Below are 57671 nucleotides of genomic sequence, written 5' to 3'. Positions count from 1 at the left end.
ATGAACGGAACATTGAAACCGCTATATTATCCGAGAGATAATTTAGTATATAATTTTTGGATGGTTTGATTTACGTCTACTACCAAAGAATCAGGTAAACTGCAAACCCGGATAGATGCAGGGATCAGTTCGCTTACCAGATTAGTGCAGAATTATTGGTTGTGTGTACATTTATTGTAGGTTTAGATAAAATAACAAAGCCAACTCGTTGGCTTTGTTATTTTATGCTTTCATTAAAACTTAGCACCTAATGTCAAGAGTACATTGGTACGGTTGTGGTCAATACTCACTACCGGACTTGGTATCTCCCAAAACGATTCGTTAAAGGTGTATGGGTTTTGTTTGTACGAATTTACCTGATGTACTACCGCGACATCCAGATAAACAGCATGTGTTATCTTAACCCCCAATCCTAAACTACCGCTGTAATTGGTGTCGTCTGCATGTTGGTATGGGCTGCCAAAATAATTGAAACCCGCTCTTCCACTTACAATATTATTAAATAAATACTCCCCACCAACACGTAGGTTTACAGCCCCTTGGTATTCGTCCTTGATGTCTTTATTAAGCGTGTTGAAAAAGTTGCTATTTGTTGAATATCCATTGTTAAGCGTGTTATATTTTATGTTGCTGTAATCAATGTATTCCACATCAGCTGTGATTAGTCCTCTGCTGAAGAATTTAGTGGCACCTAAGGCAAATTTCCAAGGTGTATTTAACTGGTAATCTGTGGCACTGGAGTAAAGTTTGGATTCATAATAAGCAAAAGAATTTACCGCTGTTTCATTATCATAAAAATCAATGTCGGTCCAGGCTTCTGTGTCTTCTTTTACGGTTGTCCAAGTAGGTGTGGTGATTGTCAGTCCAATGTTCCAGTCGGTAGCAGGTTTGTATATTGCACCCAATTTTAAATCAATACCTGAGCCTTCGGTTTTCTGCGAAAAATTATCAAACAATTCATAACTCTTTTTCACAAAACCATATTTATCGTTGGTAGGATCTGCATAATCAGAATTGGGGTTATCCGCCAAAATAGAAGGTCTATCCTTTGTCCATCCATTTTCAATAAACTGAGAAGACCTGTCATAACGGAATGATGTAATCCCCAATGTGGCTCCGAAATAGAATTTATTGCTGTGGTTAGCACCAAAAGCGATGGCTGTTTTCGAGCGGTTTCCTTTTTGAACAATGTCGTTATATTGATTTTTAGAACCGTTTTCTACGGCTAACGGAAAGTATCCAAAAGTAGCATCGCCAAACTGTTCAACAATATTCGAGCCGCTGAAATCATCTCTAAATTCCGTATTGCCATCCATGATGTCCGTCAACGCATTTACAATAGATGACTTCATGTTGTTGCCTTCGTAAGTCAAATGGTTGTTGTAATTTTGGATTTTGTCGTAGCTTAACCCTACATTAAAATTTAAAAGACCACTGCTTAAATTTCCCGATTTACGTGTTGGAAAATGAAAAACAATACCCGCCTGATCGATGCCGAAGTTGCCTTTATTGCTTGTTGTATTCAGGCCTTCGAATGCAGTTTTGTTTTTGTTCTGTAAGTAATTAAATGTTACGGATACATCCGAACGTCCAAAGAATCCCAAACCGGCAGGATTTCCTGTAATGGTACTGATGTCTCCGCCTAACGCTGTTTGTACATTTCCTAATCCTTTAAAACGAGCAGATCCACCGTTGTTTTCTTGGGAGAATAAAATTGCGTCACCCAGGGATTGCGCTTGAGCGGTCCCCCAGAATGTACTCGCGATGAATGCGGATAATATGAAGTTTTTTAATGTCATTATCTATGTAATAATATGTTGTTAAAAAATAGCCAATATAATTTAACAGATATTGGCTATTGAGATATATTTACTTAATTCGTTATCGTCTTGATGACCCCGATGATCTTGTCGCGCCGCCACCAGAATTTCCGCTTGATGATGAACTTCCACTAGACATAGAAGATCCACTGCTTCTGCTCGGAGGCGGACTTTGTGAAACACCGCTGTTAGATGATCTGGACGGAGTAGAAGATGCCGGAGGCGTTGAATTTCTCTGTGGTGCTGATTCCGTACGTCTAGATGATGCTGGAGGCGTAGTCGACGTTCTTGTACCAATTGTTGGTCTGGTTGTAGAAGTCCGCGTTCCGTTCGGTGCAGTCGAAGTACGTGTACCATTGTTAGGAGAGCCTACCGTAGCTCTTCTGCTGTCAGTTGTATTTCTTGAACCAATTGTGGAGCGAGTTGTACCATCAGGTGTTCTGGAGACACCTATCCGTGTTCCGGTTGTTGTTCTTGATGAACTTACACCTTCTGTATTACGTCTTGAAGCACTTCTTGTTCCCGTCACAATACGGCCGCTTCCATCACGGCTTACTATACTAGTTGATCTTACATTAGCACTTCGCGCACGCGTATTGAACCGGTCTCTTGAAACCGATCTGTCCGATACGTGCGAAGATCTGCTTATATAAGCATGCCCTGCGTAACCACCATATCCGTATCCATAATACGGATGTCCCCAATGATTATAAAATGAGTTGTGTCCCCAGTATCCGTTATATCCGAAACCACCGTATCCAAAACCGCCATAAAATGGATTTCCCCAGCCATATCCAGCGTAAGGATTTCCCCAGCCAAAGCCCATAGACCATCTGGATCCCCATCCCCAATTTGAGAACCCTAATCCAAATCCGCCGTAACCGTACCAGGGGTCAAAAAACGGATCGTAATACCCCATACCCGGAGTAGCATAATAAAAGCGGTTGATCCGATTTGCATATTCTAAATCCTCATATTCACCGTCCATATATTCTTGATCCGAATATTCGTCAGCGTAATATCCGTTTTGATTTGCAACGGATCCCTCTTCTATATAATTTTCATCTGTATAATAGTAATCCGGACTTTGATAAGTTTCTGCGGCAATAGCCTGAGATTGATTGTTGTAGACATCATCCTTGTAGGCTATTTGTTTACTAGTGGAACAAGAGCTAAGTGCTGTGACAATTGCTAACGCCCATCCGCCTATTAATAATCTATTTGTTTTTATTTTCATGATAATCTTTCCTTCCAGAGTCTTTAGATAATCCAGTCTTAATTTATTATCTTAGACGCAGTTTTTAAATCAGGGTTTAACGCTGTATAACAAAAATATAAATAAAACTTTAATTTAATTTTTGTCTTGTCGAAGCAGCATTATTAAAAACGGGAATCTATAACATATTGTTACAAAATAAATAGTAAAAATCTAAATGAGTAAAGGAATAACAAGTCGTAGTGAGGATTATTCACAATGGTATAATGATTTGGTAATCAAAGCAGATTTAGCTGAATATTCTGCGGTGAGGGGTTGTATGGTCATTAAACCGTATGGATATGGAATATGGGAAAGAATGCAGGCTATTTTGGATAAAAGATTTAAGGAAACAGGTCATAGTAATGCCTACTTCCCACTATTTATTCCGAAGTCTTTTTTCTCGAAAGAAGCTTCACATGTAGAAGGGTTTGCAACAGAATGTGCAGTAGTGACACACTACCGTTTAAAAAATGACGGTAACGGTAATATTATTGTAGATGAGGACGCAAAACTGGAAGAAGAATTAATTGTCAGGCCAACTTCTGAAACGATTATTTGGAATACCTATAGAGGCTGGATAGAATCGTATAGAGATCTTCCTATTTTAGTAAATCAATGGGCAAATGTGGTAAGATGGGAAATGCGTACGCGTTTGTTTTTGCGGACCGCTGAATTCTTATGGCAAGAAGGTCATACGGCACATGCCACGGAGCAAGAAGCTATCGAAGAAGCAGAACGCATGCTGGATGTCTACTCCGAATTTGCCGAGAATATATTAGCGGTGCCGGTAATCCGTGGCCGCAAGACCGAGAATGAGCGATTCGCCGGAGCGTTGGATACCTATTGTATCGAAGCATTGATGCAAGATGGAAAAGCATTGCAGGCGGGGACGTCCCATTTCTTAGGACAGAATTTTGCAAAGGCTTTCGATGTGAAGTTTACGTCCAGAGAGGGGAAATTAGAACACGTCTGGGCTACTTCATGGGGTGTATCCACCCGTTTGATGGGAGCACTGGTGATGGCACATTCGGATGACCAAGGATTAATATTACCTCCAAAATTAGCACCAATTCAAGTGGTAATTGTGCCGATTTTCAGAACAGAAGAAGAGAAAGCAACAATAGATGCCTTCGTGGATAATCTGATGGCGGAGCTGAAAGGGATCGGTGTATCGGTTAAATTTGACGACCGGGATACGCAACGCCCGGGCTTTAAATTTGCGGAATGGGAATTGAAAGGCGTGCCACTGCGTGTGGCTATCGGTGCCCGTGATATGCAAAACGGTACAGTGGAATTGGCCCGACGTGATACCCAAACTAAGGAGACAGTATCGCAGGAAGGCCTTTCTGCGAAAATAGAAAGCCTATTGGATGAAATTCAGGTCAATATCTATCAAAAAGCACTTAAATTTAGAGATAGTCATATTACAGAAGTGAATTCTTATGATGAGTTTAAAGAGATCCTTGAAACAAAAGGTGGATTTATTTCTTGTCATTGGGATGGTACCGTAGAAACGGAAAAACGTGTAAAAGAAGAAACGAAAGCAACCATTCGATGTATTCCGTTGGACAACAAAGAGGAAGAAGGAATCTGTATTTTCACGGGTAAACCGTCGGCACAGCGTGTACTTTTTGCGAAAGCATATTAAATAAGTGACGGGTGATTGGTGACGAGTTACAGGTTACGGGTTACAGGTTACGAGTTACGGGTCACTAGTTACGAGTTACGGGTGACAGGTTGCTGGTTACGAGTTACAGGTTACGGGTCACGAGTTACGGGTGACGGGTTACTGGTTACGAGTTACAGGTATTTAGTCAAAAATAAAAAGGGATAAATCTGAAGACAACAAGAATACTTATTTTAGGATGCGGTTGGGTAGGGGAGGAATTCGCTGTCCAATGCCGAAATCAGGGAATAGAAGTATGGGTTAGTACAACGAATACAGAGAAGTGCCATCGTTTGAGGGGCGATGGTACTTTTGCCTTCTTGATGGATTTTGACGTGGATAAGAATGTGCCGGATTTTTTGCCCGATACGTTTGATTATATCTTGACCAGTGTTCCTGCCAGTTCAAAAAACACGATAGAGACTGTCTCGCACCGATTTGATAACATTTTGAGTTTTATTCGCCTGTTGCAATACCGCAAGCATATTTTCTTGAGTTCGATTGGTATATATCCCGATATAGAAGGACGGGTAGATGAGCATTTCAACGATCAGGAAGCTTTAAATCCTTTACTGGCATTAGCGGAAGAAAAGATGACATCGTTGTCCCGGACGATCGTGTTCCGCTTGGGCGGGCTGTTTGGAAAGAATCGAATATTTGCCAAGTATTTTGCTGGTAAAATCTGTACAACTGGTGAACAACCCGCAAATTTTGTTCATCTACAGGATGTGATACAGCTTATTTTTCTGGCTTTTTCTACGGATTTGGAACATGGGTTATTTAATATTGTCTGCCCTGAACATCCTTCAAAAGAGGAAGTGATAATAGCATCGGCTGCTAAATATGGGTACGAATTGCCCATATCTTTTGAACCCGGGCAAACGACACAAAAAATAGTGTCTTCGGATCGCGTCATTCAAACGTTAGATTATACCTTTTTGTACCCTTCTCCGTTAAATTTTTAATACTTTTAAGCATTCAAACTTAAAGCGATGGCATATAAATTTGCGACAAAGGCTATTCATGCCGGTCAACATGCTGACCCCGGTACGGGGGCGGTGATGATACCTATATATCAGACGTCTACTTACAAGCAGGATTCTCCCGGAGATCACAAAGGTTTTGAATATTCAAGAGGCACTAATCCTACCCGCAAGGCGTTGGAAGATTGTCTTGCAGCACTCGAAAATGGTCAATTTGGATTAGCATTCTCCAGTGGTATGGCCGCTACAGATTGTGTATTACGCTTGTTAAAGCCCGGCGATGAGGTCGTAACAGGGGAAGATTTATATGGTGGCTCGTATCGTATCTTCACGAAAGTGTACGAACGGTATGGGATCAAATTTGTCTTCGTGAATACATCGGACAGTGAAGCAGTTCGTCGCGGGATAACCGAAAAGACAAAATTAATCTGGATTGAAACACCGACGAATCCTACGTTGAAATTGGCTGATATAGCAGAAATTGGTAAAATTGCGAAGGAAAACAATGTATTATACGTTGTAGATAATACGTTCGCTTCTCCATATTTGCAAAATCCGTTGGATTTGGGTGCAGATATTGTTATGCACTCGGCTACCAAATATATAAACGGACATTCGGATGTGGTAATGGGTGCCCTTGTGTTGAAGTCTGAAGACTTATATAAACAATTATTCTTCTTTTACAATACAGTAGGAGGCACACCTGGCCCTCAAGATTCTTTTTTGGCATTACGTGGAATTAAAACGCTGCATCTGCGGATGCAGGCGCATTGCGAAAATGGACGTAAAGTTGCTGAATTTCTAAAAAGACATCCAAAAATAGCCGGGATCTACTGGCCGGGATTTGAAGATCACCCAGGTCATGATATTGCGAAGAAGCAAATGAAAGATTTCGGCGGTGTGATTTCCATCGTATTAAAAGGAGCTGATCTTCAGGAAACTTTTCGAATCGCTTCAAGTTTTAAGGTATTTACCCTTGCCGAATCACTGGGAGGTGTTGAGTCTTTAATCAACCACCCTGCTACCATGAGCCACGGCTCGGTACCTCAAGAAGCACGAGAAAAAGTAGGTATAGTGGACAACTTATTACGTTTATCGGTCGGAATAGAAGATGCGGAAGACCTGATCGAAGATTTGAAGCAGGCATTATCTTAGTTTGTAAACGTGTGAAGCCGTAAGGGTGTAAAGTCGTGAAGTTAAAAAACACTACTGCTATTTTTATGCTTTACGCCTATTCGACTTTACATTCTTACCCTTCTAGCTTTTTAACCTTTTAGCTCTTTTACCCCCTACCAATGTCAGATTTTAATATTAAAAATTTTTTAGATACCAAGGTGATGGAGTACAACAGACCTGCTTTCATCACCCACGATCCGATCTGTATTCCCCATTTGTTTTCACAGAAGCAGAATATTGAAATAATGGGCTTTTTTGCATCTATACTGGCTTGGGGGCAACGAAAGACCATTATCAACAAATGTAATGAGTTGATTGACCGCATGAATGGAGACCCGTATCACTTTATTCTCAGCCATAAGGACGAAGACCTCAAAAGCCTCCTGGGATTCAAGCACCGCACATTTAACGATACCGATTTACTTTATTTTATTTCTTTTTTTCAATATCATTATCGTCGTTTTGATTCGTTAGAAGATGCTTTTTTAATAGGGCAGGAAGGAATTCAAGCGATTTCTGTAGAGCAGTCTTTGAACGAATTTAAAAACTATTTCTTTTCCTTGCCCGATTATCCCTTACGGACACGTAAACATATCAGTTCTCCCCTCCAAAAGTCTACATGTAAGCGTTTGAATATGTTTCTTCGTTGGATGGTGCGCAAAGATGAAAATGGTGTCGACTTTGGAATTTGGAACCGTATTTTACCCGCTCAATTGATTGCTCCCTGTGATGTACACGTCGAGCGCGTGGCACGCAAATTTCATTTGATTACCTTAGAAAAGGTAAATTGGAAAACTGCAATCGAATTGACAGAAAATCTAAGGTTATTGGATCCGCAGGATCCTGTTAAATACGATTTCGCGCTATTTGGATTAGGTGTGGAACGGGAGATGTAATTTTTTAATCAGATTGTACGTTTAATCACAGGAATTTAAACATTTCTTTGTGCGGTCCGATTCCGGGAATATCAAATTCATCTGACATGAATTCGAAACCTAATCTTTCATAGAACGGAAAGGCAATAACCCGGGCGTTGAACCAAAGGTAATCTGCTTGCAATTGTGTTTTTAAATGCAATTCTGCTGCCTTCAACAGATCTCCGGCATACCCTTTCCGCAGATGATCGGGATGGGTAGCCATACCCCTTAGTCGGTAGCCTGCTTTAGGTAATTTTCCGTGGTTTTCTTTCATGCAGGTCAGTACACATACTAACCTGTCCTCCTCGTCAAAATACCCCATGTGAAAGGTCGTGGGGAAGCGATCATGGTCAAATATACACTGCTCTTCCGGAAGTCCGTTGCGTAGTACGAGCGAACGTATGGGCAATGTTTGTTCGGATTTTATAAAGCGGATCATCTTGTGCTCAATTTATCTAAGATATCAACCAATCGATTGGAGTAGCCAAATTCGTTATCATACCAACCTACTACTTTTACTAATCCGCCGACGATAGACGTAAGCTGTGCGTCAAATACACAAGAGTAAGGATTGTTAATGATGTCAACAGATACAATAGGGTCTTCGGTATAATACAATACCCCTTTTAGCTGGTGCATTGCAGCCTCTCGAAATTTAGTGTTGATTTCAGCTACTGTTGTTTTTTTTGCAAGTGTACATGTAAAATCTGTCAGCGATCCATTGAGTACCGGCACCCGGATACCTGCTCCACCCAGTTTGCCTTCTAAGTGGGTAAATACATTTGTGATGGCCTTAGCTGCTCCTGTAGTTGTCGGGATAATGGAAGAGGAGGCTGCCCGCGCTCTACGGAGATCTCGGTGAGGGGAGTCATGGAGATTTTGATCGCCTGTCATGGAATGTATAGTTGTAATATATCCATCCTGGATATGCCAATTTTCATCTAATATTTTCACCAGAGGAGCCACATTATTGGTCGTGCAGCTGGCATTTGAAAATATAGGTGTATCCCAATCAAAATCCAAGTCATTTATTCCTAACACGACAGTAGGAATTTCTTTGTCCGGAGAAGGGGCAGAGATGATGACTTGTTTAGCACCTGCAGCTAAGTGTCCACCAGCCTTTTCCTTTGTGGTAAACAAACCGGTAGACTCTATGACCACATCTATGTTTAACTCTTTCCAGGGTAAATCCGTCGGATTTTTAATATTGAGAATGACGATGTCGTGCCCATCAACAAGGATACTGTTTTCTGTATAGCCCACAGTACCCGGAAAGGCACCATGAACGGAATCATATTTGAACAAATGGGAGAGTGTCTTTGCATCAGTGAGATCATTGATGGCTACGACTTCTGCATTTTCAATTCCTCTGCCGATTAAATTCCGTAAGGTATGCCTGCCAATACGCCCAAAACCATTTATAGCAATTCTCATTTACTTCGTATATAAAGTAATGATTTCATTTATATTTTTCTCACCTTCCCAGTAAGATTGCAGTTTACCATTTACATCGTAAACATAATTTGCAGGGAATAGGCTTGGTACATGGAATTTTTGAATAAAGTCCTGATTTCTGTCGTACAGTACCTGAACATTCGGCTTGTCTACCAATTCTTTTGCAAATGATTCTAAGAATGTGGCCATTAATGCCGGTTCATTCATAGATACAAAATAAAGGTTGATATCTTTAAGTTTGTTGTAATTTTTAGCAAGTGCAGTAGCTTCTTCGCGGCAATGATGACATCCCGGATCAAAGAGTACAAAGATGGTTTTTTTATCTTTTGTGAGGTCTGCATTTGTAAACGAAATACCGGATTTTACCTTGTAAAAGGTGAAGGGAGGTATGTTTGGAATAGGGTCTGTCGTTCCAGTAGCAGCGGTAGAAGCCTGTTCTTGTGAATCAGTGGCCGATGTAGGTTCTGCTGCATGATTGTGGTCTGCATGATTGTGGTCGTGCCCCTCGTGATGATGATGTCCATCGTGGCTATGGTCATGATCTTCATGGCCATTTACGGTTGTCTGAACTTTAGTATTTGCGCTATTCGTACAGGCTCCAAAAGACAGCACACTTCCAAGGACAAGATATGTTACAAATTTTACGTTATTCATGAGAATATGGTGTTGAAATTTAAGCAAAGCTAAAAAAAATATACTTGCTAATGCGTGAAGATTACTTTTTTGATATCCATTTGATAAATGAGGTTTTTACGGATGTTGTTTTGGGGAGTGGTTTAAAAGGTAGGGGTATAATAAAAACGAAGGATTCTCTTAGTCAATTTCTTTGTCGCTCAAGCCGCGACTGGCTCGTCCTTTTGTCTTGTCAAAAGGACGCAAAACCGTGTCGCTGTACCGGCTCGACAAGACGGTTCACCATTCCTGCTATTGTCGACCCGCTAAGGCGACATTTGTCGGGTATGTAAGGATAGTGCATTGTTATATGATTATTATAATACTTCAGCTGAATTGAAAAAAGACGGCCTTAGCGGATTTGGACGTGCAGGCAGCAGATGATGTGCTGCAGAAAGGTTCGAGTTTGTACTTTCCAAGCAGGTCTCAGCCTTTGCTTTGGGACGGAGCGGTGGAGGCCTAAGAGCTGCGCACTGCATCATCGCGTAGCCGGAACGACAAATACGGTATCAGCCTTGACTCTTTGCTTCTTTCTCGTCAAGGAGAAAGAAGGAGCCCTGCCACGGCTAGTGGCGGAAAGGTAATGAGAGGGGCAAACCTCAAAAAATAGACTAAATTAATCCTTCATTAAACTTTTTAAAACAATAAACGTTTTAAAAGCGTTATGCAATCCTTTTCCCTAAAATTTTTAAACTGATTCTTTCCAAATCACCGTAAGTGGCATCCTTGAAGGTCAGGTTTTTTGTTGTTATTTTGTTGAAATCTCTTATCTTACAACCCTTACTTTGTATAATTTAATATCTGGAATATGCACCCGCATATCGGGCTGTGTAGAATAGATATGATTCGTCCACCAGCTTTTCTCGGCTATTGTATAGACCAGTCTATTCGTCTTTTGATCATAGTTTACAGACTTTATATTATGTTTGTCTGCCAAAGGCATGAAAACATCAAATGTTTCCTTCTTGGTATTGAATCTGAAGACATTGTGGTGTGTAGATACGATAAAGTTATTTGGGTCTATCATATATAAATCGTGTCCCCCCTCATCGGGTAATGTCCATTGTTTCACCAATTTAAGTTTTGGATTTACACTTTTCCACTCTTTTAATGCGTATGCTTTTAGTACGCTGTGACCGAGTACATACAATAGATTTTTCTTTTCATTCCACACAACACCGTGCCCTGAGTAAAGTGAATCTTTAAAAATCACTTTTTCAGGCATATTGATGTCGTATATTTCTAAACTGTTGCCTGCCGGGTGCGTTGAATTAGCGACAGCAATTCGATTTTGAGGTAGAACATCTGCTGAATGTGCCATTGGAGTCCGCCCATAAAATGTTACTTTTTTTGAGTCGATGTCCAGCAAAATCGTCGCTCCTCCGGAGGATGTAAGCAATAGTTTTTTATTTTGCATGACGGGTTTGCATTCGTCAAGCGTTGCCATCAATTTGTGGTATGCAACAGGTAAATCTGTAGCTTCTGCTACACTCCATTGCCATACAATAAATGGGGAGGCTTCTGTAGATTTCGCAGGGTCAATGATAATAACTTTGTTGTCACCACAGGCGATGAGGTAATCTTTTTGAAGTATGTTGCTCCTTTGAGCAAATAGACTGGCAGGGAAGAGTAACAGAAAAATGATTATACGCATAACATAAGTGCTTTAAAATATTATTTTCTTGATGCAACATAACGACCAACTTCTTTTCCCGAATCATCAAGCATGCTGACCTGGATCTCTTTTTTAGTCGCGTGGATTCGTGTTAACGTTCTTGATCCATCCCGAGGCCCTCCTCCGATGATAATGGGATAATTGTTAGATGTTTTATCCGGGTTATGAATTTTGTACTGATGTGTGTGACCGCTTAGTACCAAATCGACTTTTCCTTTATTCAGTATTGGTTCAAATAATTCAGTACAATGTGTTGGTCCATGTGCATCTCCGGAGTAGCGGGGAGGGATGTGCATCATCACGATACGAAAAGGGGCATTTTTAAATTCTTTTGACTGTATTTCCTCCTCTAGCAAAGCGGCCTGCTGGATGCGATACTGGTCAAAATCGACAATATCTGCATATACAGGATGCGTATCTTCTTTATCTTCACCAGAGTCAATAATAACAAATCTGACCGGCCCCAACGTGAATGCGGCATATCCTACTTGGTCAAAGTAATTCGGAAATTCCCGCGCAAATTTACCCCGGGTTTCATGATTGCCCCTTACGAACAAAAATGGGATGTTCTTTGCAAAAGAATCGGTACACGGTTGCAGAAAATGCTCTATAATCTGTTTTTCATCTGTTTGGTAGTCAAATATATCGCCATTAAAAAACACAAAGTCGCGCTTGTTGCCCTTGTCCATGTCAAGTAGATGAACTATGGACTGAGGTCTGTCGTGAATATCATTCAGCACGACAAACGACACCTCCTCTTTGGATGTATTTGGATTGATAAAGCTTTCGGTGTTGCTATAGACTGTCTCTCCGTAGGTAACTTTGTACGGTTGGAAGTTTTTTATTTCTTTCGATGCTATTTTATAGTAATAGGTTACCCCGGGTTTTAGGTTGCTGATCTTCACGTTGTTTAAACGTTCTGCAGGTTTTAAACCCAATTCACTTTTTCCAAAGGCCTTGTGCGTAAGACTATCGGGTGATTCGCCATATTCCACCCAGCTAGAGGCATTGTTATTGGTAATCCACAAGATAGCAATACTATTCCCGAAATTTGTTTGTAGATATGGGCCTGCAATAATTTTAAACACCTGATCTTGGTTATCCGATGATGCACTCACCGCTTTCGATGGATTCAGGAGTGCTAATCCGCCTATGGCAATACTGCTTTTTAGAAGAAAAGATCTTCTGTTTTCTTTACTTAGGTTTTCTTTCATTTTGATTTATTTGGGTTGTCTTTCATAAAGATAATGTTCCAGGCAGAGAGATTTCTTCATGTAAAGAGAATTTTATAAAATCAATCGTTTGCTTGAATTTTTTGTCACAATAATGCTACTTAAGTATGTCATATTTCCCAAGAATCGGATAAGTCATTCAGTTGGGTTAACAGTTTATCGAGGTCTATCAAACGATCTTCAAGTTGTTGCGATGCCAGGATGGATTGCTTCTGCGGTGTAATGTACATGGAAAGACCTATTATTAACGAATTAATCCGATAAGCCAACGCGTGGAATTTGTTTACATTCGACCAGTCTTTCTTTTTATTTCCGGGTTCCTTCTGTAATTGGTTCATCGTGTCAGAAAAAGAAGCTAACGCTGTCTGCGCCTCTTTTCGGGCCAGACGAATCGTGTACATGTCGAACGTATGTGCTTTTAGTTGTGCTGCTACGATTTGAAAATATGCTTTGTTGGTGCGTGTCACAGTCCCGGCTAAGTTCAACATTCCTTTATTTTGTCGTATGGGGATAAAAAAATAGCCGATTGTAGCCAATAGCGATCCAATTAATGTAAACACGATTCGACTACCTAAAATATCTTCAATATTTCCGTCGTAGCTGTTTAATGCAATTACAATGGCAGCAGTAACAAATATTACGCTAATGAGGTAGTTGGGTCTGTTAAATAAGAAAAAGCCGTAAAGACAAATGGCAGCAACGAGGAGCAGGACAGCTACGTCAGATATCGTATATAATAAGAGTATTCCTAATAGAATGCCGGTTAGTGTGCCGGTTATACGTTGATAGTTGCGTTTTTGCGTAGTCGCAAAACCGGGTCTGGCTACAATAGCAATGGTTAATAGAACCCAGTAGGTATATCTGTATTCAGGCAAGGCCAAGCCAACAAGTCCACCTAAACCAAATAATACCGCTAGCCGCAATGCAAACGGGAACACAGTAGAACGGAAGGTAAGTTGTTTTTTTACAGCTTTCCAACCTTTGGGAGGTAAGGATATGAAGTGCTGATATTCGTTCTCTTTGACTACATTTCGACGGCTTATATCGACGTTAAATGCCGTGCGGATCTGCTGGATAAAATCAAGAATGGATCGGATGTTACCAATTGTAGCATCTAAAATGGCCGCAGTTTGTCCATTCTGTCGATCTCGAATCGCAATAAGTCGCTGTAACTCGTCATCGATAGGTCTTTTGTTTGGAGCGTTGTACGGATAATTCTTGTGATTTTTAGCAAGAGAATTTACTTCCTCTGCTAGTTGTATGATTAATTTCCGGATAGATTCAAGTGCCTCTATTGGCGCTAAGGTGTTGCGGATCAACTCGTAGTCGTGGTCTATTGCCGTTAATAGCTCATATAGATCGATTAATTCATATACCTGATTGAGCCAAAACTTTCCCTCTTCAACATTCATCAGGTTCTTTTCCCGGAGGAGTAGAAATCGCATCGCTTCCTGTTGTTCACTTACTTGTATATGGAGTCTGCCTAGCTCCCTGTATGCTGTCTCTATCGGAATCTGCTCATCGTAGCAGAGCGCTTTCGCGCGAAGTAACGCCGACATACTCCGAAAACCATCAGACATTGCATGCCGTAGTGAACGGAACGGAGAAATGCAGACCTGAACGATGCTAACCAGATAGTACCACATCGTTCCTGCAGTGATCTCCAGGCTAAAGGGGATGGGGTTCGAAGGCCATAAGCCGATAATAAAACTGATTAGAATAAGCATCATCGTTCCGATGATTCCGATCCGCGAACCGAATATCGACAACATCGTACAGGCAAAAGCTGCTATGATAAGTAAGGGCAGGAGGAGCCAAGGTGAGGAAATAGCGTAGGCAGTAGCAATCGACGATATAAAAAACAAGGGAATACACCATAGAGCAGATTTCCATTTATCTCTGCGATTGCCCGGCAGATCTGTCAATGAGGACAACAAAGCACCTACACCTACAGTGATCGCAATATCCAGATAACCCCAATAGAAGATTACTATACTCGGTACAATGCTGGTTAAAACGTTGCGCAGGGCATCGCCGCTGTTTTCTCCGGAAATAAGCTGGAAAATACGTTGAGAAATAGATTTAAAATTCCGCATCTATTTTTTCTGAAAGTGTTTGTGTTCCATGGCTATCAAAAACTTTCACGATATTTTCATTAGATGTGGGTGTTACACGAAGAAGATATCATGAAGGTTTTTTTGCAAACTTAGGTAACTTACTGTGTGTTCACAAGTAAAAGAATCTTTTAATCCATCAGGGGTCAAATAATCCCCAAAAGAAGAGGAGTTAAAGATAATAACGGTTTTCATAACAGATCTTTTTTATCATTGCCCACGGCAAAAAACACCGTGGGCAATGATTGGTTACTTCGCTAGCCAGGTATTCAATAACTCTTTCAGCTTTGGGTCACTTGGTCTTGGACTATCCGGGGTAATGATGTTCCCGGCTTTATCAATGACTAAATAGCGTGGGATCCCTGTTATTTTATAAGCTTTGGAAAGATCATTGTCCGATCCGGCATGAAGTTGTATGCCTTTCAGGTTCTTTTCCGGAACATACTTTTCCCAGGCTTTTTTGTCCTGATCAACCGATACGCCCACAAAAACAACATCCTTGTCTTCGAATTCTTCATTCAATTTCTCCCAATGCGGTTCTTCGGCTTTACAGGGACCACACCATGTCGCCCATACATCGACGACCACAACCTTACCTTTAAGATCAGCCAATGAAATATTTTTGCCACTTAAGTCAGGGTAATTAAAATTAAAAGCCTTCGTCCCTTCTTTGGTATCAACCAGTTTTGTTGCCACCGCGTTTGCTCTTTCGATTTGTTCGGGCAATGTCAGGTACTTGGCATATTCGTCGTTCAACGCAATATAATCGCTGTACGAACGTGTACGATCCATGTATTGTAATATATACTGACCTTTAAGCACATCTGCCGGAATTGCATTGACTTGATCCGCCAGAGTCGGCTTATCCTTAAAATCTATTTTTCTATACATCAGAATGGGCAAAAGACGATCGCCATACGGAAAGCGTAGCAAATCCGGTGTTAAAAAGTTATCCGCTTGGAAAGTTGTGTAATAATCGCTCATCTCTTCAGCACCGGGGTGTACCGTGCGTGGCATATACAAATAGGAAATGGCATAGAATGCAACATCATAATCCACCAGCTTTACAAAAAATGTGTCAAACCGATTGTTTCCTGTCTTCGCTTTGGCCTTCATACCATCGAGCTTGACTTTCATTGCCTCCACCTCGGGGAAGAAATCAACATAGGTGGACATTCCTCCCGGTGTAAGACCTTTTTCCCGCATATCCTTCGCAAGCAGATCCCATTGGTATAAGGTTTGGTTTTCTTTACTGTTTTTACCGACCAGTTCATAAAAGGTAGGCGTTACGGTAAGATTAAGGTCGTCATTCCCTTTGAAGTAAAAGCGAAGGACGCTTAATGTACTGTTGGTATTACCCATTGTCAGGGTGTACAGTCCCTCATATTCCGGGGTAAATCGAAAAGCAAAACGGCCTAAACTGTCGGGTATAGAAGTCCCGATTTCTACGATGTGGCCGTTGAGCACTTTACCCAAACTTACTTTTTTTACGGTGTTGGGATCTGTCGTTCCATTGATATTACTGGGCTGCTGTGCAAATGTAGCTTTGCCGAGTAGCATAACCAGAAATAATACAATTATTTTTTTCATCTGTTTATTTTTTAAAACTGTAAACCAATAATTTTGTTCGATACTATACGTTGTTATATAGGTTATCGTTCTCTATAGGTTAAACTTTTCACTCTTCCAAAGCCACTGTACGATTGATCCAATACCAGATCGCCATTAACCGGAGGCACTGTATAGATGCTTAAACTTCCATCAGAGCCACTTGGTAGCGCCGGATCATAAGTTCCTATCATTAGTTTATTGTAGCTCTTATACTTATTGAAATCTTTAAAATTGTAAAAATTGAGATAAGAGATTTTTTTGTTATCTAAATTTAACATGAGTTTAGCAGTTTTATACACCATATCGTACTCATATACTTTGCTACCCACCGTGTAAAAGATGTAACCCAGGTCGGGACTAACAGCAAAGAATTCGGCATTAGCTATTTCATCGCCTAAAATTTCATCGTAGTACGATTGTAAATTACTGAAGCTATTAAAGCGTGCCAAATATTTTTTGGATGAATTAGGATCTTTTAAAATGCTAAACACTTCGCCGCCATTAAACGGAACCCAGGTCATATAGTCTAAATCCATTCCCGTACTAAAACTAAACTTTTTGAGGTCGCTAGTTGGTTCAGGGATCGTTGTACAAGTGGCATTGATACCTGTATGTTTTACAAATCGTCTGTTGGTTTTGTCATAAAAAATGGCATGTGCATTTGTTATAATTTCATGATCTCCGGCAATAAACGGAGCTACTTCAAAGCCTTTTTGCTCTGCTGTAATGTAATTGATAGGGGCCGAATAGTAGATGTTTTGCGATCTGTTGTAAAAGTAGGCATTCCCCTTTCCAATCATATACGAGATAAATAAACCGCGTTGTTGCATTACATCTGCGTAAAAGCCATTTGGGATTTCGCCAAACATTTCATAGTTCAGCTGCATGGTATTGGTCCATTTGAACGTATTTGGCTCTACTTTAGTAGTTCCTTGATCCGTTCCAAGATATAAACCATAACTAATGGCATCCGGTCCAATCATTAAACCAGTGTTGTAGGTGTACGTCATTTTTGGCTTACCTTCTAATTTAAGTTGAGAACCTGTTGTTTCTAATAGATCCTTAATTACATCGAAAGTGCCTTCGGAATTTAGCGACAAGATGTCAACCCTTGATCCATTATCTACCTCGCACATCATGATCCAGCCTTCATTAATTTCGTTGACCACCTTTAACTTAAATTTGGTACGGTATCTAACCCCACTTGCATTATCGGTTACCGCATAATAGGCATCATAGCTTCCTGATATAATACCTGTTGTAATGTTGAGATCTTTAGTGGTAGCGATAGTAATTAGTTTATTACCACCTAATCCATTTGGGCCTAAATAATACCACTGGTAGGTGTATTTTGATTCGTCAAAATTGGGGTCTTGACTAAACTTAAGTACTGGTTTGACAGATAGCGGCTTGCCGTAAACTGCATTTACTTCTTCGGGTAAATCGGCAATTGACGAAAGTTCGTTAATTTCGGTATAATCATAATTGCCAAGGTCCTTTTTTTTGCAAGAACCAAGTGTTACTATAGCAACGAATGCTATAATCATATATTGATATATTTTTGATGTCATGATTTTAAATTTTTATTGTGCAGAAGGCCCCATAATCATTACCGAATCATCGTCTTCTAAAATGTTATTTCCTGCTGCTCTTTGTTCGTTTAAGTAGCGTTGCATAAATTTCCCGTATGCATCTAACTCAGCAATGGCAACAGCATTGTCCAATCGAACCGGGTCTACGCCCAATACATCAACCATTAAAAAGAGCTTTTTACGAGAAAACGTTCCTAAATACGCATCCAGCCATCTCGCTGGTTTTTTTACGATATCGTTGAGGAACCATCTGTAATTCACATAAGAATGCGTTATCCCTGTGGTAGTGACAAATTTATCAGTCATCATTGTAGTAAACTGATCATTGTCTTGAAGGTCAAAGCTGAGTAAAAAGGTTTGGCTTTGCATGTCAACCGTTCTAAAAATTTTAATTTGTACGGTATCAAGGGCTTTATTTTTCTTAATTGAAAAGGTTTCTGTTAAGATCTCATAATGTGTACCTGCGATTGCTGTCGAATTTGGGTTGACCATTAATTTATAAGGTCTCTCTTGGGTACTCAATTCGCCCGTGGTGGCAATCACCATGTTAATGATCGAATCCCTTGATTTTGCCAAACTAAAAGAAACAATTGTTGAATCCTTTAAAGGGTTAATTGCAGTCACTGCTTTGGCCGCCTCGTTAAAGTAAATGGATGGTTTTCCTGAATAGGTTTCAAGTGGCTTTTCACAAGATGGACTTAGTAAGATTACCGTGATCGCGCAAAGGCTAAATATAAATTTCTTCATTTTCATTTTTAATTAAATGTTAACGATACTGTGATTCGGATAGTGGCATGGGTATCGCATAGTTGATGACGATGTTAGCCGTGCTGGCACCATTTCCAATCAGAGTAATATTTCTTCTTTTATAGTAATAGAACAGCTGTCCCTCACCAAAAAATTCTTTTTGATACTCCTTTTGTAATTCGGTGTGTATGGTAGCATTAGTTGCCAAAGCGGTTAACCCTCTATTCGCTCTGACTGTATTTAAATAGGCAATGCCATCGGCGTTCACTTCTTCACTTTCTGCAGCGATAAAATACATTTCACTCATTTTTAATAACGGCATGGTAAACCTGAAGGTCTTCTCTTTATCAACGATATCAGCATATTTATAGAAAGTTTTATAAGGTTTTAAACCGGTTGATGGGATTTGCCAGTTTAGGTTATAGCGATAGTCATTTTCATTGTTTTCGAAAACTGTGCCTAATCGTGCAGTAGAAGGCGCTAAGATGTTTGCATCGGCAATCGAAGGGTCAAATAAATCATCGTAACGATTATACAATTGCGTGTTCATAATCCCAAATATCATCTCAGTTGAAAACACGCGGTCGGGATTCTGCTTTTCGCTCAAAGCATTGGTTGTGGTGGTCCATTTAAATTTATCGGCCACAGTAATTACTTCTTTCGCATATTTTAATGCAGAAACTTTGTCGCCACGATATAAAGCTACCCGGGCTAATAAGCCTTTCACTGCATAGAAGTTGAATCTAAAGTTGCGGTTGTTCGTTAAGAAATCTATAGATCCGGTAGCTGTAGCCGGGTTTACACCCGCGGTTATAATAGGATCTTCGCTCAATAATTTTTCTGCAGCAGTTAAATCATTTAAGACCTTTTCGATAAATACATTTGCAGGTAATAGTGGGTTTATCGATGTTTGAGTGGTCTCGTAATAAGGCAAAGAGAGTTTAGTAGAATCAACCGTGCTATATCTTGGCCCGTATAAGCGCAATAAATCAAAGTGTAAAAAGGCTCTCATGGCCATAGCTTCCCCTTTATAAATAGCTTCCGTTTTTGGGTCAACGGCTCCTTTATATTTTTCGATATGGGTTAAGAAACTGTTGACGTTCAAAATCCCTGCATACGCATTGGTCCAGATATCATCCATTTTATTAATGGTCGACTCATCGGTGTATGCGTAGGTAGCTATTTTGGTTAAGCTATGTGTTGAAGGAATATTGTAGCGTTGTGCTAAAATTTCGATCGTAGACAAACTTAAATTTTCGCCATAAAGTTGTTTTTTAGTAAGGTCGATATATAATCCATTTATTACAGACTTTACACCTTGAGGCGTAGTAAAAAGCTGTGTTTCTATAATTTTATCTTCAGGTTGTACGTCAAGGTATTTTTGACAGGAGCTAAGTGCAGCAACGACTATTGTTGTCAAATACACTAGTTTTATATAATTTCTTTTCATTATTCGCGATTAAAATGTTGCTTTGATAGAAAAAGCAAACGTTCTTGCATAAGGGTATTGAATACCACGTTCTCTTCTTATCGTAGAGGAATACAAAAAGTCGTTGCCAAATACATTTAAGTTTAAGTTTTTTAAGCCTAAGCTTTTTACCCAAGGCGTATTTTCGAAAGTGTAACCGATATTGAGCGATTCGCTGCTCAACGAGTTTTCATTTTGGACAAACCTCGAAGATTTTGGCGTAGTGCTTGTTAATGAGATACCCTTAAATTGAGCAACATCTCCCACATTTTTCCACCTGCCATACAGGGCTCTGCGGTCTTGGTTGTTCGCAATACTTGCATTTGAAATGTTTTCAACTTTGTCGTACAATGCCGTGTTAAATACATCACCATCTACTCTATAACGTAAAGCAATGCCTAGTGTAATGCTTTTGTACCGCAAATTACTCGAAATAATACCTTCGGCAAGGGCAACGGTATTTCCTACATTCACAATATTTCCGGTTTCATAATCGAAGGTATATTGACCCTCTTTCGTTAAGAAAATTTCTCTTCCTGTGGCGGGATCAATACCCATTGATTTTACAGCCCAGATGGCTTCGGCACTATTTCCATCGGTATATCTCAATAAGTCTTTGGTATTTTCTTGCTTCTTATTTAAGGTGTTTAGCGTATTGCCTATGCCGCCATATTTACTTTTATAAGATGATCCCGAGATCCCGATGCTCCAAGTTATCCTCTTTCGTAAATTGTAGATCGGGAAATAAGTGAGTTTAGTTTCTAACCCATTATAGGTTAAATTACCTACATTATATGGATAAGAAAATATACCCGTAGAAGAAGGTAGATCAACCGGAACAATTAAAGGATCTGTCTTCTTGTTATAGGCATTCACGTAACCCGTAAATCGGTTGTTAAATAGTGAAAAATCTACTGAAGTACTAATTTGCTTTGTTTTTTGAGGCTTGAGATCAGGGTTGCCAAGTGTGAGTAGTGACACCCCTTGTCCGAAAGCATTATAATTGGTATTACTGTTGTAATTAAATACAGACAATGAGCTGATGTTGCCAAAATTCTGATTTCCGGTTATACCAATGTTTCCAGTTAAGCGAAGGGAATTAATCCATTTTTTATCTTTGATAAAGGTTTCGTTATGTAAATTCCATCCTAAGCCGACTGCATAATAAGGAGAATATTGTTTATTGCTACCATAGGCTGTTGACCCATCCAGACGATAAACAACATCTGCTAAATAGCGATTATCATACGCATAGTTAGCAGTTAACGTTGTATTTAACGTTCTGTAAATACCATTGCTGGCTGACGGGAAACTGTTTTCGGCGTAGCTATAGGCAAATCTTGGATTTCCTAAGTTACCCTCCGGAAAGCCTTCGGCAATGGTTGAATAGGTGTCATTTTGGTTCTGCGAAATGGTGTTCCTCCAGTTGGCATTGAAAACGTGTTTTCGAGAAAATATCTTCTGATAGGAAAGCATTAAATTGGCTTGATAAGAGAAGTTATTCGCTCTGTCATCGGTATATTTTCCTTTTCTCAAAGTAGGGGTGCTTTCGAAAACACTCATCTCGGCCGATTTATAAGTTTTAGCAACTGTATTACCTTTGGTAATTTGAAGGGCTGCGTTTAATTTAAATGCTTTATTGATGTCGTAATTTGCATTTAAGTTATTCTGAAATTCGATATTGTTCGAATGATTATATTGCGGTAATGAGGCATCGTATAGTGGATTGGAAACATTATAAACCGATTTTGCATCATTGCTTCTTTGATCTAAATATCGTCTGGTAGAAGATTTTTCAAAGTAAGGATTGGTGTTTACGAAAGTTTCAAATGATCCATAAGGAGATTCTGTACTTTTATACCCCCTTATATAAGTAATGTTGTTGATATTAAGTGCTTTTTTGCGATAGGTAAGGTTGATGCTTCCACTATAGGTATCTCTTCCTGAGCCTTTCATGGCACCTTTTCCAATCCGGTAATTTAAGCCAATATTATAGGTAAATGCTTGATCTCCGCCTGAAGCATTGATCGAGGAATTGGTTGAATATCCGGTTTGTAATGGTTCAGACAGCCAATAAGTATCAACGCCTCTTTTTACATTCGCAAGGTGATCGCTATACAATTGTTCAAGGAAGAGTACATTGGTAGGGTCTGATTCGGATGCGGTATATCTACCCGATAAACGCTCAAATTCTAGCTTTTCAACGGCATTCATCATATTATAAGCTGATAAATCAGGTAGCTCTAACCTAAAATCTTGTGCGTAGGAAAACCTTAATTCTCCACTTTTCGGCTTAATTGTTTCAATAACAACTACACCGTTAGATGCCTGCGAACCATATAAAGCTGTAGATGCGGCATCTTTTAGAATACTCACAGAAGCTACCCTGTTCATATCTAAATCGACAATGGTTTGCAAGGTGGTGGGGAAACCATCTAATACAAACAGCGGTTGATTAGGGTCTGATCCAAATTGATCTTTTAGGGTTGCACTTGGAATACTGCTTTTTCCACGAACTTCAATAACAGGTAGGGCATTTGGGTTAGAACCTTGTAAATTATTCTCGATCATTAAAAATGAGGGATCTAAAGTTCTTAAACTCTGAATGATGTTATTATTGCTAACTGCTTTAAGATCTTCCCCTGTAAAAATAGCAGTGGTACCGGTAAAACTGTCTTTTCTGCGGTTAATTCCTGTTCCTGTAATAACAACCTCATCTACTGCCAAGTCCTGTGCTGTTAGTTGGATTACCAGGGGTTGTTTCTCAACGTCAGCGATCACTTCTTTGGTGGTAAACCCTACAAAGGAAACAATAATAACCTCTTTATTTGCCGATAGGGGTAGGGAAAATGCTCCATTGGCTTGGCTAACTACCGATTTTTGTACATCCGATTTCAACCGGATACTGGCACCGGCAATGGGTTTCCCCGCTTCGTCTATTACCATACCTTTAATATATTGTTGTATGATGACTTCTTCACGGATACCGGATTCGTTCATTATCCGTGGTAACAGCGGTGTCGTTACTTTTTTCAGCACAACGGTTTTTTCAAAGATGTCGTACATAAATCCGGCTCTATCCGTAATGCTGTTTAAGGCTTCACGGAGTGGCATATTTTTTACATCGAAAGAAATATTACGTACTGGAGCCACCTCCGCTTCTTTGTAGAAAAATACGTAGCCTGATTGTTTCTCAATTTCTTTGAGGATGGTTTCCAAGCTGCTATTCTGGCGTTTTAGGGTAATTTGTTGGGCGTAGCTGCGGGCATCAACTTGGGAAAGACCGATGAGCAATAGTAAAACGATGAGGTTTAGTTTCATCCATGTTTTTGTTAAGGTGCTCAAAGCGGATGTGTTTTCCTCATGCTTGCCGCCGGAATGTTGGTTTTCCCTTGGAAAATCGGCATACCTCGCATGAAAATCTACACCCTGATGAGCGGGTTGAATCAGATTAATTTTCATTACATTTGTAGTGTTTGGTTAAGAAAAATTGGGATAATACTGTGTGTCAACAGATCCGTTTTTAGGCCGAGCAATTTTGTCCGGGGTATGCGTCAACATATTCCGGATTTTTTTTGCGTTGCCAATTAATTTTAAGTTGGTTTGTTTTTTGTTTTCAATGTAAGTTAGATTAGTAATATTTAGTTAATGATTAAGTTTACGCGGTTATCGTCGTTTAAAGTAGGGTTAACGGTTAAGTCAGCATACCTTAATAGTTTGACGAGCTGGTCAAGGGGTAAGTTTTTTGGGATCTTACCGCTGTAACGTGTGCCTCTGTTGTTCTTTTCGTACGTAATATCAATGTTGTACCAGCGAGCGATTTGACCGAGCACCTCTTCGGTGTTGGTGCCGTCAAAGCAAAACAGATCTTTGGTCCAACCCAATACGACTTCTAAATCAACTATTGCCGTTCGAATTTGTTGTTCCGTTAAGACTGCCTGTTGGCGCGGATGTAACAATACACCTCCGAGCCGGCGGTTTTCAGGTTGGACCTGCACGCTCCCTTCTTCCAAGGTGGTATAGATCATTTTATCTTTCTGGTATGCTTTTATATTGAATTTTGTGCCCAATACCTCTGTTTCCTGTCTAGCTGTTTTTACGATAAAACGACTTGAAGAGCTCGATTTGGTGACTTGGAAATAGGCTTCTCCTTCCAAATAGACGATACGGTCTCCATCGCCAAATGCTACTGGATAAGTTAATTTGGATTGTTCATTGAGCCTTACTTTAGTGCCGTCGGAGAGTATCAGGTCGTAGGTGGCGGCTTGTGGAGTTTGCATGGTGTGCATCTGATCCTTTACATGCGCTATGTGCTTACTATGGTACGTTATTTGGCCATTTTGATCTTTTGTAATCGTGAAACTGCCTATCTCAAGAGATTCGTTGGCCTTTAGATCGTCGGCAGCAATAACCTGACCATCGGGTAGCGTGATAATGGCTTGCTGCTTTCCGGGGAGCACCTGTGCAAGTCGTTGTTCGTCTGCCGGAAGAACAGCTGGTTTTTGTGCCCAATAAAGATAACCCATTAAGGCAACGAGAGATATGGAAGCTGCTGCCGCTATTGCTTGCAACAGGCGTTTTGTGTTTTTTGGAACAGCCGCAGCTCGAATAGAGGTGAATACCCGTTTCTTCGCACGGATTTCCAGCTCCCGAATACTTGCTTCATTGGGTAATGGCTGCTTCTGTTCGTCGTACCAGTCGTAAATCTCCTTTCGTTCTGCGAGATTCTCTTCCCGGGCTATATAGTTAGAGAAAAGGTCTTTTTTATCTTTCATATTATAGGTGAGCATAGTCCGCTCGTTATTATATAAGTGACGGAAATCCAGGTTAGCACCTACGTCTTTTTGTGTTTTTTTTAAAAAAGAAGAAAAAAGCTGAAATATTTTTTTGTGATTACCCGTAATCGCTTGATAGCCTTGTTGATCTGGTTTTCAACGGTGGATTCGGAAATAGCAAGTTTTTCGGCGATTTGACGATTGGTCAGGAAGGAATTTCGACTAAGTTTAAATATTTCCTTACATTTTTCAGGTAGATTTTCGATTCCATTTTCGACTATATCCAGGATATACCGGTAGTAAAGTCTATCTTCAAGCGGCAGACTGGAATCTGCAAATTCATAATCCAGCAAATCAACATATTGTTCCTGCACTGCTCGTTTGCGGTAGTAGGCTAAAATAAGGTAGCGACAGGACGAAAAGAGATAGGCCGGCAGTGATTCTATTGCCAATAGATTTTTTCTGTTTTTCCACAAGGAAAGGAAAAGATCATGTACAATATCTTCTGCAACGGAGATTTCACTGACTTTGGATAATACGTGTCGGATCAAACTGGGACAAAACAGATCATATAACATAGAAAAGGATTTTTGGTTATCCTCGGCTATATCTGCCAATAAATGGTAATAATCTGATTTTGTAATTCCTTCCATTTTTTCAAAGGTATAAAAGTAACAATTATTTAACGTTTCTACCTTCATTTTATAAATCCGGCATACCTCATTTCAAATTAATCATCCGTTTTTAATAAAATAATACCAAACATGGTGCTTTTTTTCGCGAGAAACAGTGCCTGCTAAAGAAGACTAAGGAGAGGAAATATAACTGCAAAATTGTTTACAGTAGTTAAAGCAAGGCTTGATTAGAGTTGGTCCAGAGGGATTCTATGCTGTTGTGCTGTGCTCATCTTAAACTCCGAAGGAGATCGTTTGGTTATATCTTTAAACTGCTTACTTAAATGCGCCACACTACTGTAGTGAAGTAGAAAGGCAATTTCTTTGAGCGAATACTCGTTGTACGTGAGTAATTCTTTTACCTTTTCTATTTTTAATCGGATGAAATACTTCTCTATGGTTGTGCGCTCGATTTCCGAAAAAATGTTACTCAGGGTCTGGTAGCCGGTTTGCAGCGTTTCACTAAGGTAAACCGAAAGTTTTATGTGCTGTTGATCCGGATGATTAATCAGTTCTAACAAGGTCACTTTGATCTTTTCAACCAGATGCTCTTTGGGGTCGGTAAGGATTTCAAATCCTATTTTATGGAGTGCTGTCTTCAGGGATTGGAGCTGTTCGTTGTGCAACCGCTTAGGGAGTTGTATCAATCCCAATTGAACCTTGGTATAGGGAATATCCTCTTGTCGTAATACAGCCTCTACTGCCGTCAGGCAACGGGGGCATACCATATTTTTGATTGTAAGATTCCTGTCCATATCGTACAAATGTACTAAGAAACTGTCTGAAAATGATAAAAGAACGTTATTCCGACAGGGGTGATGCCTCACCCCACAGGTACGTCCGCTGCACCCTGATACTTGCTTTGCAGTCGACTGTACTAAGATATACCGAAATATTTTTTTAATAATTTCAATTATGTTATATATTTATTATGAATAAATTAATTGTATGATGTTATTTGTTATATAAATTGTTATTTTAATAATTTTTAAGCTACATGTTGAAATAAATATATATGTTTGCATCCGAATTATCAATTGTAATCTAGGATGTCGAATAACGTCGTTTTTGAACAGGAAATCAAAACATACACCAAGAAACAAAATGCTGCAACCACACTCACGGAAATAGTCAGCAATCTATGGTACAATCAAGCCGTTGAACTGGTTTTATTTAGGAATCAACTTGTCGATCGCAGGGTCAGTCATATTTTGAATGTGCACAGTGCGTCACATGAACTTACCGAGCAACCGATCTCTATATTTGAATCCGTAAAGATCGCCCAGGCGTTGACGCAGTTGCATCTCTGTCCTGCGCGGATAGATATCGGCAAACTCGCCTTGCGATTGCGTGAAAAGTCTGTAGTGGACAGCGAAATACCACAGTTTCTGATAGGAGAGTTAAAACTTGCTGACACGCCTAAGTCTTTAGTGCCCCGGGATGTAGTTTTATACGGTTTTGGGCGGATTGGGCGCTTGCTGGCACGCGAACTTATTGCCAAAGCCGGAGCCGGAAAGCAGTTGAGGTTACGCGCAATTGTAACACGGGACAATTTGGATGCCGAAACACTGGAAAAGAGAGCCGCTTTGCTCCGCAATGATTCCATACATGGACGATTTGATGGAGAGGTGGAAGTGGATGTTGTACGTAAGGCGTTGATAATTAATGGAATTACGGTTTATGTTATTTCAGCACAGGAACCTGAGCATATTGACTATGGTGTATATGGCATTCAGGATGCTTTACTGATCGATAATACAGGTGCATTTAGGGATGAAAAACAACTATCAAGGCATCTGATTGCTAATGGAATAGCGCAGGTGTTATTGACCGCGCCAGGGAAGGGGATTCCGAACATTGTATTTGGTGTTAATGAACACTGTGTCGATACAAGCAAACAGCACATTGTTTCGGCAGCTTCTTGTACGACAAATGCGATTGCACCAGTACTTCAATTGATAGAGAAGGAGCTAGGTATTGTAAAAGGTCATATAGAAACCATTCATGCGTACACCAATGACCAGAATCTGGTAGATAATATGCACAAGAAATCAAGACGTGGTCGTGCGGCTGCCGTCAATATGGTGATAACAGAAACCGGAGCAGGCACAGCTGTTGCAAAATCCATTCCTTCCTTAGCAGGTAAACTTACCTCAAATGCGATCCGAGTACCCGTGCCAAACGGATCTCTGGCTATTCTTAATCTGGAAATAGAAAACCCGACTTCCGTTGAACAGTTCAAGGCTTTATTGCAGAAGGCCTCTTTATACGGAGATCTTGTAGAGCAAATAAAATATTCGAATAACCGCGAACTGGTATCATCGGACTGTATCGGTACTACCTTTTCTTCCATAATAGATGCACCTGCTACAATCGTTTCCAACGACGGTAAAGGTATTGTACTGTACATCTGGTACGATAACGAGTATGGTTATATGCATCAGGTTATGCGATTAGCGCGGCATATCGCCGGGGTGCGAAGATATACCTACTATTAATAGCATAGCGGGCTACCAACTCCAATTTTCAACATGTAATATTAATTCCGGTAGCCCGTTTTTTTTAAAATCACGCAAAGCTTTTACAATAAGTTTTGCGTGATTTTTATTTGGTAGCAACACCGAATATTGGTTGCGGAGGAGTTCTGCTTACCAGCCACAATATACCTCAAAACAAAAGGCCACCTTTTAGGTAGCCTTTTGTTTTGAGGTATATTAAATCCGATTACGGAGTTACTACTTTAGCTTTAGTTTCTACGGCTTTCGTAAAATGCTTTTTACTGCTTAAATCGTACACCGAAGGTGCTGCCAAGAAGATCGAAGAGTAGGTCGCAACCACAATACCAACCAAGATAGCGAAAGAGAAACCTCTGATCACCTCTCCACCGAATATAAATAAGATCACTAATACGAATATAATCGTTAATGAAGTAATCACGGTACGGCTAAGTGTGGTATTGATCGCATGGTTAACGATATCTCCGAAATTTTTGCTGTACGCACCGGGTTTCGTCAAATCTTCCCGCACACGGTCAAATACAACTACGGTGTCATTCACAGAATAAGCCAGTACTGTAAGAAGAGCCGCCACAAAGTGTTGGTCGATATCTAAGGAGAAAGGTACGATTCCGTCCAAGATAGAGAATAATCCTAATATTATTATACCATCATGTATTGTCGCAACTGCTGCACCAATAGAATACTGCCATTTGTGGAAGCGAACCAATATATAACCGGCAATAATCAATATCGAAATAATACCTGACCACCATGCTCTATCCTTGATGTCGGTAGCAATGGATGGTCCTACTTTTTGTGACGATAAAATTTCATATTTATTACCTTCGATTTTTGATAGACCTTCATTTAGTTTTGCCAATACCTCTTCATCTGCTTCATCTGAAGTTTCATTGATGTGATAAGTCGTTGTTACCCGAACTTGATTCGCACTACCAAATGTTTTTACTTCTGTTGTCAGGTTAAAAGTATTGTCCAGATTTTGACGAATCTCTTCCAAATTGACCGAATTTGCATAGCTTACGGTGTACGTACGACCACCTTGGAAATCCACACCGAGTGAAAAACCTTTGGTAAGGATCGAAGCGATACAAACCGCAATAGCAACTAAGGATATGATATAAAAAGTTTTACGCTTTTTGATAAATTGAAAACTTGCATTTTGCAGTGTATTTGCTGACCACGGCAAAGAAACCGAAATTTTCATATCCTTATCCAACATGTATTCGAAAATCAAACGTGAGATGAATATCGATGTAAACAGGGAAGTGATAATACCGATCATCAATGTCGTTGCAAATCCTAAGATAGGTCCGCTACCAAAGAAGAACAACACCATACCTACCAAGAAAGTTGTAATCTGTGAATCGAGGATAGATGGCAACGCGTGTTTGTAACCATCAGCAATCGCTTGACGAATACTTTTACCCAGGCGCAATTCTTCCCGTATACGTTCGTAGATAAGTACGTTGGCATCCACTGCCGTACCCATTGTTAATACGATACCTGCAATACCCGGTAATGTCAGTACAGCGTTAAGAGACGCCAATACGCCCATTAAGAAGAATACGTTGAACAGAACGGCAATATTTGCTGCAATACCGGCACGATTGTAATAAGCAATCATGAAGATCATGACCACGATGATACCGATAAAAGCTGAGTTTACACCTGCATCAATAGCAGCCTGACCAAGTGAAGGTCCTACAATAGCCTCTTCAACGATTTTAGCTGTAGTCGGTAAGCGACCTGCTTTCAGTACGTTGGCTAAATCTTTTGTGTCTTCAATGGTAAAGCTACCCGAAATTTGAGAGCTTCCGTTAGGGATTTCTTCATTTACCGAAGGAGCAGAATATACAACACCATCCAATACAATCGCGATAGCTTCTCTGTTTTGAGCAGCTTTAGCCGTGATTTTACGCCATTCACGAGCTCCAACGGAGTTCATGCTCATGGATACCACAGGTGTATTGTTCTGATCGAAATTATCTGTTGCGTCGGTAATTACATCACCTGTTAATACCGCCGGGTTTTCTCCGGGAGCTGGTTTTATCGCATAAAGTGACAGTACATTAGGTGAACGTTGTTCCGGTTTTACTGCCCACAACAATTTGATGTTCGCCGGCATGATAGACTTTACTTCAGGTCTGGCCAGGTAAGCATTTACTTTAGCCGTATCCTTTAGGTTTGCCATACCCACCATCGGGCCGTTAGCCAATTGAGGCTGGCCATTTTCTGCTGTATAAACAGCCGGGCTTAAAACGCTGAATAATGGGTTTTCTGCTGCAAGGTTTGCAGATACAGCCGAAGAATCGCTGTTTTCAGATTTATTAGCACCTAGATTTGCCAATAAATTACCCTCATTATCTGTTGAGTCAGCAGCTGTAGCATCTCCTTGTGCCGCTGTTGCGCTGGCAGGAGTTGTCTCTGTTGCTTTTAATGTTCCGGCTAGTGTACGGTTTATGTTTTCGAGTAAAGGATATACCTGAAAGTTGTCATGTGTTTCGTAGAACTCTAATTTAGCCGAACCTTGTAATAATTTCCGTACCCGAGCCTCATCGTTTACACCCGGTAACTCAATAAGGATACGGTTTGTACCTTGTTGAATTTGGATATTTGGAGAAGCAACACCGAATTTATCAATACGTGTACGTAATACTTTGTATGAATTTTGAATAGCGTTGTCAGATTCCTTTTGTAAGAAATTTTTAACATCGTTGTCCGAACTCGTCGCTTTAATTAACGTCGCATTGTCTTTGGTCGCAAAAAAAGTGGCCAATGAAGTAGAAGCCCCGGTTGCTTTGTACTCGTCAATAAATAAATCTACTACAGATTTGTTTGCAGTTTTACTTTTTTGAATCGCATGTTGTAAAGCCGTGTTGAATTTTTCGTCTTTCGTCTTATTGGCCAGGTTACGGATCAACTCGTCTAATGAGATTTCCATTGTAACGTTCATACCACCTTTAAGATCGAGACCCAACGCGAGCTCGTATGCCTTACATTCCCGGTACGTGTACTTAGCAATTCCTAAGTTAAATACGGTTTCACTAGCTATAGAATCCAAATAGGCTTTTTCCTTAGCCATATCGCCGGCTGCATATAATGCAGCATCACGCTCTACTTTACGTGTCACAAATGTGAATGATAGGGAATAGAGGCATGCCAATGATACCACTATTACCAAAAATTTAATCAGCCCTTTACTCTGCATTTTTGTATTCGTGTATTAGTTTGATATAGTTTATAGTTTTTTATTGTTTTTTAGTTGATAAAAAATAATTTACCAAGAACCGCAAAGGTATAAAAATTTTACATAATGAAAACAAAAATCGAAGATAGGTGTCAAAAAATATCAGATTCGAAAACAAGCGGTTTGCTGATCGGTAAATTAGCAAATTCATCTGTTTGCGAATCTGCCAGTTTTGAAATTTAATTTAACGGTATTCGTGTTTATAATCGGATTGTCATTTCTCCGCAAATAGTAGTTTTTATTTGATGAAAACGTTTTTTTTTGTAATTTTGCCTGGCAAATAGAAAACCCAGAACGTATTTGCCATGCAATTAGATTCACAAAAATTCGTAGCTGAAGGACTTACATACGACGATGTCTTATTGATCCCAGCATATTCAGAAATTCTACCAAGAGATGTAGATACGAGTACATACCTCACAAAGAAGATTAAGCTTAATATACCGTTAGTATCAGCTGCTATGGATACCGTAACAGAGTCTGATTTGGCGATAGCGATAGCGCAAGCGGGCGGTATAGGTATGTTGCACAAGAATATGACGATTGATCAGCAGGCAGCAGAGGTGCGTAAGGTGAAGCGTTCGGAGAGTGGAATGATTCAGGATCCGGTTACCTTGTTGAAAAATGCCACTGTAGGCGATGCCTTCGCGATTATGAGAGAGCATAAGATTGGCGGTATTCCGGTTATCGATCTTGATGGAAGATTGGTGGGGATAGTAACCAACAGAGATCTTCGTTTTCAGAAAGATATGACCAGGCCTATCAGTGAACTCATGACAAAAGATGGTCTTGTTGTTGCTCCTGAAGGGACGGATTTGGTGAGGGCAGAGGAGATCCTTCAAAACTATAAAATAGAGAAACTTCCGGTAGTCGATGCCGATTATTTTTTAAAGGGTTTGATTACCTTTAAAGATATTCAGAAATATAAGCATTATCCCAATGCAGCTAAGGATGGTCACGGCCGATTATTAGTGGGCGCGGCGGTAGGTGTTACGGCCGATACGCTGGAGCGTGTGGATGCACTGGTAAAAGCCGGGGTGGATGTGGTTACCATCGATACGGCACATGGTCACTCGCTGGGGGTTATTAATAAGCTGAAAGAAGTCAAATCTAAATATCCGGATTTGCAGGTTATCGTAGGTAACATTGCTACAGGTGCAGCTGCCAAAGCTTTGGCTGAGGCCGGAGCTGATGGTGTTAAAGTCGGTATTGGCCCGGGATCTATCTGTACGACCCGTATCATTGCAGGTGTTGGTGTACCACAATTGTATGCGGTATATGAGGTTGCTAAAGCCTTGAAAGGTACAGGTGTTCCGCTTATTGCGGATGGTGGCATCAAACAAACCGGAGATATCGCAAAAGCAATTGCTGCAGGAGCGAATACCATAATGGCAGGTTCTCTTTTCGCCGGGGTAGAAGAGGCTCCGGGCGAAACCATCTTATTAGAAGGACGTAAATTTAAATCCTATCGTGGTATGGGATCGGTAGAAGCAATGGAAAAAGGCTCTAAAGATCGTTATTTCCAAGATGTGGAAGCAGATATCAAGAAATTAGTACCGGAGGGTATTGTAGGACGTGTGCCGTATAAGGGCACGTTAGCTGAAGTGGTATATCAATATATCGGCGGATTACGTGCATCTATGGGGTACTGTGGTGCCGGATCTATCGCGAAACTTCAGGAAGCGCAATTTGTACGTATTACAGGTGCCGGTTTACGCGAATCGCACCCACATAACATACAGATTACCAAAGAGGCTCCGAACTACAATAGCAGAGGTTAAAAATACTTTAACGGATCATAAAAGGATAGCCCGGAAAATTATTTTCGGGCTATTTTTGTTAAATCTGTAGAGAGGGTGCTTTGAATAAGTGTTTTTTTTGGTGATGTTAAAGGGAGGATTAATTTAATCTATTTTTTTTTGGTTTGTCCATCGCATTACCTTTCCGTCGTTGCCACGACAGGGCCTTCATTTTTTTCTTGATAAAAAAACGAAGCAAAAAAATCAAGGCTGTATCGTATTTGTCGTTCCGGCTACGCGATGATGCAGTGCGCAGCTCTTAGGCCTCCACCGCTCCGTCCCAAAGCAAAGGCTGAGACCTGCTTGGAAAGTACAAACTTAAACCTTTCTGCATGGCATCATCTGCTGCCTACTCGTCCAAATCCGCTAAGGCCGTTTTTTTTATTCAGCTGAGGAATAAAGTAATATCTAAGAATAAAGCACTATCCTTACATACCCGACAAATGTCGCCTTAGCCATTTGCCAATAGCAGGAGGAAGCACTAACCACTGTGGCAAATGGGTACAGCGACGACTTCCTGCCTGCCGGCAGGCAGGTTGCTTCTTTTGAGAGAAAAGAAGGAGGCTGCCCGCCGATGAGGGCAAAAGATAAAATACAGATATTAATGGTTGCTAATACAACTTGAAATTAGCGAGCGACAAACAAATTTGATTAAATTAATCCATCCTTCATAATCTTCTGTGGAAACTATCGAAAACTATTGCCAATGATGTTTATTCGTTGAAATAAGTAAGCGATTGCAAGAAAATCTGAAATACTGCTGTTTTCAATCTGATGATGATGGCGGCGCAACAAAAATATTACAGTACCGAATAGATCCCTGTCGTTCGATTTGGTAAAAGCGTGGTGACTGGCGTAGATATTGCTCTTTTGATTTACAAAAAATAGTGTAACTTTAGCTTGAAAAAGCATTCGATTTAGTTATACGGTGCGTTTAAAATAGAATATACACATGAAAAATCTTTTTTTAATCTTATTTATTATTCCCCTAATCAGCTTTGCGCAAGAAAGTGGAATTCAATTTGAACATGGTACAAATTGGGAAAATGTTAAGGCGAAAGCAAAAACGGAAAACAAGCATATTTTTGTGGACTGTTTTACGACCTGGTGTGGCCCCTGTAAGTACATGTCGGCTAATATTTTCCCGCAGGCGAAAGTGGGTGAATTTTTCAATGCAAATTTTGTAAACTTAAAGCTTCAAATGGATCAAACCAAAGCTGATAGTGAGGATGTGAAATCCTGGTATGACGAGGCGACACGATTTGGTAAGGATTATTCAGTACGTGCATATCCGACGTTTCTGATTTTTAATCCGGATGGAGAACTGGTGCATCGTATTGTTGGTGGTGGAGAAGCCGACCAGTTTATTGCTAAAGCGAAAGAGGGTTTAGATCCGGAAACACAATACATGACCGTGCTTAAAAAATTTGAAGCCAACCCAACAGATGCGGCAATAGCCAAGCAAACGGCGAAGACCGCCAGGGGAGCTTATGATCAGGAATTAGCTACAAAAGCGATGGAGCGCTATATTGATCTGATAAGTACTGAAGCCTTGTTGACTACTGAAAATATTGATTTTTTGTTACAAGGGGCTACTTCTACAAAGTCAGTGGCTTTTAAAATATTACTGGACAATAAAGCCAAGGTAGATGAATTGTTTGTCGGTCAACAGGGATCTGTCGATGATGTACTTGCTACGGTGATTGTTCGTGAAAAAGTTTTTCCGGCCCTGCGTGCGCAAAATGCGGTAGTTGATTTTGAGGTGTTTGAGGCAGATCTGAAAAAGGAATTTCCTGCTGTTGAGCTAAAAGCTTCGCTGGCGCTGGTAAAAGCACAATACTATTCCGGCAAAAAAAACTGGACTGCTTTTAAAGACGCGGTCGAAGAATATTTGAATTTAAGTACAAAAGAAATAACGCCATCGATGCTCAATTCATTTGCCTGGTCTATTTTTGAAAATTGTGATGATGCTGCCTGTGTTAAAGCAGCCTTAGCCTGGAGCAAAAAATCATTAGAATCCGGTGATAATGCCGTGATGTTAGATACCTACGCGAATTTGTTATACAAATCCGGAGACAAGGAAACGGCTATTGCAACGCAGGAGAAGGCACTGGCCTTAGCTTCTGAGAAAGAAAAAGAAACGTATCGGGCTACCCTCGAAAAGATGAAAGTGGGGCAGCCTACCTGGAATTAATTTTAGTTTTTTCTCAATAAAAATGCCCCAAAAAGTGTCTGACTTTTTGGGGCATTTTTATTGGCCGCTTTTTTATTTAACTACTGGTATCCCAATAATTTCATGACTTGTTTTGAATTTTGTTCCTCGCCGAATACTTCGTAATTGAATGTTTCGTCGCGGTTGCGGCGAATCAATACATGCTTGGGCGAAGGCAGCAGGCAGTGGTGTATCCCGCCGTATCCACTCAGTACATCCTGATAGGCTCCCGTATGGAAGAAACCAAGATACTGTACTTTACGTGTTTTGGGCATAAAGACGGAGCTGGTGTGTGCCTCCTGATTATAGTAATCCTGTCCGTCGCAGGTAATCCCGCCTAAATTGACCCGTTCGTATTCCGAATCCCAATTATTGATAGGCAGGAGAATATATTTTTGGTTCAGCGCCCATACATCAGGTAAGTTGGTGATGAATGACCCGTCGATCATAAACCATTTCTCGCGGTCATTCTGTTGTTTACGACCCAATACTTTATATAAGATTCCCGAAGCCTCGGCCACGGTATATTTTCCAAATTCGGTAATGATATCCGGTTCCATCACCTCATGGTGCGCACAGATCTGTTTGATGCGGTTCACGATTTCATTCACCATATACTCGTAGTCGAAATCATGTACCAGCGAGTCTTTGAACGGCATACCGCCACCGATATCCAACGTATCCAGATCGGGATTGATCTTTTTGAATTTACAGTATAAGGTCACGTATTTCTCCAGTTCGTTCCAGTAATATGGTGTATCGGAGATTCCTGAATTGATAAAAAAGTGTAATAGTTTAACTTTAAAATTGGGGTTGTCTACAATCTTGTTGTTATAGAATTCGATTACGTCTTCCATACGGATCCCTAAGCGGGAGGTATAGAACTGCGAATCGGGTTGTTCCTCAGCCGCGATACGGATCCCCAGGGAGCAGGGCTCCTCCAGTTCGATCTCATCGTCGTACAGGTTAAATTCTTCTTTGTTATCCAATACCGGGATAATATTTTTGAATCCATCGTGGATCATATCAATGATATACTGCTTGTACTGATACGTCTTAAAGCCATTACATATCACCGTGATATCCTTGGTGACCTTACCCTGGCGTTCCAGAGAATCGATCATGGGCATATCAAATGCAGAGGAGGTCTCCAGGTGAATATCGTTTTTCAACGCTTCTTCTACGATATGCTTGAAATGGGAGGATTTCGTACAGTAACAATATTTATAAGACCCGCGGTAATCGTGTTTCAGGATTGCCGTCTGAAACAAAATTTTCGCCTGTTGGATTTTTTTGCTGACAATGGGTAAATACGTAAAACGCAATGGCGTGCCATACGTTTCTATCATCTCCATCAAATTCAGGTCGTGGAAGTACAATTCGTCGTCGATAATTTCGAATCCGTCTTGCGGAAAACCAACACTTAGGTCAAGAAATTCCTGATAGCTCTGCATTTTTTATTATTTTTGGCAAAGATATACTTTCAGGATGAATACCTAAACACTTAGGTTGATAAATTTCTAATTCATTATCAGAGAGTTGTAAAAATTACGAAATAATTACATGGCTACTTCTATTCAACAGACACTCATCGAACAGACCGTTCGTGCTGTAAAAGAACTTTATAACGCGGAAATTCCGGTTTCTCAGGTTACCTTGCAGGAGACACGCAAGGAATTTGAGGGGCAGATTACCATTGTAACGTTTCCGGTAACACGCTTTTCAAAGAAATCTCCGGAGCAGACAGGGACCGAGATCGGCGAATACCTGCAGAGCAATATCGCGGAAATCTCCGGCTTTAATATTATCAAAGGCTTTTTGAATATCAGCCTGGCAGATAGCTATTGGATCGACCTCCTGAACAATACCTTGCTCAGGGCTGATTATGGACAGTTCCCTTCGAACGGGAAGCGTCTGATGGTCGAGTATTCTTCTCCCAATACCAATAAGCCCTTGCACTTGGGGCATATCCGCAACAACCTGTTGGGGTATTCCGTAGCGGAGATCCTGAAGGCTTACGGCTATGATGTGGTAAAAGCTAATTTGGTGAACGACCGCGGGATCCACATCTGTAAATCGATGCTGGCCTGGCAGAAGTTTGGCAATGGGGAGACTCCGGAGTCTGCCAACCTGAAAGGGGATCACCTGGTCGGCAAATACTATGTGATATTCGATAAGGAATACAAGAAAGAAACAGAAGGCTTGGTGGCGGCAGGGCAGACGGAGGAAGAGGCGAAGAAGCATGCCCCATTGATTAAAGAAGCACAGGAGATGCTCCGGAAATGGGAGGCAGGTGACGAAGAAGTAATCGCACTGTGGAAAACGATGAACACCTGGGTGTATGCGGGTTTCGAGAAGACGTACAGGCAGCTCGGTGTTGATTTTGATAAATATTATTACGAGTCGAATACCTATCTGTTGGGCAAGGATATCATTCAGGAAGGCCTGGATTCGGGTGTTTTCTTTAAAAAAGAAGACAATTCGGTGTGGATTGACCTGAGTGACGAAGGTTTGGATCAGAAGCTGGTACTGCGTGGCGATGGTACTTCGGTGTATATCACACAGGATCTGGGGACTGCCCAGCTGAAGTATGACGAATTTGGGATGAATGAATCTATTTATGTCGTTGGCAACGAGCAGGACTACCATTTCAAGGTATTGTTTCTGATCTTGAAAAAACTGGGCAAATCATGGGCCGATGGATTGTTCCACTTGTCGTACGGTATGGTAGATCTTCCTTCGGGTAAAATGAAATCCCGTGAGGGAACGGTCGTAGATGCGGATGATCTCATGGTCGAAATGATCGAAACTGCGCAGGCACGTACCGAAGAGTTAGGGAAGACCGAAGGACTGACCGAAGAAGCCAAAGCCGAGTTATACGATACCATCGGTATGGGGGCATTGAAATACTTTTTGTTGAAAGTAGACCCGAAAAAAAGACTGTTGTTCGATCCGAATGAATCGGTCGATTTTCAAGGCCATACGGGGCCGTTTATCCAATACACCCATGCCCGTATTAAATCGGTGTTGCGCAAGGCGACGTACACTTCGGGGGCTGTCGCTGTACCGCCGGTGTTATCGGTATTTGAGCGCGATCTGATTCAGTCGCTGGCAAATTATCCGACTATTATTGAAGCATCGGCGAAGGAATTTAGTCCGGCACAGCTGGCAAATTATGTGTATGATGTAGCTAAGTTGTATAATAAATTTTACCACGAAGAGACGATCCTGAAAGCAGAAGATTCCGAGGTTAAGGCATTCCGCCTGAACCTATCCGCTACAGCGGCCAAGGTTATATCGGAGAGTATGCGCATGTTAGGGATTGCCGTTCCGGAGCAGATGTAACGTTGTCCTGGACGGACGGTCTTTGCTCTTTTTTATTTTCGCCTCTATGCCGGCGAAGGGCATCCTACTTTTGACCGCAAAAGTAGGCAAAACTCGTCGCTGTACCCATTTGCCACAATGGCAAGTGCATCCTCGTGCAATTGGCAAATGGCTAAGGCGACATTTGTCGAATTTGTAAGGATAGTGGTTGTGATGCAAATGGGTACAGAGACACGCTCCTGCCTGGCGGCAGGCAGGTTTGCATACTTTTGGCAAGACAACCCTCGAAGAGGTCTCTTGAATGCCATTGAAATACAAATAAAGAATGAAAAAAAGTATGGACCCGTCGCGGTCTAAGCGACAAACTATATAAAAAACAAGGTCGTATAAGTTTTTAGACCCATTCGGCTTCACGATGTTTCGCTCAGGGTGACATTATATTCTAGAACACTGTAACATCATAAGTTATAAAAATGAACAAAATCAAAGTAGGACTCATCGGATTCTCTATTGGAGGGCATGTATTTCATGCCCCTTTTATCGCCGGGAATCCCGATCTGGAATTATATAAAGTAACAGCACGGAAGCCCGGGCAACAGCAGCTACTGGCCGAGCGGTATCCCGATGCCATCGGGGTTTTGTCGGCAGAGGACATTATTGCTGATCCGGAGGTGGATCTGGTTGTCGTGGCGACTTCGAATGACGTGCATTTTTCGTTGGCGAAAAGCGCGTTGGAAGCTGGTAAGCATGTCGTTGTAGAGAAGCCATTTACCAATACCTCGGCAGAAGCGGATGAGCTGATCGCCCTGGCAAAGTCAAAGGGGCTGTTGCTGTCGGTACATCACAATGCCCGTTTTCATTCGGATTTTAAGACCGTGAAAAAAGTTATTTCTTCAGGCCGCTTAGGTAGATTGGTCAACTACGAGGCGCGTTACGACCGCTTTCGTAACTTCCTTCGGCCGGGAGCCTGGCGTGAGGAGAACTTGCCCGGTTCGGGGATACATTACGACCTGGGGGCACATCTTATCGATCAGGCATTGCAGTTGTTCGGGCAGCCTGAGTCTGTGTTTGCCGACCTGAGGGTACAGCGCGACGGCGCCAAGGCTATTGATGATTTTGAATTTATCCTGTCTTATCCCCGGCTAAAGGTGTCCCTCAAAGGGCAGATGCTGGCTAAAGCAGCCACCCCGCGGTATAGCCTGTTTGGTATGAATGGGACATTTATCAAAGGAGGGGTAGACCCGCAGGAAGCACTCCTTCGGGAGGGTGCTATGCCCCACCGTATAAGCAATTGGGGGCAGGAGGATGAAGCCTCGTTCGGCAAGCTGGCCTTGCTTGAAAACGGTGCAGATGTGGAAGAGCTGGTGCCGAGTGAAGTGGGGGCTGGTCAGGATTTTTATGCCAATATGGTAGCTGTTTTAAAAGGAGGAGCGGAACTTTTTGTAAAACCGGAGCAGGCACGTGATGTAATCCGTATCCTGGAGCTGGCAGAGCAATCGGCAGCCGGGCAGCGCACTATTCCGCTGAAAGGGGAGTTGATTTCCCAGGGTGTGGTTTAGATACCTGACTGCCGTCAGGCCAATGTCGTTAAGTTAAGAACTAAATCGTTCTTTTTTGTCATCCTGAGATTTATCGAAGGATCTGTTCGCTTCTCAGAAAGGCATAGTTTACAGATCCCTGACTGCCGTCAGGCAGGCCTCCAAAGTCGGGATGACAAAAAAGATAAGGAAATTTAATTGTCATCCTGAGATTTATCGAAGGATCTGTTCGCTTCTCAGAAAGGCATAGTTTACAGATCCCTGACTGCCGTCAGGCAGGTCTCCAAAGTCGGGATGACAAAACGTGCTAACTTAACGACATTGGCCGTCAGGCAGGCCTCCAAAGTCGGGATGACAAAAAAGATAAGGGAATTTAATTGTCATCCTGAGATTTATCGAAGGATCTAAAGACTTGATTATCTGAGTGGATTTTGTTTTCATTTTTAACTTTTAACTTTTTAATTTGAAAAATTACGACGCAATTATCATAGGAGCAGGAGCCTGCGGGCTCATGTGTGCCGCACAAGCCGGTTTGTTGGGTAAGAAGACACTCCTGTTGGAGCGCAACGATAAACCCGGAGCCAAGATTTTGATCTCCGGTGGCGGTCGCTGTAATTTCACCAACCTGTACACCTCTGTCGACAATTTCGTATCAGAGAATCCGCAATTTCTGAATGCCGTATTTGCACAGTGGACCGTAGACGATACGATACGTTTCTTCGCAGATTTCGGAGGCATAGGAGGAGAAGAAAAAACCCTTGGACAGCTGTTCCCGACAACCAATAAAGCCAGGGATATTGTCGCTGTATTTACAAAGTTGCTCTATGATACAGGGCAGGATCTTTGGTTAGATACCCTGGTAAAATCTGTCGATCAGTCTGTAGGCGGATATACCATTACGATCGAGCGAGGAGGTCAGGAACAGGTGCTCCATGCCAAGAAGGTCGTACTTGCTTCGGGGGGATTGCCCGTAGCCAAATTGGGGGCTTCGGATTTTGCCCTGCGTACGGCACGAAAGCTAGGTGTACAGGTAGTCGCTACCGCTCCCGCGCTGGTACCACTTACCATTACAGGTAAAGATGCCGAATGGTATGCCTCCCTGTCGGGCAATTCAGTTTTTGCACGGGTTTATAATGATCGTATTTCTTTCGAGGAGAATATCCTCTTTACGCACTGGGGGTTGAGCGGCCCGGCTATATTACAGATTTCTTCCTATTGGAGGGCAGGGGAGACCTTTACCGTAGATCTGTTGCCCAAGTTTAAACTGGAAGAACTCATCAGGCGGGAACGTGAACTTGGCGGCAAGCGAACCATCGGGCAGCTGTTGCACGATTATTTTACCCGCAAAATGGTCGATGCCCTGGCTAAGTTTTTACCCATCGACACGAAGATCGCTTCGCTCGGGAAAGCAGATGCAAAACGTATTGTCGAGACCATACATGCCTTTAAGGTGAAGCCTGCGGGCGATAAGGGATACGATAAGGCGGAAGTCATGCGCGGCGGTATCGCTACAGACGAGCTAAAACCCAAAACATTGGAAGCCAAAAACTTTCCCGGCCTCTATATTGGCGGAGAAGCGGTAGATATCACGGGGTGGCTTGGTGGATATAATTTCCAGTGGGCCTGGGCTGCCGGCTTTGCTATTGCGCAGGATATTTAGGGTGTTAAGCTTTCTGTCATTTACCTCTTCAATTGTTAAATATATTTATCGTACCGTTCCAATTTGTAAGAAATTAAAAATAAGTATTTACTGCAAATTCATACTGTTCCTTAAACATATCCTTTAAAGCGCTTATGTTATTCTGCTCGTAGAATAAAAGCATGGCCTTCTTATATTCGATGGAGTCAACTGTTCTGAATGACACTGGGCAGTAACTATGTGCAATTAATATGGCATTGCTAATTATACGTGCCGTACGTTTATTTCCATCCACAAAAGGCTGGATATAAGATAGAAGAACAAGGGCTAAGAATGCTTTTTCAAAAACACTTTCTTTGTCGTTGACCAATTTGCACATTTCGTTCAATGCGTCCCTAATCTGATGTTCGTTATCAAGAGGTACATAGTTGGTTCCGGATATACCCACCCGTCGTTGCCTAATATTACGGTCAACGCCAAGGTTCTTGATCAGGATGCTGTGAATGTCTTCTATTCCCGAGGTAACCAATGGAACAACATAGTCTGGGTTTGCTACTATAAAGTTAATTGCTTCTTTGTGGTTCAATAACATAGTAGCATCGTCTTTTGGTTTACCGGCAGCCGTCTCTTTTTCCTTTAACAAGCGTTCTGTCTCCAAAAGTGAATAGGTGTTTCCCTCTATCTGTGAAGACTTCCAACTTAGGTCAATAGCAAGCCGTTCAAGCTCTTTATTATATTCTATGTCTGATAAATGGGCAATATTATTCTTGAACCGCTCCTGTAGTAATTGCAATTGACCTTTTTCTGCCTCCGTAAAGATAGAAATATCGCTCAGTACACTTGGAATTAACGCTAAATTGAAACGGTCAAGTATTTGCCTTTCATCCACCTCCTTTTGAAAATATTCTTCCATATCAATTGGATAAAGCAGTTCATAAGAAGGGCTTATAAAATATTTTGTGCCTTTTAATTTACCTTGAGCAACTGCCATTTCGGCTGTAACAAGCTTTGACAGTGCCCTCTTTAGGGTGGCATATCCAATTTCTAAACCTAAGCCTTCATGTATCTCACTTGAAGAACTTGCCGGGTGTTCTTTTATATATTGGAGTATTTTATTTGTTAGTTCCATACATCAACGTATTTAATTTATAGCTCAACCCAATGACAAATATAGCTCAATATTAGGGAAAATTGATCTGTATTTTAATAGTAAATGAGCTATATATTCCTCTAAAAATTAATATAGCTCAGACATATTCTCAATATAGCTCAAAAAAAGGCTATTTTGAGCTATAAATCGAACAAAAATGAGCTATAAATGATTAAGGTTTTACGTAAGAAAAAAATGGAGTTGCGACTTTTTTACTTCCCCGATACAGATCGGAGACAACGGATTTTTTATTTCTCTATGATACTCGTTGGATTTGTGGAGTTTCTGATTTAATCAAAAATTGGTATCTTTGATAATAGAAAAAGAAAAGGTTATGCACGAAGTGGTTATAAAATATAAAAACCGGAAAACGTTAAAAGCGTTGACTGCTTTAGGTGAATACTTGGGCTTTACCATTGCTAATCCCGAAAGAACAGGAAAAAAAGAGGTTTACCATATCAATGGCATCCCTGTTGAAAGCGGGGATCCAAAGATTGATATGCAGGACTTGACCACTATTTTCACAGGTGAGGATATTGATGCTAAAACCTTACGAGAATCGGCATGGCAACGCAAAAGGTAATCTGTGATACCGATGTCCTCATTGAATTCTTCGATGAGAAAAAAGCCCGCCATTCGCAAACCACTGCTACCATAAATGAGATTGGGATAGACAACATCTTGATTTCGGCCATTAGTAAAATGGAAATGATTAAAGGCACTCTCCATAAGGAGCATAGCCAACAGGTTGCAAAGAAATTAAAAAGGTTGGACACCATCCTTTTGAGTCCTGAAATAACCATCCGAACAATCGAACTATTAAATACGTATCATCTTAGCCATGGATTGGCAATTCCCGACGCTTTGATAGCGGCTACCTCTCTTGAAACCGGGCTTAAATTATTTACCTACAATATACGGGATTTTAAGTTTATAAAAGGTCTGAACCTGTACAGTTTCAAATAACCTTCAGCTCAAATGTCATATAACCTACCTGGAGAAAAATGGAGTTGCGACTTTTTTACTTCCCCGATACAGACCGGAGACCAAAGTCGGGATGACAAAATAAGATAAGGGAATTTAATTGTCATACTGAGGCTTGCCGAACCGCGCGAAGCAAGCTCATGAGTACCTTAGGAATAAGTATTGACGAATAAGTATCTGTTCGCTGCACAGAAAGGCATAGTTTACAGATCGCTGACGGCAGTCAGGGATCTAACAATCTGGTTATAGATGCTTCGACTTTTTCCATATACGCGCTACCAAACGGTACGATCAATATACCGCCAAGGATGTTTTTTTAGTGCCCAAGGTGCATTATTTACTGCTTAGGGTATTATATTGGCCGTAGGCGGTTGCTTTTTTTCTTCTTTTTTGTTTCATGGTGTATGTGTTAAATGGCTGTTTATTAGTTTGTTAAATATGGAAGTCTCATTTGTTGCCCTAATGTCTAATCAATTAACAAAAAATAGGTTCTTTAAATTGAACAATATTTCTATATTTGGCTCGGATATTGAGTAAGGTGTTCAAGAATAAAAATGACCCTACTATCCTTATGAAAGACATTATTTACAAACCGGAATTAATTTTTTAATTCATTTTTTTTAATCGTGATGAGAGCGTGTGGGCTTGCAAGACTGGGTATTAGTCTATTGCTGTTTTTAGCAATGGCGCAGGTTGGCTATGGGCAGAATAATCGGGTTTACGGTAGCAGAGATGTTATTAGTGCTGCTGGTAATGTGCAAAATCGTCCGAATGCTTATACTGATCCTTTAACGGATTATTCTAGGATTATATCACCACTTTTGGGGTCTGCATGGCAATCTGTTAGGTTTCCTGTTGGTCAAGAACCTTTACCTAAATCTCCTGTTTATATAAAGTTTACTCCCCCTGCCGCGTTATTAGATTTATTGGGAACGACTACACTGTCTAAGACTAATACTAATTTAGCAGGAAATGTTGGTACATCGCTCTCAAATGGAACGTTATTAGGTTTATTGGGTACGTTGACCGCAAATGAACCGGTCGAATTTGAGTTTTTTATTTCAGGTGATAATGTAGAATTTGATGGACTTAAACTTGAGCATGGAGGATTAGGTCTCGGTAAACAAGCAGACTATTATTATTTGTTCTATATAGCCCCTCCTGATGTTCCGGACGTGACACTTTGTGAGGGTGAAGGTGGATTTGTTGAAGTTTCTAATCATAAGCCTGGATATTCTTATCGTTTGTACGATGCACAGACCGGAGGGTATCAGATTGGTTCAGATATTACATCTGATACCGTTACTATTGAGTCGCATTGGGAGACGATGGACGGTGTGGAAGAATATTGGTTAGAAGCTTGGGAAGATAATAAGTATAGGTCAGCACGGTGGCCAATTGTGATTAGACGTAACAAAATTACAAATAACGAGATACAAAGTGGTGACCAGACTATATGTGAAGGGGGGACTCCGCAAAAGCTTATTGCTGATCTTAATTTTGATGTTGACCTTTTGCAGTGGCAGCGCAAAACTTCCGGAGATTGGGAAGATATTGTCGGTGCAGGAGGTAGCCCTTTTGTTGGTACTTATAAAGATTATCAACCGCCTCCACTGTTTGAAACGACTATGTTCAGAAGGGTTGCAACTGGAACTCAGAGTGGCGTAGCGTGTAGCTCATATAGTAACGAAGTAACAGTCACGGTCAATCCGCTTCCGGTGCTTACAATACTATCAAATGCTGCGATTTGTGAAGGGGAGACTGTCGCTATACTTCCTTATTCGGTTACAAATGGTGGAAATCAATATAAGTTGACTTGGGATGACGGTACACCGGGGTCGTTTGTTAATGTTTCAGGTTGGCCCGGGCCTGCTTTATCAGGAGATGATATCAATGTTGCTATCCCTGTCAGTGCGGAACCGGGGACATATACCGGTAAAATATCAGTTCGGAATTCTGCTACGGGTTGCGAAGGGGAGGAGAAATCCTTTAGTATTCAGATTTTTCCGAAGCCCGGCAAGCCTCACCTTACTATTTCAGATGTTATCAATTAAAAACAATATAATCAATATGAAAAACAATATAATCAATATTAAAAACAATTAAAATTAATCAATATGAAAAACAAGATGGAAAGGATGAAAGTCGGCTTGGTAGCCTTGCTTTTAATCATTGGGGTAAATGCCTCAGCACAATTGATTGCTCCAGGTGTGCAAGGGGCACTTGCACCTAATTTAAGTGGAGACGGAACGGAAGCAATTTTTGCGCATGAAAGCTCGAGTTTTAAATTGACAGCTTCCACGACGAGTTCAGCGATCGATGGTGTTGCAGACGTGACGTTCGATGAAATAAAATGGTATTTTAAAAAGGCAGATGGTGGTTTGGGAGATTTGCCTGACTTAGAGTTGGACGATGAGCCGGTTGTTGGAGGGGCGTCAAATAGTGAGTTGACAGTGACAGGGTTGAAGCCGGGTTTTTATACGTTTATGGCTATCGGTGAAACTTCTGGCGATATCTGTTCTACAGTACCAGAGGAGTTTACAGTATTTGTTTTGCCACTATTAACAGTTACCGTTTCGTCTGATTTAGCATCAGATATTTATTGTGCGGATGATTTACCTACAGATAACAATAGTTTAACAGCTACTGTTGTATTCGATGCCGGTACACCATTTAATACTCAGAGACCTGACGCATACAATAATCCTGTAATTGGTGATTTTGAATTGCGCTATCGTTGGTATAAGGTAGAGGACGGTGAAACGCCAGATTTTGCTAATGATACGCCAATTTCAACAAGCACCTCAAGTAATGTATATACTTTAGTCAACCCTGGAGATGCAGCGGTAGGTAGCTGGAATTATTATGTGGCGGTGGATTATACTGTTAAAGAATCTGGTCCATATACTGATGCTTTAGGTGAAGTTACTCCGACAGTTATTCAGGTGACACCGAAACCAGGTAAACCAGTAATTACAATTGAAGCACTTTAATAGCTGAATTTTCATATCGATAACAATATCATGCAAGGTTTGCTTCGCTATATCCTTATGTCGCTTGTTGTGTTTCTGCTTGCTTTACCGCAGGCAGAAGCGCAGCAGCAAACCTTGCGTATTGTTAGCGGTAAGGAGGTAACGCTGCGGGCTGATGCCGAGCATGCCTTGTCTTATATCTGGTTTAAAGATGGTGAATCGATAAATGGTTCGCACGATCAGCGGATCGTAGTGACCGAAGCGGGCATATATACCGTAATGGCGCTAGGTGAGGGCTGTAATTCCGATCTTTCGGACCCGGTAGAGATTATTGTAGATCCGCTTGGCGAAGATATCACCGTAGATGTAGAAATCCGAAACCTGCCTTCTGCAAAGTATGTATTGGTAAATAATACCATGAACCATCAGCTGATGCTGATTAACCAGGGTACTGATGCAGTTGCCGATTTAATTGTGACGTTCGATGTCCCTCGTGAAGTCGAGTATGAAGGGGTGTTGGATGGATATGTGGGTACCGTTACATATAATGCTGCGAGCCGACAGATTATATGGAAAGTGCCAAATATGGAAGCAAAAGAAGCCCTGTCATTATGGGTTGAACTGCGAGGTGCCATACCCGGAATGGCAATTACCCTGGCAACGGTGGTGAGCGAGCAGTCTAATGTAGCGATAGCCAAAGATAAGTCTACCGCCGAAGTGGATGTCGTTTTATTCTACATTCCTAATGTATTCACACCGAATAACGATGGCTTTAACGATTATTTTGAGATCAAGGGGATAGAGTCTTTTGAGACCAAGCAATTGCGGGTATTTAATCGGCATGGTCATGAAGTCTATCATTCCCAAAATTATGAAAATAACTGGGGTGGCGAAGGACTGGTTGACGGGACCTATTTTTATTACCTGGAGTTAGACGATAAAACCAAAGGGAAATATACAACCAAGGGGTACGTAATGATTATGCGTACTTTTTACCATCGCGACTAAGCGCAAAAAGATCCGTGCTGTACGGGGCTTTGGTGTTTTGTTAGTTGCTTGAATCTCATCTGTTATCTGGTATTGTTATTCCTGTTCTGGCGACGAAGTTGGCAAAACTTCATTTTTGTGCGCTTTTTTTTGAGCCGCAGGCGAGAAACTTAACGTTGAAACATTGGTTTTATTGTAGCTTTAAATTTACTCTATATACCTCTGTTTTTCTATATAGGATAAAAATTTCGATTAAGTACGCATAAAAATGACATTTCTTACATTTTTCTGAAATAGGTTAACTTTAATTTTTATTAAATAACGGTAAACATTCGATTGTTTTTCTTTAAATGATATTTAAAGTGTTAAATGGTGTTAAATATTAATTAAATTTAATTAATGATGATATTATTTGTTTTTCAGGTTTCTAAAATTTCCAATATTATATTTGTATTAATTTTTATAAAAAATTTTTTTTATTACACTATTTCTTCGTTAGATTTGCAATGGGTCAAGAGATTTTATCTTGACTTCGAGTTATGAAAAACATATTATTAATCTCAGTGTCCATGGCTTTTGGTATCTGATATTAAAATTTATACTAATCACTATCTATGAAAAACATCAACACTGTGGACCTTACACCGGGGACGCTGTCCCCGGTTAAGTACGTTCTAATGTTTATCTTGCTGATTTTGGGGATCACAAGTTACGGACAGACAAAAGAGTATGCTACCGTTACTCCAAGTAGTGGAGCTATAGCTGTTGGGCTTGGTTCTGGTAGTTCAGGGGTTGCGAATCCAGGAAGCGCTGCAAATAGTTCAGAGGCTAGCTTTGCTACAATGACTTCTACAAGAGTTGTGGGTGGACTATTGGGGTCAGGAGATGGCTGGTTGCAGTTGAAGTTTGAGAATAATTTGCAACCGAATGACTGGGTTTATATTCGGTATTCGGGAATTAATCAGACTGGTTTAACATTGGGATTGGGCTCTTTACTTGGAGCTCCTTCTAATTTTATACAGGCCACACTGTATAAAAATGCAAATGCAGGCGGCGACGGAACGGCTTTAGGGAGTAGTGCCAATGTTAAGTTCGTTACAGATAGTGATGGAGTTACGTATATAGCTGTTCAATCACCCGGTAATGTCGAGGCTTTTAATTCCGTTAGGATTAGATTGACCTTTGCTGCTGATGTAAATCTTCTAGCTTCTAGAACAATAAATATTCATTATGCTTACGCGTTATCCAATATTCCGGATTGTGCGCCAGTTGCATTTGCTGGTGATGGAGAAGCAAGCGGTGTAGGTTTGAACCTGGGAAGTTTATTAGGGGCGAGCAACCGTGTTGTGGAAAACCCTTCTTACGCAATTGACAACAATACATCAAATTATTCAGTTTTAAAATCTAGCTTGTTATCGGTAGTCGGATCATTCTCACAAAGTTTTTATTTCCCGGCTTCATCAGAAGCAAATTCGGTACTGAAGGTACGGTTGCAATTAAGCTCGGCCGTAGCCGATGTAAGTGTATTAGGAGGCTATTATATCCGGGCTTACAACGGAACTACTCTGGTGTTAGACGAGGAGCTTCAAGGTGGATTGGTGAATGGGCTGAATGTGTTGAACGCGTTAAATTCAGGAGGGATCGTAACGATTCCGCTAGATGTAGCCGATCCGTTTGATCGGGTTGAAATCGGATTACAAAATACATTGGGGGTTAGCGTAGAAGCAGATTTGCGTATCTATGGCGTAACCCGTTCAAGCGCGTCTTGTCCGGAGCCGCCTCCTGCGTTGAATCCGCTTTTCGTTCCAATGTGCGCGAATGCAACGATCGTTTCTTCTTTAAATGCGGATGATCCGCAGTTCGCGGTCGATGATAATTTTGACAGTTATGCAACGATACGCTCTGATGCAGGGATCCTTATTGGTTTGGGAAGTTTGTCCGGTCATCTGGAAGTTGATTTTCCTGATCAGGTACCTGCCGGTAAAACAACCTATATCCGTATCGATTACGACGAAGATATACTGAAAGCATTAGTAGCGGGTAGTCTTGGTGATGTCGTGAGAGGTCTGTTAAATGGATTAGTATTAGGAGATCATTATTTCGAAGTGCAATTGAAAGATGGTGCTTCGGAAACACTCAATACCTCCAGTGCGGATCTGTTTGCTGCGTCAAATGGTCAGGTTCGCATTGTACAGGACAAAGCGGGTAGATATTATATCGCTGTTAAGGCCGATCAGCCGTTTACCAATATCCGGTTAACAGATCGTACAGACGCTACTGTTGGCCTCCTTTCGTCAGACAAATACCTGAATGTCTACAGCGTATGTTATGATGCAAGTGATGATATCTGTGATGAAGCATTCGCTACTTCTTATGATGGAAGCGGTATTACATTAGGCGTTTTACAAAATGTACTTAGTCCTACAGGAATTGAAAACCCCGAACGGGCGATTGATGATGACGCGGATACCTTCTCGCAGATCAATCTTGGTCTCCTGAGTGTTGCCGGATCGATGTCGCAGCATATCTACTTTAATTCCTTAAGTGATGCCCAATCGGTATTTAAGATAAAATTAGCGATTGCCACTACGGAAACATTAGACGTAGACCTGTTGGGTACTTACGAGATAATAGCGTACAACGGTACGACAGAGGTGTATCGCAGATCCTTAGGCGGAGGCTTATTGAACGGTACAGATGTTCTTGGCCTGCTGGGTGGAGGAGAACCGGGTACATTGACGTTTGCGCCGGGTAAGGTATTCGATCATATCGAAATCCGTGTAAACGGTTTAGTGGGAGCGAGTGCTTTCGAATCGGCAGTGGAGGTTTACGATGTAAAACGGTTTGGTCCTGCAGGTTCTGGATGTGAAGATCCGGATTTTGTATTGCCATCGCCTACAGCGACACCTTTTGAGGATCCATCGTGTGATGCAACGGTCGTAGCATGGGAAAATGCCGATTACGCATATCTCGCCGCAGATGGTAACAACGAATCTTATGCCACATTAACGGCAAGTAGTGGTACACTATTGGGCATGGGGGCATACAACGGGTTCCTGGAATATGAGTTCCCAACCATTATTCCTGCAAATAAAACAACATATATCCGTATTGACATGGAGGACAATCTGTTGCTTCGCCTGTTGAGCGGTACATTGGGTACATTGGGGAATACGGTCGGAGGATTAGCACTGGGCGATCATTACTTTTCGGTAGAGGCTAAGACTGCGCAAACGGGTGGAACCACCGTATTAACGGGATCCAGCCAGGAAGCCTTTGATGATGTAACGGGTGGCGACCTGCGAATCGTACAGGATAATATAGGCCGGTATTATATCGCGGTTACACCTAATGCGGATTACCAAAATATCCGTATTACAGAACATTTCCCTGCCTTGGTAGGTTTGACGCAGGATGTGGCTTCGATGAGGATCTTTGAAGCTTGTATGGAAATGGGTACAAACAACTGTCTGCCGGGTCAGTTTACGTCTTTCACTGTGTCAGGTACGAACTTGGCTTCATTGGAAGGTGCGGGTGTAACCAATCCGGATCATGCCATATCTGTCAACTCTTCTGATTATTCTGAAATTAGTACAGGTACGGTGGCGATAGCGGCACAAGTGTCGCAACGGATCTATTTTAATCAGCTGTCTACAGCGGGTGATACGATGCAGGTACGTTTGCAGCTTGATCCGTCGAGTTTGGCTACGGTAGATTTATTAGGTAGCTATAGCATTGTAACATACAATGGTAGTGCAATTGGGGAAACATTTACCTTGCAAGACGGACTGATTAATAACCTAAACTTATTGGATCTGTTCAGTTCTGGTGGGGTACAGACCTTGACATTCCAGACAAATACACCATATGATCGAGTAGATGTGGTAGCGGGATCTTTGCTTAATGTTGCATTGACGCCTTCTATCCGTTTATATGAAGTAAAACGAATCGGTGCAGGTTGTCCAACAACGACAACACCATCGCCATTCGAGAATCCGGTTTGTGTAACAGAAATCAGGGCTTCTTCTAACGCGGATAATCTGGCTAATCTTTTTGATGATGATTTTGACTCGTACGCGACCTTGAATTCGGGTGCTAATTCTTTACTGGGACAATTATTAGGTGGGCAACCGAATAATTATACCGGATTTGTAGAATTGGGATTTGGTACACCGGTAGAAGCGAACAAAACGGCTTATGTACGTATTGACTTTGAACCTACTTTATTGAATAAATTAGTGGGCGGAAGTCTTGGTGGTGCCGTGGCTGATCTGGTAGATGGTCTGCTGTTAGGAAATCATTATTTTACCATTCAGGCCAAAAATGGAAATACAGTTGTATTAGAGGGAGGTAGTAATGATAATTTTGGCGGCAACAACGATCGTATCCGTGTCGTGCAGGATAAATTTGGCCGGTACTATATCGCGATAACACCGGGTGCGGAATTTGATGCGATTCGGATTACAGATGGCACAAATACGGCGTTAGCGTTGACCGACCAGGGAAATTCTATGAATGTATATGGTGCATGTGTGGACAACCCGCTAACGGATTGTCAACCGGTATTTACGACCTCATACGATGCAAGTGGCTTAAATCTTAATGCGGCCGGACTAGCGAGCTCGGGGGCAGGTGTAAATAACGCGGATCATGCCATTAATGATAATACAACAGATTATTCTGAAATCAGCTTAGGGAACCTGGCTGTAGGACAATCGGTTAGACAATATTTTGATTTCCGTAAGAGCGCGTTGCCAAGTGAAATCGTGAACTTGACCTTGCAGTATGGTTCTGGTGCATTGGATCTGAACCTGATCGGTGGCTTGGAAATCATCGCGTATAACGGTAGTATTCCGGTGGATACGTTGGATGTGGAAAGCGAATTGATTAACGGTCTGAATGTATTGGGTGTTCTTAATAACGGCGCGGTAGGTGTAATTCCTTATGCACCGGGCGTGGAATATGACCGGATAAGTGTTGGTTTGCAAGGTGTAGCGGGTGTAGGCGCATTGCCGGAGCTTCGTGTATTCAATGTTGAGAAAGATTGTAATACACCAATGTTTAAGACCTGGAAGTCGTACCAGGAAACAAGCAGCGGAACAGCAGTAGCGAATGTAAAAGGTGGTGAGGAAATTGAATACACCATCCATATCGCGAATACAGGTGCTGTAGCATTAACAAACTACCGTGTGGTAGATACCATTCCGGAATATACAACGTATGTTGCGGGTTCAGGTGGTGTGTTAGTCGCAGACAGTGTAGTTTTTGAGAATGTAACAATTGCAGTGGGTGACACAGCAAGAGTATCCTTTAAAGTTACCGTCAATGCCGACTTAACAGGGGCAACAGTTATCAGTAACGTAGCGTTTGTAAAAGAAAATGAAAATGATCCGGGTAAGGGTACGGTTCCTCCGGCTGATCCGGCTGATCCTACAGCGGGTCCGGACGAGAATGTTCCTCCGGGGACTACAACAGATATTCCGGTAGATCCGATTTCTTCGGTGTCGACCTGGAAAGGTTTTAGTATTGCTAACGGTACCAGCGCCACTTCGGTTAGTGGTGGTGAGACGGTAACGTACACAATATATATTGCGAATACGGGTAATCAGGCATTAACAGGGGTGTCGATTTCGGATGCCTTACCTGTCGCAACAACGCATGTATCCGGTGGTACATTAAACGGTGCATCTGTTGATTTTGATGGAATAAGTATTCCGGTAGGGGATACGGTGACGAGAAGTTTCGATGTCCTGGTTCAGGATAATTTGACGGATGTGACCCAAATCAGTAACGTAGCGGTAGTGACAGCTGCCGGAATACCTACGTCTACTGCTCCTGCGGACCCAACGGATCCAATGGCTGGTCCTGCACCGGGAAGTAATCCGGGGGATCCGACATTGATTCCGGTCGACCCGACAGATGATGTCGTCGCCTGGAAAGGATACAGTATCGCAAACGGTACGTCTACCACTACGGTAAGTGGCGGTGAAGAGGTAACGTACACGATTTATATTAAGAATGAAAGTAATCAGGATTTAACGGGTCTATCGGTTTCCGATGCTCTTCCTGAAGGGACTACTTATGTTTCAGGTGGTACGTTGAATGGTAATACAGTCGAGTTTACAGGCATCAATGTAGCCTTTGGACAGACTACATCCGTAAGTTTCATTGTAAACGTGAATGCGGATTTGACCGATATCGATGTGATTAGCAACGTGGCGGTCGTTAAAAATGATCCGTCTGATCCGGGTACACCTACGGTGCCTCCTGCTGATCCTACGGATCCTCCGGCCGGACCTGATCCGGGTGCAACTCCGGGCGACCCTACCGAAATTCCGGTAGAGGCTATTTATACCATCGACTTGAGCCTGGATGGCGTAAGTAATGGTGGAAATACCGGACAAGCGCAAGCAGGTAATGTAATAACCTATACAGTTACCATTACAAATACAGGAAATAAAGATTTAACAAACGTTGAGCTTGTTAGCCCTATTCCGGAAAATACAACGCTGAATGATGAAGGTGACTTTACCTTAGGTGGTGCCAATTTAGAATTAACCATTCTGACATTGGCTGTGGGTGAGACACAAACATTTACCTTTACAGTAACGGTAGATGATCCACTTGATACAGGTGTCGTTCCGTCTATCGACAATAGCGTAACTGCCAGCAATGCTGAAGTAAGCGAGACGGCAACACATAGCATGCCGACTGATTGTATAGAACTTGGGTTAGCAAACTTAGACCTGACAACTTCCGTCGCACAGGTATGTATTGGTGGATCTGTTACGTTAAATGCTGACCTTCTGGGTGCAGCAGCGGGTATAGACCCAACTTTCATTAAGTGGTATAGTGGATTTAATGATAATGCGCTAAGTGGCTATTTGGGTGAAGGTGCTTCTATCGAGGTAACACCGACACAAACAGGTGCCATAACCTATTATGCAATCATTGCAGGAGCAGGCTTCTGTTTTGATAATCCGCCTGGCTCCGTAATCGTGACCGTACATGCCTTGCCAGGTACGCCAACGATAACGGCAGATAATGCGACAGTATGTGAAGGTGAAACGATAACATTGACGGCTACAGCGGGTGCGGATAGCTACAGATGGTACAGAGATGCTACGTTATTAGCAGAAAACTCAAACATATTGATAATAGATCCTGCTGCTCTTTCGGATGCCGGACAATATACAGTGATAGCAGTTAATGAGTTCGATTGTGAAAGTGCGGCTTCTGCACCGGTAACGATTGGTGTTACACCTAGAGCAACGGATGGAGATGTGATGGTGACGGGGAATGACCCGGTATGTGAGGGATCAGCGGTAACGTTAACAGCAAGCTCTGCACTGACGAATCCAATATTCTATTGGTATAACAGTCCTTCTGCAACAACACCGGAATTTACCGGACCTAGCTTGAACCTGGTGCCAAATGAGACGGTAACATACTATGTTGGCGTATCGGGCGACGGTGTTTGTGAAAGCGCGATCGCGGATCGTGTATCGGTAACCGTTACCCTTAATCCGGCTCCGGTAATTGTGTTTAATGAAGCATCTTCTTATGCTATAGAGATTAATGAAAGTGTCGATGTACCAACATATAATACTGAGGTAGGTGTTACTTACCAATGGAAGGATCAATCAGGAGCCGACTTTGATGGAACAACCTTCGGACCATTTGCTTCTCCGGGTATGTATGTTTATACGTTGATCGCGACGAATACACTCTCGGGCTGTCAAACAGCGGCAAACGTAACCATCCATGTCTTCAATCCGGATGAATGTCCTCCGGTGTACACGAGAGTATATGCAAATGACGCGTCACAATATGATGTAACTAAGCTGTTGTTTGTTAACCTGGGTTCTGTAACTAACCCAAGCCATGCAGCAGATCAAGATGTAGCGACATTCAGTACGCTGACAGAGGTGGCTAATGTAGCTGGACTTTTGGGCCAAACTTACCAGAATCTCAAATGGACAGGTAGCCCGATTGCGGCTGGTACGCCTGTAACCGTGAAATTAGGTAAAACATTGACTGCTGCCCAACTTTCTGGCGGTATCCGGGTTGAGCCAATTGATGCTGCAGGAAACACTGTCGGTATATCGCAGCTGGTAGATGGAGACTTAGTCAACATCGTTGCCGGTGAGAATATTTTTGATTTCACCTTCGTTCCAACAAATGCAAGTGGACAGCAAGTACCTTATAGCGGAGTGAAAGTTTACTTATCTGCTTTAGCTACTGTAGCGCAGTCTGTAAATCTATACGAAGCATATTACCATACTCCAGGTACGCCAGATTGTGACGAACCGAATGGAGTAGTAGATGTATTAAGTGGTATCGAGCGTCCAATCGGAGGTGTGGGTGCGTTGAATGGTTTAGTCAATGTTGTCGATGCTGCGAATGCAGTGGACGGTAATAATGGAACTTTTGCAGTGCTCAATAATGCGGTTGGTGTTAACGCGTATACCCGCTTAGAAGTATTGTATAGTACACCTGCACTTGCTGGCGATACGTTGACCATCAGAGTTGGAAAACCATCGTCACTATTGACAGTAGGTTTGTTAGAATCCTTTACGATTCAACCTTACCTAGGCAATACAGCGGTAGGAGAGCCGATCCATAGTGATGATAATCTGTTGAACATTTCGCTGCTTGCCGGAAACGAGCAAGCTGATGTGAAATTCATCGCCAACGCACCGTTTGATCGTGTGAAGATTCTATACGGTGGTGTAGGGGGTGTGCTGGATCAATTGCAGGTGCATGAGATTACACGCACGATTCCTGCTGTTGTAGTAGGTGATAATGGCGATAATAAATTTGAAATTTGTCCTGGAGGTGATATTGTTATCCCGGTTCCGGACAATTGTACAACATACTTAATCTATGATGAACCTACAGATGGTAACCTGGTTGATGTAACAACCTTGATGCCGGGAGTACGTACGTTATATGTACAAACTGTACGTTTCGGTACATGTGAGACGGGGGAAAGAACACCGATTGAAATCGATGTGAACGAACCACCGGTTGCACCGATAGTAGAGGATCAAGGGGTTTGTCAGACTCCGGAAGAGGAGACTGTTTATTACGATGTGGAAGTATTGGCAGATCATACATTGGTTTATTATGCTGATGCGACTTCAACTACGCCACTATCGGAGATTCCTACAGTGAATAGTAATATAGTGGGTACGACGACTGTCTATGTAAGTCAGGTCAGCACACTAACAGGTTGTGAAAGTCCTCGTGTGGCAGTAAGCATCACGGTAAACGAAGTGTTAGCCCCTGATCTGGACGAGTTAGCGCAGACGTTCTGTGAGATTGACGCGGCTACTGTTGCGGATCTGGATATTACGGGAGCTACGGGTACTGTATTGTGGTACACGTCTGATGCAGGCGGTACGGCACTGGCACCGGAAACGGCATTGACAAATGGTTCGTACTATGCGTCTCAGGTTGTTG

General features: G+C 41.6%; 37 protein-coding genes. 16 read left to right on the top strand and 21 right to left on the bottom strand.

What is annotated here, in order from left to right:
• Window positions 1–233: 233 nt before the first annotated feature.
• Entirely contained in the window at window positions 234–1799 is a 1566-nt protein-coding gene (locus tag E4F24_RS00895; protein WP_140936725.1) for an OmpP1/FadL family transporter, read from the bottom strand.
• A gap of 82 nt (window positions 1800–1881) precedes the next feature.
• A complete protein-coding gene (locus tag E4F24_RS00890) occupies window positions 1882–3057 on the bottom strand; it encodes a hypothetical protein (protein ID WP_140936724.1) in 1176 nt (391 codons plus the stop codon).
• A 196-nt stretch (window positions 3058–3253) separates the two neighbouring features.
• Here E4F24_RS00890 and proS point away from each other — a divergent pair, with 196 nt between their 5' ends.
• The 4 genes from proS to E4F24_RS00870 all read left to right on the top strand — a co-directional run bounded on the left by proS (window position 3254) and on the right by E4F24_RS00870 (window position 7799).
• On the top strand, window positions 3254–4726 hold the full coding sequence (proS, locus tag E4F24_RS00885; protein WP_140936723.1) for a proline--tRNA ligase: 1473 nt from the start codon (window positions 3254–3256) through the stop codon (window positions 4724–4726).
• A 182-nt stretch (window positions 4727–4908) separates the two neighbouring features.
• A complete protein-coding gene (locus E4F24_RS00880) occupies window positions 4909–5709 on the top strand; it encodes an NAD-dependent epimerase/dehydratase family protein (protein ID WP_394344443.1) in 801 nt (266 codons plus the stop codon).
• A gap of 27 nt (window positions 5710–5736) precedes the next feature.
• Entirely contained in the window at window positions 5737–6882 is a 1146-nt protein-coding gene (locus tag E4F24_RS00875; protein WP_140936721.1) for a cystathionine gamma-synthase, read from the top strand.
• Window positions 6883–7022: 140 nt separating this feature from the next.
• A complete protein-coding gene (locus E4F24_RS00870; RefSeq protein WP_140936720.1) occupies window positions 7023–7799 on the top strand; it encodes a TIGR02757 family protein in 777 nt (258 codons plus the stop codon).
• Window positions 7800–7824: 25 nt separating this feature from the next.
• Here the strand turns inward: E4F24_RS00870 and E4F24_RS00865 are convergent, their stop codons facing one another.
• From E4F24_RS00865 to E4F24_RS00795, 14 genes are all read right to left on the bottom strand, one after another.
• On the bottom strand, window positions 7825–8259 hold the full coding sequence (locus E4F24_RS00865; protein WP_140936719.1) for a GNAT family N-acetyltransferase: 435 nt from the start codon (window positions 8257–8259) through the stop codon (window positions 7825–7827).
• A complete protein-coding gene (gene gap, locus E4F24_RS00860; protein ID WP_140936718.1) occupies window positions 8256–9254 on the bottom strand; it encodes a type I glyceraldehyde-3-phosphate dehydrogenase in 999 nt (332 codons plus the stop codon). Before gap ends, E4F24_RS00865 begins: the two co-directional genes overlap by 4 nt.
• Complete coding sequence (locus tag E4F24_RS13870) at window positions 9255–9929, bottom strand: TlpA family protein disulfide reductase (protein ID WP_216629106.1); 675 nt, start codon at window positions 9927–9929, stop codon at window positions 9255–9257.
• A 784-nt stretch (window positions 9930–10713) separates the two neighbouring features.
• Window positions 10714–11601 carry a DUF6528 family protein gene (locus E4F24_RS00845; protein ID WP_140936717.1) on the bottom strand — a complete coding sequence of 296 codons (888 nt, stop codon included), beginning with the start codon at window positions 11599–11601 and terminating at the stop codon, window positions 10714–10716.
• A 20-nt stretch (window positions 11602–11621) separates the two neighbouring features.
• A complete protein-coding gene (locus E4F24_RS00840) occupies window positions 11622–12836 on the bottom strand; it encodes a purple acid phosphatase family protein (protein WP_140936716.1) in 1215 nt (404 codons plus the stop codon).
• A gap of 128 nt (window positions 12837–12964) precedes the next feature.
• Complete coding sequence (locus tag E4F24_RS00835; RefSeq protein ID WP_140936715.1) at window positions 12965–14950, bottom strand: FUSC family protein; 1986 nt, start codon at window positions 14948–14950, stop codon at window positions 12965–12967.
• Between the two features lie 267 nt (window positions 14951–15217).
• Entirely contained in the window at window positions 15218–16558 is a 1341-nt protein-coding gene (locus E4F24_RS00830; protein ID WP_235891122.1) for a TlpA family protein disulfide reductase, read from the bottom strand.
• Between the two features lie 62 nt (window positions 16559–16620).
• Window positions 16621–18150, bottom strand: coding sequence for a PKD-like family lipoprotein (locus E4F24_RS00825; protein ID WP_140936714.1), 1530 nt, complete (start codon window positions 18148–18150; stop codon window positions 16621–16623).
• Between the two features lie 12 nt (window positions 18151–18162).
• Window positions 18163–18918, bottom strand: coding sequence for a DUF4843 domain-containing protein (locus tag E4F24_RS00820; protein WP_181182327.1), 756 nt, complete (start codon window positions 18916–18918; stop codon window positions 18163–18165).
• Between the two features lie 19 nt (window positions 18919–18937).
• A complete protein-coding gene (locus tag E4F24_RS00815; RefSeq protein ID WP_140936712.1) occupies window positions 18938–20368 on the bottom strand; it encodes a RagB/SusD family nutrient uptake outer membrane protein in 1431 nt (476 codons plus the stop codon).
• Between the two features lie 9 nt (window positions 20369–20377).
• A complete protein-coding gene (locus tag E4F24_RS00810) occupies window positions 20378–23848 on the bottom strand; it encodes a SusC/RagA family TonB-linked outer membrane protein (RefSeq protein ID WP_140936711.1) in 3471 nt (1156 codons plus the stop codon).
• Between the two features lie 179 nt (window positions 23849–24027).
• Window positions 24028–25161, bottom strand: a complete 1134-nt coding sequence (locus tag E4F24_RS00805) for a FecR family protein (RefSeq protein WP_181182326.1) — start codon at window positions 25159–25161, stop codon at window positions 24028–24030.
• An 80-nt stretch (window positions 25162–25241) separates the two neighbouring features.
• Window positions 25242–25814, bottom strand: a complete 573-nt coding sequence (locus E4F24_RS00800; RefSeq protein ID WP_140936709.1) for an RNA polymerase sigma factor — start codon at window positions 25812–25814, stop codon at window positions 25242–25244.
• 209 nt (window positions 25815–26023) lie between these two features.
• Window positions 26024–26590, bottom strand: coding sequence for a helix-turn-helix domain-containing protein (locus E4F24_RS00795; protein WP_140936708.1), 567 nt, complete (start codon window positions 26588–26590; stop codon window positions 26024–26026).
• A 294-nt stretch (window positions 26591–26884) separates the two neighbouring features.
• Here E4F24_RS00795 and E4F24_RS00790 point away from each other — a divergent pair, with 294 nt between their 5' ends.
• The gene (locus tag E4F24_RS00790; RefSeq protein WP_140936707.1) at window positions 26885–28333 is read left to right on the top strand and encodes a glyceraldehyde-3-phosphate dehydrogenase; all 1449 of its coding nucleotides are present in this window, start codon (window positions 26885–26887) and stop codon (window positions 28331–28333) included.
• Window positions 28334–28559: 226 nt separating this feature from the next.
• Here E4F24_RS00790 and secDF read toward each other — a convergent pair whose 3' ends face one another.
• Window positions 28560–31562, bottom strand: coding sequence for a protein translocase subunit SecDF (secDF, locus tag E4F24_RS00785; protein WP_140936706.1), 3003 nt, complete (start codon window positions 31560–31562; stop codon window positions 28560–28562).
• 344 nt (window positions 31563–31906) lie between these two features.
• Between secDF and guaB the strand changes: the two genes are divergently transcribed.
• Window positions 31907–33382: an IMP dehydrogenase gene (gene guaB, locus E4F24_RS00780; protein ID WP_140936705.1), complete on the top strand. Its 1476-nt coding sequence runs from the start codon at window positions 31907–31909 to the stop codon at window positions 33380–33382.
• A 705-nt stretch (window positions 33383–34087) separates the two neighbouring features.
• On the opposite strand, the gene E4F24_RS00775 is transcribed toward guaB, so the two are convergent.
• Window positions 34088–34312, bottom strand: coding sequence for a hypothetical protein (locus E4F24_RS00775; RefSeq protein WP_140936704.1), 225 nt, complete (start codon window positions 34310–34312; stop codon window positions 34088–34090).
• A gap of 40 nt (window positions 34313–34352) precedes the next feature.
• On the opposite strand from E4F24_RS00775, the gene E4F24_RS00770 reads away from it, so the two are divergent.
• Window positions 34353–35594 carry a thioredoxin family protein gene (locus tag E4F24_RS00770; RefSeq protein WP_235891121.1) on the top strand — a complete coding sequence of 414 codons (1242 nt, stop codon included), beginning with the start codon at window positions 34353–34355 and terminating at the stop codon, window positions 35592–35594.
• 80 nt (window positions 35595–35674) lie between these two features.
• Here E4F24_RS00770 and E4F24_RS00765 read toward each other — a convergent pair whose 3' ends face one another.
• Window positions 35675–37066 (bottom strand): arginine decarboxylase, encoded by a 1392-nt coding sequence (locus E4F24_RS00765; protein WP_140936702.1) that lies wholly within the window; start codon window positions 37064–37066, stop codon window positions 35675–35677.
• A gap of 109 nt (window positions 37067–37175) precedes the next feature.
• On the opposite strand from E4F24_RS00765, the gene argS reads away from it, so the two are divergent.
• On the top strand, window positions 37176–38957 hold the full coding sequence (argS, locus tag E4F24_RS00760; protein WP_140936701.1) for an arginine--tRNA ligase: 1782 nt from the start codon (window positions 37176–37178) through the stop codon (window positions 38955–38957).
• Window positions 38958–39001: 44 nt separating this feature from the next.
• Here the strand turns inward: argS and E4F24_RS00755 are convergent, their stop codons facing one another.
• Window positions 39002–39244, bottom strand: a complete 243-nt coding sequence (locus tag E4F24_RS00755; RefSeq protein ID WP_140936700.1) for a hypothetical protein — start codon at window positions 39242–39244, stop codon at window positions 39002–39004.
• A gap of 165 nt (window positions 39245–39409) precedes the next feature.
• Here E4F24_RS00755 and E4F24_RS00750 point away from each other — a divergent pair, with 165 nt between their 5' ends.
• Window positions 39410–40495, top strand: a complete 1086-nt coding sequence (locus E4F24_RS00750) for a Gfo/Idh/MocA family oxidoreductase (RefSeq protein ID WP_140936699.1) — start codon at window positions 39410–39412, stop codon at window positions 40493–40495.
• A gap of 442 nt (window positions 40496–40937) precedes the next feature.
• Complete coding sequence (locus E4F24_RS00745; protein ID WP_262708987.1) at window positions 40938–42134, top strand: BaiN/RdsA family NAD(P)/FAD-dependent oxidoreductase; 1197 nt, start codon at window positions 40938–40940, stop codon at window positions 42132–42134.
• Between the two features lie 73 nt (window positions 42135–42207).
• Here the strand turns inward: E4F24_RS00745 and E4F24_RS00740 are convergent, their stop codons facing one another.
• A complete protein-coding gene (locus tag E4F24_RS00740) occupies window positions 42208–43242 on the bottom strand; it encodes a Fic family protein (protein WP_140936698.1) in 1035 nt (344 codons plus the stop codon).
• Window positions 43243–43597: 355 nt separating this feature from the next.
• Here E4F24_RS00740 and E4F24_RS00735 point away from each other — a divergent pair, with 355 nt between their 5' ends.
• The 6 genes from E4F24_RS00735 to E4F24_RS00710 all read left to right on the top strand — a co-directional run.
• Window positions 43598–43846, top strand: coding sequence for a hypothetical protein (locus E4F24_RS00735; protein WP_216629105.1), 249 nt, complete (start codon window positions 43598–43600; stop codon window positions 43844–43846).
• A complete protein-coding gene (locus E4F24_RS00730; RefSeq protein ID WP_140936696.1) occupies window positions 43828–44229 on the top strand; it encodes a type II toxin-antitoxin system VapC family toxin in 402 nt (133 codons plus the stop codon). The genes E4F24_RS00735 and E4F24_RS00730 overlap by 19 nt, the downstream gene beginning before the upstream one ends.
• 644 nt (window positions 44230–44873) lie before the next feature.
• On the top strand, window positions 44874–46301 hold the full coding sequence (locus tag E4F24_RS00725; protein ID WP_140936695.1) for a hypothetical protein: 1428 nt from the start codon (window positions 44874–44876) through the stop codon (window positions 46299–46301).
• 75 nt (window positions 46302–46376) lie between these two features.
• Window positions 46377–47240, top strand: a complete 864-nt coding sequence (locus E4F24_RS00720; protein ID WP_140936694.1) for a hypothetical protein — start codon at window positions 46377–46379, stop codon at window positions 47238–47240.
• A 30-nt stretch (window positions 47241–47270) separates the two neighbouring features.
• Window positions 47271–48227 (top strand): T9SS type B sorting domain-containing protein, encoded by a 957-nt coding sequence (locus tag E4F24_RS00715; RefSeq protein WP_140936693.1) that lies wholly within the window; start codon window positions 47271–47273, stop codon window positions 48225–48227.
• Between the two features lie 593 nt (window positions 48228–48820).
• On the top strand, window positions 48821–57671 hold an 8851-nt coding region (locus E4F24_RS00710; RefSeq protein WP_140936692.1), incomplete at its 3' end, for an Ig-like domain-containing protein.

This window comes from Sphingobacterium lumbrici (assembly GCF_006476045.1).
In the GTDB taxonomy this organism is placed as follows: Bacteria; Bacteroidota; Bacteroidia; order Sphingobacteriales; family Sphingobacteriaceae; genus Sphingobacterium; species Sphingobacterium lumbrici.
Note: the sequence above shows the minus strand (reverse complement) of the source record. Positions and strands in the feature narration are given on the sequence as shown.

Excerpts from the sequence above, each read along its gene's own strand:
- proS (WP_140936723.1), top strand. The coding sequence starts at position 3,254 with ATGAGTAAAGGAATAACAAGTCGTAGTGAGGATTATTCACAATGGTAT.
- E4F24_RS00800 (WP_140936709.1), bottom strand. The coding sequence starts at position 25,814 with ATGGAAGGAATTACAAAATCAGATTATTACCATTTATTGGCAGATATA.
- E4F24_RS00735 (WP_216629105.1), top strand. The coding sequence starts at position 43,598 with ATGCACGAAGTGGTTATAAAATATAAAAACCGGAAAACGTTAAAAGCG.
- E4F24_RS00740 (WP_140936698.1), bottom strand. The coding sequence starts at position 43,242 with ATGGAACTAACAAATAAAATACTCCAATATATAAAAGAACACCCGGCA.
- E4F24_RS00770 (WP_235891121.1), top strand. The coding sequence starts at position 34,353 with ATGAAAAATCTTTTTTTAATCTTATTTATTATTCCCCTAATCAGCTTT.
- E4F24_RS00805 (WP_181182326.1), bottom strand. The coding sequence starts at position 25,161 with ATGAAAGATAAAAAAGACCTTTTCTCTAACTATATAGCCCGGGAAGAG.
- gap (WP_140936718.1), bottom strand. The coding sequence starts at position 9,254 with ATGAGAATTGCTATAAATGGTTTTGGGCGTATTGGCAGGCATACCTTA.
- E4F24_RS00755 (WP_140936700.1), bottom strand. The coding sequence starts at position 39,244 with ATGGCATTCAAGAGACCTCTTCGAGGGTTGTCTTGCCAAAAGTATGCA.
- E4F24_RS00890 (WP_140936724.1), bottom strand. The coding sequence starts at position 3,057 with ATGAAAATAAAAACAAATAGATTATTAATAGGCGGATGGGCGTTAGCA.
- E4F24_RS00765 (WP_140936702.1), bottom strand. The coding sequence starts at position 37,066 with ATGCAGAGCTATCAGGAATTTCTTGACCTAAGTGTTGGTTTTCCGCAA.
- E4F24_RS00820 (WP_181182327.1), bottom strand. The coding sequence starts at position 18,918 with ATGAAGAAATTTATATTTAGCCTTTGCGCGATCACGGTAATCTTACTA.
- E4F24_RS00720 (WP_140936694.1), top strand. The coding sequence starts at position 46,377 with ATGGAAAGGATGAAAGTCGGCTTGGTAGCCTTGCTTTTAATCATTGGG.
- E4F24_RS00715 (WP_140936693.1), top strand. The coding sequence starts at position 47,271 with ATGCAAGGTTTGCTTCGCTATATCCTTATGTCGCTTGTTGTGTTTCTG.
- E4F24_RS00845 (WP_140936717.1), bottom strand. The coding sequence starts at position 11,601 with ATGCGTATAATCATTTTTCTGTTACTCTTCCCTGCCAGTCTATTTGCT.
- E4F24_RS00870 (WP_140936720.1), top strand. The coding sequence starts at position 7,023 with ATGTCAGATTTTAATATTAAAAATTTTTTAGATACCAAGGTGATGGAG.
- argS (WP_140936701.1), top strand. The coding sequence starts at position 37,176 with ATGGCTACTTCTATTCAACAGACACTCATCGAACAGACCGTTCGTGCT.
- E4F24_RS00730 (WP_140936696.1), top strand. The coding sequence starts at position 43,828 with ATGGCAACGCAAAAGGTAATCTGTGATACCGATGTCCTCATTGAATTC.
- E4F24_RS00815 (WP_140936712.1), bottom strand. The coding sequence starts at position 20,368 with ATGAAAAGAAATTATATAAAACTAGTGTATTTGACAACAATAGTCGTT.
- E4F24_RS00795 (WP_140936708.1), bottom strand. The coding sequence starts at position 26,590 with ATGGACAGGAATCTTACAATCAAAAATATGGTATGCCCCCGTTGCCTG.
- E4F24_RS00775 (WP_140936704.1), bottom strand. The coding sequence starts at position 34,312 with ATGCTTTTTCAAGCTAAAGTTACACTATTTTTTGTAAATCAAAAGAGC.
- secDF (WP_140936706.1), bottom strand. The coding sequence starts at position 31,562 with ATGCAGAGTAAAGGGCTGATTAAATTTTTGGTAATAGTGGTATCATTG.
- E4F24_RS13870 (WP_216629106.1), bottom strand. The coding sequence starts at position 9,929 with ATGAATAACGTAAAATTTGTAACATATCTTGTCCTTGGAAGTGTGCTG.
- E4F24_RS00865 (WP_140936719.1), bottom strand. The coding sequence starts at position 8,259 with ATGATCCGCTTTATAAAATCCGAACAAACATTGCCCATACGTTCGCTC.
- E4F24_RS00830 (WP_235891122.1), bottom strand. The coding sequence starts at position 16,558 with ATGAAAAAAATAATTGTATTATTTCTGGTTATGCTACTCGGCAAAGCT.
- E4F24_RS00825 (WP_140936714.1), bottom strand. The coding sequence starts at position 18,150 with ATGACATCAAAAATATATCAATATATGATTATAGCATTCGTTGCTATA.
- guaB (WP_140936705.1), top strand. The coding sequence starts at position 31,907 with ATGCAATTAGATTCACAAAAATTCGTAGCTGAAGGACTTACATACGAC.
- E4F24_RS00895 (WP_140936725.1), bottom strand. The coding sequence starts at position 1,799 with ATGACATTAAAAAACTTCATATTATCCGCATTCATCGCGAGTACATTC.
- E4F24_RS00810 (WP_140936711.1), bottom strand. The coding sequence starts at position 23,848 with ATGAAAATTAATCTGATTCAACCCGCTCATCAGGGTGTAGATTTTCAT.
- E4F24_RS00790 (WP_140936707.1), top strand. The coding sequence starts at position 26,885 with ATGTCGAATAACGTCGTTTTTGAACAGGAAATCAAAACATACACCAAG.
- E4F24_RS00875 (WP_140936721.1), top strand. The coding sequence starts at position 5,737 with ATGGCATATAAATTTGCGACAAAGGCTATTCATGCCGGTCAACATGCT.
- E4F24_RS00835 (WP_140936715.1), bottom strand. The coding sequence starts at position 14,950 with ATGCGGAATTTTAAATCTATTTCTCAACGTATTTTCCAGCTTATTTCC.
- E4F24_RS00750 (WP_140936699.1), top strand. The coding sequence starts at position 39,410 with ATGAACAAAATCAAAGTAGGACTCATCGGATTCTCTATTGGAGGGCAT.
- E4F24_RS00840 (WP_140936716.1), bottom strand. The coding sequence starts at position 12,836 with ATGAAAGAAAACCTAAGTAAAGAAAACAGAAGATCTTTTCTTCTAAAA.